The sequence below is a fragment of the Vibrio sp. 10N.286.52.C3 genome, assembly GCF_041468865.1.
Classification (GTDB): domain Bacteria; phylum Pseudomonadota; class Gammaproteobacteria; order Enterobacterales; family Vibrionaceae; genus Vibrio; species Vibrio crassostreae_C.
Genome location: NZ_JBFRJM010000019.1, coordinates 115,344 through 159,634, shown reverse-complemented (window position 1 = coordinate 159,634; position 44,291 = coordinate 115,344). Strand labels below are relative to the sequence as shown.

39 protein-coding genes are annotated in these 44,291 nt (G+C 45.1%); 11 read left to right on the top strand and 28 right to left on the bottom strand.

Features of this window, described 5'->3' with window-relative positions; all coding sequences use genetic code 11:
* Positions 1 to 88: 88 nt before the first annotated feature.
* Positions 89 to 1,348 carry a DUF2066 domain-containing protein gene (locus AB4138_RS08610; protein WP_017060714.1) on the bottom strand — a complete coding sequence of 420 codons (1,260 nt, stop codon included), beginning with the start codon at positions 1,346 to 1,348 and terminating at the stop codon, positions 89 to 91.
* 278 nt (positions 1,349 to 1,626) lie between these two features.
* Between AB4138_RS08610 and AB4138_RS08605 the strand changes: the two genes are divergently transcribed.
* A complete protein-coding gene (locus AB4138_RS08605) occupies positions 1,627 to 2,865 on the top strand; it encodes a uracil-xanthine permease family protein (protein WP_017060715.1) in 1,239 nt (412 codons plus the stop codon).
* 141 nt (positions 2,866 to 3,006) lie between these two features.
* Here AB4138_RS08605 and upp read toward each other — a convergent pair whose 3' ends face one another.
* Positions 3,007 to 3,633: a uracil phosphoribosyltransferase gene (gene upp, locus AB4138_RS08600; RefSeq protein WP_004738627.1), complete on the bottom strand. Its 627-nt coding sequence runs from the start codon at positions 3,631 to 3,633 to the stop codon at positions 3,007 to 3,009.
* Between the two features lie 169 nt (positions 3,634 to 3,802).
* Here upp and purM point away from each other — a divergent pair, with 169 nt between their 5' ends.
* Positions 3,803 to 4,843, top strand: coding sequence for a phosphoribosylformylglycinamidine cyclo-ligase (purM, locus tag AB4138_RS08595; RefSeq protein WP_008222945.1), 1,041 nt, complete (start codon positions 3,803 to 3,805; stop codon positions 4,841 to 4,843).
* Positions 4,844 to 4,975: 132 nt separating this feature from the next.
* Positions 4,976 to 5,650, top strand: coding sequence for a phosphoribosylglycinamide formyltransferase (gene purN, locus AB4138_RS08590; protein WP_017060717.1), 675 nt, complete (start codon positions 4,976 to 4,978; stop codon positions 5,648 to 5,650).
* A 120-nt stretch (positions 5,651 to 5,770) separates the two neighbouring features.
* Here purN and AB4138_RS08585 read toward each other — a convergent pair whose 3' ends face one another.
* Positions 5,771 to 6,616 (bottom strand): class II glutamine amidotransferase, encoded by an 846-nt coding sequence (locus AB4138_RS08585; protein WP_372305632.1) that lies wholly within the window; start codon positions 6,614 to 6,616, stop codon positions 5,771 to 5,773.
* Positions 6,617 to 6,683: 67 nt separating this feature from the next.
* The gene (gene lpcA / locus AB4138_RS08580) at positions 6,684 to 7,259 is read right to left on the bottom strand and encodes a D-sedoheptulose 7-phosphate isomerase (RefSeq protein ID WP_017063379.1); all 576 of its coding nucleotides are present in this window, start codon (positions 7,257 to 7,259) and stop codon (positions 6,684 to 6,686) included.
* 329 nt (positions 7,260 to 7,588) lie between these two features.
* Between lpcA and fadE the strand changes: the two genes are divergently transcribed.
* Positions 7,589 to 10,054, top strand: coding sequence for an acyl-CoA dehydrogenase FadE (fadE, locus tag AB4138_RS08575; RefSeq protein WP_372305629.1), 2,466 nt, complete (start codon positions 7,589 to 7,591; stop codon positions 10,052 to 10,054).
* 128 nt (positions 10,055 to 10,182) lie between these two features.
* On the opposite strand, the gene AB4138_RS08570 is transcribed toward fadE, so the two are convergent.
* Both AB4138_RS08570 and dnaQ read right to left on the bottom strand, forming a co-directional pair.
* Positions 10,183 to 11,430, bottom strand: a complete 1,248-nt coding sequence (locus tag AB4138_RS08570; protein WP_017069371.1) for a TIGR03503 family protein — start codon at positions 11,428 to 11,430, stop codon at positions 10,183 to 10,185.
* Between the two features lie 9 nt (positions 11,431 to 11,439).
* Complete coding sequence (gene dnaQ / locus AB4138_RS08565; protein ID WP_017060722.1) at positions 11,440 to 12,207, bottom strand: DNA polymerase III subunit epsilon; 768 nt, start codon at positions 12,205 to 12,207, stop codon at positions 11,440 to 11,442.
* Positions 12,208 to 12,263: 56 nt separating this feature from the next.
* On the opposite strand from dnaQ, the gene rnhA reads away from it, so the two are divergent.
* Positions 12,264 to 12,728 (top strand): ribonuclease HI, encoded by a 465-nt coding sequence (gene rnhA / locus AB4138_RS08560; protein WP_017063376.1) that lies wholly within the window; start codon positions 12,264 to 12,266, stop codon positions 12,726 to 12,728.
* Positions 12,729 to 12,826: 98 nt separating this feature from the next.
* Here the strand turns inward: rnhA and AB4138_RS08555 are convergent, their stop codons facing one another.
* Entirely contained in the window at positions 12,827 to 13,609 is a 783-nt protein-coding gene (locus AB4138_RS08555) for a class I SAM-dependent methyltransferase (RefSeq protein ID WP_017060724.1), read from the bottom strand.
* A 53-nt stretch (positions 13,610 to 13,662) separates the two neighbouring features.
* On the opposite strand from AB4138_RS08555, the gene gloB reads away from it, so the two are divergent.
* From gloB to AB4138_RS08540, 3 genes are all read left to right on the top strand, one after another.
* Positions 13,663 to 14,421, top strand: a complete 759-nt coding sequence (gene gloB, locus AB4138_RS08550) for a hydroxyacylglutathione hydrolase (protein ID WP_017060725.1) — start codon at positions 13,663 to 13,665, stop codon at positions 14,419 to 14,421.
* A 70-nt stretch (positions 14,422 to 14,491) separates the two neighbouring features.
* Complete coding sequence (locus AB4138_RS08545; RefSeq protein WP_017063374.1) at positions 14,492 to 16,066, top strand: LysM peptidoglycan-binding domain-containing protein; 1,575 nt, start codon at positions 14,492 to 14,494, stop codon at positions 16,064 to 16,066.
* Positions 16,063 to 16,749 (top strand): YIP1 family protein, encoded by a 687-nt coding sequence (locus AB4138_RS08540; RefSeq protein WP_372305626.1) that lies wholly within the window; start codon positions 16,063 to 16,065, stop codon positions 16,747 to 16,749. Before AB4138_RS08545 ends, AB4138_RS08540 begins: the two co-directional genes overlap by 4 nt.
* A 106-nt stretch (positions 16,750 to 16,855) precedes the next feature.
* Here the strand turns inward: AB4138_RS08540 and AB4138_RS08535 are convergent, their stop codons facing one another.
* The 21 genes from AB4138_RS08535 to rpsB all read right to left on the bottom strand — a co-directional run bounded on the left by AB4138_RS08535 (position 16,856) and on the right by rpsB (position 39,582).
* Positions 16,856 to 17,698, bottom strand: a complete 843-nt coding sequence (locus tag AB4138_RS08535; RefSeq protein ID WP_372305624.1) for an endonuclease/exonuclease/phosphatase family protein — start codon at positions 17,696 to 17,698, stop codon at positions 16,856 to 16,858.
* Positions 17,699 to 17,759: 61 nt separating this feature from the next.
* Positions 17,760 to 18,098, bottom strand: coding sequence for a nitrogen regulatory protein P-II (gene glnB, locus AB4138_RS08530; protein WP_017063373.1), 339 nt, complete (start codon positions 18,096 to 18,098; stop codon positions 17,760 to 17,762).
* A gap of 130 nt (positions 18,099 to 18,228) precedes the next feature.
* On the bottom strand, positions 18,229 to 18,552 hold the full coding sequence (locus AB4138_RS08525; protein ID WP_170791809.1) for a cytochrome c: 324 nt from the start codon (positions 18,550 to 18,552) through the stop codon (positions 18,229 to 18,231).
* 46 nt (positions 18,553 to 18,598) lie between these two features.
* Entirely contained in the window at positions 18,599 to 19,933 is a 1,335-nt protein-coding gene (gene tilS / locus AB4138_RS08520; RefSeq protein ID WP_017060730.1) for a tRNA lysidine(34) synthetase TilS, read from the bottom strand.
* 124 nt (positions 19,934 to 20,057) lie between these two features.
* On the bottom strand, positions 20,058 to 21,017 hold the full coding sequence (accA, locus tag AB4138_RS08515; protein WP_017060731.1) for an acetyl-CoA carboxylase carboxyl transferase subunit alpha: 960 nt from the start codon (positions 21,015 to 21,017) through the stop codon (positions 20,058 to 20,060).
* Between the two features lie 45 nt (positions 21,018 to 21,062).
* On the bottom strand, positions 21,063 to 24,542 hold the full coding sequence (dnaE, locus tag AB4138_RS08510; RefSeq protein ID WP_137001220.1) for a DNA polymerase III subunit alpha: 3,480 nt from the start codon (positions 24,540 to 24,542) through the stop codon (positions 21,063 to 21,065).
* 113 nt (positions 24,543 to 24,655) lie between these two features.
* Positions 24,656 to 25,276 carry a ribonuclease HII gene (gene rnhB, locus AB4138_RS08505; RefSeq protein WP_017063371.1) on the bottom strand — a complete coding sequence of 207 codons (621 nt, stop codon included), beginning with the start codon at positions 25,274 to 25,276 and terminating at the stop codon, positions 24,656 to 24,658.
* Between the two features lie 33 nt (positions 25,277 to 25,309).
* A complete protein-coding gene (lpxB, locus tag AB4138_RS08500) occupies positions 25,310 to 26,506 on the bottom strand; it encodes a lipid-A-disaccharide synthase (RefSeq protein WP_017069380.1) in 1,197 nt (398 codons plus the stop codon).
* A gap of 129 nt (positions 26,507 to 26,635) precedes the next feature.
* Positions 26,636 to 27,424 carry an acyl-ACP--UDP-N-acetylglucosamine O-acyltransferase gene (gene lpxA / locus AB4138_RS08495; protein WP_017069381.1) on the bottom strand — a complete coding sequence of 263 codons (789 nt, stop codon included), beginning with the start codon at positions 27,422 to 27,424 and terminating at the stop codon, positions 26,636 to 26,638.
* A 1-nt stretch (position 27,425) separates the two neighbouring features.
* Complete coding sequence (fabZ, locus tag AB4138_RS08490) at positions 27,426 to 27,878, bottom strand: 3-hydroxyacyl-ACP dehydratase FabZ (RefSeq protein ID WP_009847408.1); 453 nt, start codon at positions 27,876 to 27,878, stop codon at positions 27,426 to 27,428.
* Positions 27,879 to 27,971: 93 nt separating this feature from the next.
* A complete protein-coding gene (gene lpxD, locus AB4138_RS08485) occupies positions 27,972 to 29,003 on the bottom strand; it encodes a UDP-3-O-(3-hydroxymyristoyl)glucosamine N-acyltransferase (protein WP_171732507.1) in 1,032 nt (343 codons plus the stop codon).
* Between the two features lie 5 nt (positions 29,004 to 29,008).
* Positions 29,009 to 29,509 carry an OmpH family outer membrane protein gene (locus AB4138_RS08480; RefSeq protein WP_017056311.1) on the bottom strand — a complete coding sequence of 167 codons (501 nt, stop codon included), beginning with the start codon at positions 29,507 to 29,509 and terminating at the stop codon, positions 29,009 to 29,011.
* A 27-nt stretch (positions 29,510 to 29,536) separates the two neighbouring features.
* Positions 29,537 to 31,942, bottom strand: a complete 2,406-nt coding sequence (gene bamA / locus AB4138_RS08475) for an outer membrane protein assembly factor BamA (RefSeq protein ID WP_372305621.1) — start codon at positions 31,940 to 31,942, stop codon at positions 29,537 to 29,539.
* Positions 31,943 to 31,990: 48 nt separating this feature from the next.
* The gene (gene rseP, locus AB4138_RS08470) at positions 31,991 to 33,349 is read right to left on the bottom strand and encodes a sigma E protease regulator RseP (RefSeq protein ID WP_017060736.1); all 1,359 of its coding nucleotides are present in this window, start codon (positions 33,347 to 33,349) and stop codon (positions 31,991 to 31,993) included.
* A complete protein-coding gene (ispC, locus tag AB4138_RS08465; protein ID WP_017060737.1) occupies positions 33,346 to 34,554 on the bottom strand; it encodes a 1-deoxy-D-xylulose-5-phosphate reductoisomerase in 1,209 nt (402 codons plus the stop codon). Before ispC ends, rseP begins: the two co-directional genes overlap by 4 nt.
* Positions 34,555 to 34,605: 51 nt before the next feature.
* Positions 34,606 to 35,448 (bottom strand): phosphatidate cytidylyltransferase, encoded by an 843-nt coding sequence (locus AB4138_RS08460; protein WP_372224017.1) that lies wholly within the window; start codon positions 35,446 to 35,448, stop codon positions 34,606 to 34,608.
* A 15-nt stretch (positions 35,449 to 35,463) separates the two neighbouring features.
* Positions 35,464 to 36,216, bottom strand: coding sequence for an isoprenyl transferase (locus tag AB4138_RS08455; RefSeq protein ID WP_017063364.1), 753 nt, complete (start codon positions 36,214 to 36,216; stop codon positions 35,464 to 35,466).
* A gap of 98 nt (positions 36,217 to 36,314) precedes the next feature.
* Positions 36,315 to 36,872 (bottom strand): ribosome recycling factor, encoded by a 558-nt coding sequence (frr, locus tag AB4138_RS08450; protein ID WP_017060741.1) that lies wholly within the window; start codon positions 36,870 to 36,872, stop codon positions 36,315 to 36,317.
* Positions 36,873 to 36,970: 98 nt separating this feature from the next.
* The gene (pyrH, locus tag AB4138_RS08445) at positions 36,971 to 37,702 is read right to left on the bottom strand and encodes a UMP kinase (RefSeq protein ID WP_017060742.1); all 732 of its coding nucleotides are present in this window, start codon (positions 37,700 to 37,702) and stop codon (positions 36,971 to 36,973) included.
* Positions 37,703 to 37,863: 161 nt separating this feature from the next.
* Positions 37,864 to 38,709, bottom strand: coding sequence for a translation elongation factor Ts (tsf, locus tag AB4138_RS08440; protein ID WP_017063361.1), 846 nt, complete (start codon positions 38,707 to 38,709; stop codon positions 37,864 to 37,866).
* Positions 38,710 to 38,850: 141 nt separating this feature from the next.
* The gene (gene rpsB, locus AB4138_RS08435; protein WP_032546326.1) at positions 38,851 to 39,582 is read right to left on the bottom strand and encodes a 30S ribosomal protein S2; all 732 of its coding nucleotides are present in this window, start codon (positions 39,580 to 39,582) and stop codon (positions 38,851 to 38,853) included.
* 457 nt (positions 39,583 to 40,039) lie between these two features.
* Here rpsB and map point away from each other — a divergent pair, with 457 nt between their 5' ends.
* From map to AB4138_RS08420, 3 genes are all read left to right on the top strand, one after another.
* Positions 40,040 to 40,918 (top strand): type I methionyl aminopeptidase, encoded by an 879-nt coding sequence (map, locus tag AB4138_RS08430; protein ID WP_017060743.1) that lies wholly within the window; start codon positions 40,040 to 40,042, stop codon positions 40,916 to 40,918.
* A gap of 138 nt (positions 40,919 to 41,056) precedes the next feature.
* Positions 41,057 to 43,678: a bifunctional uridylyltransferase/uridylyl-removing protein GlnD gene (glnD, locus tag AB4138_RS08425; RefSeq protein ID WP_017060744.1), complete on the top strand. Its 2,622-nt coding sequence runs from the start codon at positions 41,057 to 41,059 to the stop codon at positions 43,676 to 43,678.
* A gap of 181 nt (positions 43,679 to 43,859) precedes the next feature.
* Positions 43,860 to 44,243, top strand: a complete 384-nt coding sequence (locus AB4138_RS08420) for a DUF3461 family protein (protein WP_004734354.1) — start codon at positions 43,860 to 43,862, stop codon at positions 44,241 to 44,243.
* Positions 44,244 to 44,291: the final 48 nt, after the last annotated feature.

Here is a 44,291-nt window from a genome sequence, read left to right as displayed (position 1 = left end):
TGCTCGGCGCACAACAAAAAGCCCTGCGAGATTGCTCTTGCAGGGCTTTTTTCAAGTTTTCATTTCAATCAGTCATGTCAGCTGACAATTATGAGCGAACCCACTCGTATACCAAGCTTGGCTTAGCATGTACTGGCGCAGTGATGGTTAGATCTTCTGTACTAGAATCCTCTAACGTTGCGTCAGGCGTATTCGTTAGCTCAGCATCCTCAGATACCTCGTTGCCCTTAATCACTTGTACGCCTGAGTCAGTTTCGTCACCAACGACTTCAGCAGCGTCTGTTGAATCATCACCTACAGACATTGTGTTGTCTTGAGTTTCAAATTCAGGGCTCACTTCAGGCTCAATGTAAGATTCTTCAACCTTCGCAACTTGGCGAATACTTGCTACTTCTTGCTCAAACTCTTGTTGAGTCGACAATAAGTGAATTCGGAAAGTGACTTCGTTGTTCTGAATCTTCAGAATATCTAGGCTTGCCACCGAGTTTAGACGCTTAAGTGCGTTCTCTAACTGGAAGAAGTCTTGAGCATTATTCAGGCTAATAAACTGCGTTAAAATCGATTCTGATGACTCACTCGCTACCGTCACAGCACTTTTGCCTGCGTAGTAGTTACTGATTTGGTCAACTAACTTCTTAGAAGTCGTGTCGCTGTTACCCGATAGTGAACCACTTACAGGCGATGTTGGTGCACTCGTCAATTGACTTGGCTTTTGATCGTATAGAGCCCAACGTAGGCCTGAAGATTGAGCCTTTATCACCAACACAGCATCAACAGGATAACGCTGACTCGCTTTACTGATTGGCGTAACAAAGCTACCCCACAAATCAGAAGTCGCAATACCCGTAATATCGTCAAAGTCACCCACAGGCAGCGTTAGAGGCAAGCCACGCTCTTTTGCGTTCGCTTGTAAGCTAGCTGCTAACTGTGAGTTAGAGTGTTCCCATACGATGTTCTTGTCGTAGTTGTCCTCTTCCACAAGCCAAACAAGGATGTTTGAACGCGTGTCAGGCCAGTAAGGTAACTGTGCTTGAGTCAACAGAGAACGGATTTGAGCACCGTTAAAACGCATACGCAATGTTGATTGGTCATTGCTTTCGCCAAAACTCATTTGAGACATGTACTGCGAACTCTTGCGCATCGCCTTTTGAATCGTCTCATTAGAAGCGACATCAGTTTGGCCAGTCGCACGTATCAATACCTGCTCCATACCTGTATTTCTTGCCACTTGTTCTGGCTGTTTGTCTTCAGCGTTAATCGCAACTTCAGCACTAAAAATATCTACTTGAGTTAAGGCATAACTCGGAGAGGCTAATAGTCCCATCAACAACAATGCTATGTAGCGCATACTGATCCTAATATTCAAATCTTATGCCTAGATGATAAGCAACTATGGATTGAGGGGCAAGGTCGATAGCGCCCACTGTGTTTAATAACCACAAAATATCACCTGGCCATGATAAATCGCTCACTTATAAACTGAATTTCTAGGGCTTAGATGGATATAAAACATCACTAAGATAAATAAATTTGATCTATTTGGTGTAGCAATCGATTGCCAAGTGATAGAATCCCGCGAATTTTATTTTTCGCTTTTCATATAACGACCATTTTTAAGGACATAACATGAAAAATGCTCTGCAAGGTGCGCAAATGCTGTTTGTAGCATTTGGTGCGCTTGTATTAGTGCCGCTACTGACTGGACTCGATCCCAACGTTGCACTGTTTGGCGCAGGTATCGGTACCCTTTTATTCCAACTTATTACACGCCGTTCAGTGCCAATCTTCTTAGCATCTTCTTTTGCTTTCATCGCGCCTATCATGTTTGGTATTCAAACTTGGGGTGTTGGTGCAACCATGGGCGGCTTGATGGCGGCGGGTGTTGTGTATGTACTAATGGGCGCGTTAATTAAAGTTCGTGGCGTTGGCTTCATCCATAAACTGCTTCCACCAGTCGTTGTTGGCCCTGTGATCATGGTTATCGGTTTAGGTCTTGCACCTGTTGCAGTTAACATGGCGCTAGGTAAGACAGGCGATGGTGCGGTTCAGCTTGTTGATGCAGACGCTGCCCTGTGGATCTCTTCAATTTCACTGTTAGTGACGATTGTCATCAGTGTGTTTTCAAAAGGCTTCCTTAAGCTACTGCCAATCTTCGGTGGTATTGTTGCGGGTTACATCACCAGCTTGGTATACGGCGCGGTAGACTTCACTCCAGTAGCGCAAGCATCTTGGTTAGCACTGCCAAACTTCACAACGCCAGAGTTCAACATCAACGCTATCTTTTTTATGGTATTTGTCGCGATTGCACCTGCCGTTGAACACGTAGGTGATATGCTTGCGATATCTAACGTGACCGGTAAAGACTACCTTAAAAAACCAGGTTTACACCGCACTATTACTGGCGACGGTGTGGCAACAATTGCCGCTTCAATGCTGGGCGCGCCGCCAAACACTACGTACAGTGAAGTAACAGGCGCAGTAATGCTTACCAAAGCATTCAACCCTGTGATCATGACTTGGGCTGCAGTCACAGCCATCGTTCTTGCATTGGTTGGCAAGCTAGGCGCACTACTTCAAACGATTCCGGTTCCTGTAATGGGCGGAATCATGATTCTACTGTTTGGCTCTATCGCAACAGTGGGTCTTAACACGCTAATCAAAAACAATGTTGACCTACACAAATCACGTAACCTTGTGATTGTGGGCATTACTTTAGTCTTTGGTATTGGCGGCATGGCCTTTGGTATCGGTGACTTTAGCCTACAGGGCGTAAGCTTGTGCGGTATCGTAGCGATTCTACTTAACCTAGTACTTCCAGAAGAGCTAGGTGACAACACTGTGGTAGATAAAGCTCAAATCGATTAATGAGTCGGTAAGGCTAGATTCCAAAGAATCACAACCTAACAAGATCAAAAAAGGGAGAGCATTGAATGCTCTCCCTTTTTATTAATACGGCTAATTCAGCGAGTTAAGAAACGATTTAGAGTCACTTAAGCTGAAACCGAATTACTTAGTACCGAAGATCTTATCACCAGCATCGCCAAGACCAGGAACAATGTAACCCTTGTCGTTTAGCTTCTCATCGATTGCAGCTGTGTAAAGTTCAACATCTGGGTGCGCTTTTTCTAGAGCCGCAATACCTTCAGGAGCCGCTACAAGAACAAGAATCTTGAAGTGCTTACAACCTTTCTCTTTCATCAGGTCGATAGTCGCGATCATAGAACCACCCGTTGCAAGCATTGGGTCTACCACTAGAGCGATACGCTCATCGATGTTAGATGCAAGCTTGTTGAAATATGGAACTGGCTCAAGCGTTTCTTCGTCACGGTAGATACCAACAACGCTGATACGTGCGCTTGGGATGTGCTCAAGAACACCGTCCATCATGCCTAGACCAGCACGTAGGATTGGCACTACTGTTACTTTTTTACCTTTAATTTGGTCAACTTCAACTGGGCCGTCCCAACCATTAATAGTTACACGTTCAGTTTCAAAGTCTGATGTCGCTTCGTATGTTAGAAGGCTACCCACTTCTGTCGCTAGCTCACGAAAACGCTTAGTGCTAATCTCACCTTCACGCATCAGGCCAATTTTATGTTTTACTAGCGGGTGTTTCACTTCAACAACTTTCATTTCCAACTCCGGCAATATTTAAACAAACCTGTAGATTATACACGAACTCTAAGGTTATTTCAGAATCTTTATTCTAATAAAAAAAACCGCGCAAACGTTTGCTCTTCATATTCAAGCCCTGTTAGAATAGCGCCGTTTTCACATCCAACTTAAGTTCGAGGACTATCCCGTGAGTGGTAATACTTCTTCTCTAAGCTACAAAGACGCTGGTGTTGATATCGACGCAGGTAATGCACTAGTAGACCGTATTAAAGGTGCTGTTAAACGCACTCGTCGCCCTGAAGTAATGGGCGGTATTGGTGGCTTTGGCGCCCTATGTGAACTTCCAACGAAATACAAAGAGCCAGTACTTGTTTCAGGTACTGATGGTGTTGGTACTAAACTTCGCCTTGCTTTGGATCTGAAAAAACACGACACCATTGGTATCGACCTAGTGGCAATGTGTGTGAACGACCTAATCGTTCAAGGTGGTGAGCCTCTATTCTTCCTAGACTACTACGCAACAGGTAAGCTAGATGTAGACACAGCAGCAGACGTTGTTTCTGGCATCGCTGAAGGTTGTGTTCAAGCTGGTTGTGCACTTATCGGTGGTGAAACTGCTGAAATGCCAGGCATGTACGAAGGCGACGACTACGATGTAGCTGGCTTCTGTGTTGGTGTTGTAGAAAAAGCGGACATCATTGACGGCACTAAAGTAGCAGCAGGCGACGCACTTATCGCTGTTGGCTCAAGTGGTCCACACTCAAACGGTTACTCTTTAATTCGTAAAGTCCTAGAAGTTTCTGGTGCTGATAAGAGTGAAGAACTAGAAGGTCGCACTATCGGTGAGCACCTACTAGAACCAACTAAGATTTACATCAAATCAGCGCTTAAGATGATTGCAGAGCATGACATTCATGCTATCTCACACATCACAGGTGGTGGTTTCTGGGAAAACATCCCACGCGTACTTCCTGAAGGTACTAAAGCAGTTATTGATGGCAAGAGCTGGGAATGGCCTGCTATCTTCAACTGGCTACAAGAGAAAGGTAACGTGGAGACATTCGAAATGTACCGCACTTTCAACTGTGGTGTAGGCCTAGTTGTTGCTCTACCTAAAGATCAAGCAGACGCTGCTGTTGAACTACTGAAAGCTGAAGGCGAAAACGCTTGGGTTATCGGTGAGATCGCAAACGCTGAAGCTGGCGAAGAGCAAGTTGAAATTAAATAAGTGATACGCTCACTTACTTAGTTAATCAATGAGGACCTAATGGTCCTCATTTTGCTATTTAGCCCGCAGAAAACCTTAGTTTATGTAGGTACATTGTAAACAATTCAGTTAATCAATCGTATGACCCACTCTATGAAAAACAATCACTCAAATAAAACCAGTCACTCTCAGAAAAACATCGTTGTGTTAGTTTCAGGAAGCGGAAGTAACTTACAGGCTATTTTAGATGCCTGCGATAGCGATATGATTGATGCATCGGTTAAAGCTGTCTTCTCAAACAAAGCAGAGGCTTTTGGATTAGAACGAGCGAAAACCGCAGGTGTTGACGCTCATTCAGTGAATCCAAAAGACTTTGGTTCACGTGAAGAGTTTGACCATGAATTGATGGTTCAGATCGATGCTTACCAGCCAGATTTAATCGTACTCGCTGGCTACATGCGAATCCTGAGTTCAGAGTTTGTTCGTCACTATGCAGGGAAAATGGTCAACATCCACCCTTCTCTGTTGCCGAAATACCCAGGCCTACACACCCACCAGCGTGCCATTGATGCGCAAGACAAAGAACACGGTACTAGCGTCCACTTTGTTACCGAGGAGCTCGATGGCGGCCCTGTGATCTTGCAAGCTAAGGTGCCGGTATTTGAAGATGATGATGCTGATATGTTGGCAAGCCGAGTGCTGACTCAAGAACACTGCATTTACCCTATGGTCTGCAAGTGGTTCGCGGAAGACCGTTTATCAATGGTCAATGGACAGGCTGTGTTAGACGGTAAAGCATTAGGTAAACACGGTTACGCAGAAGAGTAATTCGTCAAACGACTCTCAGACAACAAATTGCTGAAAAACAAAAAGGCCGCTTACTGACTGGTTAGTGCAGTAAGCGGCCTTTTTTATACGGTTCAAATAATACTATTCGGGATACTTAGCTCAGCTCAATGGTTCAGTTGGCGCTTGGCTTGCTACCTTCTTCGGCGCATAAGCGACATCTTCCAACGCTTGATGGTTATTGCCAATCAGCTCACCAAAATGAAACAGCGCATATTCGCCCGGCTTCATTCTAAACCACTCTTCATTGTCCGTAAGAGGTTGAGTTGCTACCACCGTCACCACATCATTTGGCGTAGTCTCTTCTTGGAAGTTTATCTCAACATCTTCATCAATCAGGCTCGCATTACCAAAAGGTGCGCGTCTGGTTATCCAGTACAAATGGTTAGTACAGTAAGTCATCACATACTCACCATCACTCAATAACATGTTAAATACGCCTTTCTCGCGTAGCTTGTCACAACACTCAGCCACAAAGCGGAACATACCTTCCATATCTTGAGGTGGCTCAGGGAAACGCTCTTCAAGTTGTTTGAGTAGCCAACAGAAAGAGAGTTCACTGTCTGTCTCGCCAACCGGTCTGAAACGACCACTGGTCAGATCGTCATAATCCGTTAATTGACCATTGTGAGCAAAGGTCCAGTATCGCCCCCAAAGCTCACGAGTAAAAGGGTGTGTATTCTCTAGATTAACACCACCACGGTTCGCTTGACGGATATGACTGACAACGGCTTGGCTTTTAATTGGGTAGTTTTGAACCAACTCAGCAATCTTTGATTCACAGCTAGGGTTAGGATCTTTAAATGTACGAAAACCCTTTCCCTCATAGAAGGTAATACCCCAGCCATCACGATGCGGGCCAGTATTGCCTCCACGCTGCATAAGACCAGTAAAGCTAAAACAAATATCAGTTGGCACATTCGCGCTCATACCGAGCAATTCACACATGGTTTAATCTACTCCCTATTAAAACCAATGGAGCCACAAACATGGGTTCCAAATGTCTGTAAAACTATTATTCCATCTCTTTTTCAACAAGCTGAATCACAATATGAATGATCTTAATGTGAATCTCTTGGATACGATCTGCGTAACCAAAGTGTGGTACTCGGATTTCGATATCAGCACAACCCGCCATTTTGCCGCCATCTTTACCCGTCAATGCAATCGTCTTCATGCCTTTAGCTTGAGCAGCTTCAATCGCTTTTAGAATATTGGCAGAGTTACCTGAAGTCGACAGACCGAACAACACATCACCTTTACGACCTACCGCTTCTACATAACGAGAAAATACGTGGTCGTAGCCAAAATCATTACTCACGCAAGACAGGTGGCTTGGATCTGAAATCGCAATGCCAGCGTAACCTGGACGGTTTTCACGGTATCGGCCTGTAAGCTCTTCCGCGAAGTGCATTGCATCACAGTGTGAACCACCGTTGCCACAAGAAAGCACTTTGCCCTCTTGCTTGAATGAGTCAGCAATCAGTTTTGCCGCCGCTTCAATTTGAGCGATGTTATGGTCATCACTCAGGAACTTATTCAGAACGTCAGCAGCTTCGTTTAATTCACTTTTGATTAGGTCTTGGTACATAAGACTTATCTCTTATTTTTTTTGACGCAGCTTAAAGTGCGTGAAATGAGAACTGAGGGTTTTCCCCTCTTTATAGCTGAGTTTACCCACAAACATGAAATAGTGTCGACACTTAAGCCCAAAGATTGCCACCTTAATTAACTTGTCGTTGTAAATCCGTCCAAATATTCGCCACCAACCTCTCACAATTAGAACTTTAACTCTATTGAGATCACTTTTTACTCACCTTGGAGTTTTACAAATATTTAATATTTTGTTTACACTTGACTGGTTAGACCTCTTACCTAAAACTTAATAACAATAAGTGATCTCTGAAAAGGAAATCGATCATGAACATATTGCTCTCCCTACTCGGCATGACCGCCATCTTAGGCGTCTGTCTTTACCATAGAGTTAGTCTGGTACGTGCATTAGTTGTATTAACCGGCGCAATGGTAGCATTAACACTGCTTGGCGGCGTGGCTGTTACCGGCTGGCTTTGCTATCTATTAGCCGTTGCGATCTTTGCTGTACCGACCATTCGTCAGACACTGATCAGCCAAAAAGCACTCTCTTTATTTAAGAAAGTTCTACCGGCGATGTCTCAGACAGAAAAAGAAGCACTAGAAGCCGGCACAGTATGGTGGGAAGCAGAGCTGTTCAAAGGCAAACCTGAATGGAAGAAACTTCAGAACATTGCTGACCCGAAACTCTCTGAAGCTGAGCAAGCGTTTTTAGATGGTCCAGTAAATATCGTGTGTGAAATGGTCAATGATTACCAAGTCACTCATGAGCTTGCTGATTTGCCACCAGAAGTATGGCAATACCTGAAAGACCATAAATTCTTCGCCATGATCATCAAGAAAAAATACGGCGGCTTAGAGTTCTCAGCTTACGCTCAATCTTTGGTTCTACAGAAGCTAACAGGCGTTTCTAGTGTATTGTCATCGACGGTTGGCGTACCTAACTCATTAGGCCCTGGTGAGCTTTTACAACACTACGGTACAGAAGAACAAAGAAACCACTACCTGCCTCGCCTAGCGGAAGGTAAAGAGATCCCTTGTTTCGCACTAACTAGCCCAGAGGCAGGCTCTGATGCTGGCTCTATTCCAGATTACGGTGTGGTTTGTAAAGGCGACTGGCAAGGCGAAGAAGTACTCGGCATGCGCCTAACTTGGAACAAGCGTTACATCACTCTCGCGCCTGTCGCGACGGTATTAGGCTTAGCTTTTAAACTTCGTGACCCGGATGGCCTGCTTGGTGATCAAAAAGATCTTGGTATCACTTGTGCGCTTATCCCAACGGATTTAAAAGGCGTAAAGATTGGCAACCGCCACTTCCCACTAAACGTACCTTTCCAAAATGGCCCGACGCAAGGCGACGATATCTTCGTGCCTATCGATTTCATCATTGGCGGTCAGAAAATGGCCGGTCAAGGCTGGCGTATGCTGGTTGAGTGCCTGTCGGTTGGTCGTGGTATCACACTGCCTTCAAACTCAACTGGTGGCATCAAGTCTGCCGCGCTTGCAACTGGCGCTTACGCTCGTATCCGCCGTCAGTTCAAACAGCCTATTGGCCGCATGGAAGGGGTTGAAGAGCCACTTGCACGCCTTGCAGGTAACGCTTATGTAATGGACGCAGCAAGTAACCTAACCGTCGCAGGTATTGACCTTGGCGAAAAGCCTTCGGTTATCTCTGCAATCGTTAAGTACCATTGTACGCACCGTGGCCAACGCAGCATCATTGATGCGATGGATATCGTCGGTGGTAAAGGCATTTGTTTAGGCCCATCGAACTTCCTAGCTCGTGGCTACCAAGGCTCGCCTATCGCGATTACGGTTGAAGGCGCAAACATCCTGACTCGTTCAATGATCATCTATGGTCAAGGTGCGATTCGCTGTCACCCTTACGTACTGAACGAAATGGAAGCGGCTTATTCTGAAAGCAGCGATGCGCTTGATAAGTTTGATTCAGCGTTAGCAGGGCACGTTAGCTTTACGATGAGCAACCTAGTCCGCAGCTTGTGGTTTGGTTTAACCGATGGTCGTGGTTCTGATGCGCCAACACCTTCAAATAAAACAGATAAACAGACACAGCGTTACTACCAACAGCTAAACCGCTACAGTGCAAACCTAGCGCTACTGTCTGATATCTCAATGGCAGTTCTAGGTGGATCACTGAAGCGTAGAGAACGTTTATCAGCAAGACTGGGTGATATCTTAAGTCAACTTTACCTCGGTTCAGCAACGTTGAAGCGCTTTGAAAGTGAAGGCAGCCACGCTGAAGATCTACCGTTAGTACATTGGGGGATGCAAGATAGCTTACGTCAGACTGAAGTGGCGATTGATGAATTCTTAGCGAACTTCCCTAACCCTGTGATTGGTCGTCTGCTTCGTGTTGTGCTAATGCCATTTGGTCGTATCCGTCGTGCTCCAAACGACAAGCTCGATAGCAAAGTTGCGCACATTCTACAAACACCAAGCGAAACACGCTCTCGTATAGGTCGCGGCCAATACCTAGAAGCGACGGAATACAACCCAGTAGGTAAGATTGAAAAAGCGCTAGAAGTGATTCTTCAAGCTGAACCTCTGTTCGACAAAGTCTGCAAAGAGACACATCAAAAACGTGCCTTCTTACGACTTGATCTTGTTGCTCAGTTGGGACTTGAGAAAGGTATCTTAACGCAAGACGAAGCAAATCTTCTGATTAGCGCTGAGGAACATAGACTGTACACGATTAACGTGGATGACTTCTCACCAGAGGAGCTTGCAGCAAAATCTCAGTACCCAGACCAATCGATTGATAACGTCGCTTAAGGCCAGAAAAAGAAACAAAAACGGGACTACTATGAGTCCCGTTTTTTTGTTCATGATTTCGTTGCCACAAATTCCAATGCTTTATCTAGCAGCTTATTCTCTCTAGACAATCTAATCATCTAAGCGAGTTACTTGGGCGCCTTGAGCTGCATCTCAGGTAACGCTTTTTTCTTCGCCTTGACCTTACGAACCACAAACCAAATCAATAAGCCCAATAGAATAGCGACCACATTACCCACCGCAATAATGATCATGCTGCGCTGTCTGTCATCTTCACGTTTTTGAAGGATCATCAACTCTGTTGCGATACGCTTCTGTTCAGCAAGAGCTTCTTCTTGAAGACGTCGTGACTCTGCTAAGTCGATATCTTCAACAACGCTGTACGACTGCTCGGTAATTGGAAAAATCAGCGGGCGCTGACTTGAAGCATCAGTGGCATAAACCATCCCTGACCAATTATAAATTCCTAAATCGCCATTATAAGGCACCTCTAAAGCGACTTTCATTGCGTCGACTTCAGCTTGCCCCTGCTTGTACATCACATATTCATCAGGAGCCTTGTGCTCAACATGAACCGCTAACGAGCTCGGTGCGATCATCCCCTGTTCACCAGACACCACAATAGTATGAGGTAAACCCTCTTTTCGTGATTGAATGAAGGTGCTAGTGATCGGTGTTGGGTAAACCAAGACTTCTTGCTCTTGCGCTCGCAGGAACACGCCATTACCAGAGGTAATACGCGCTCGGTATTTACCGGGCTCGATATCAATTGGCAAAGAGACAGTGAACACACCATCTCCGGCCTTTTCATCAAGATCAGCGCCATCATCGGCAAACTCGCCCATCACAACCGGCACCGGGCGCGCTTCTCTCACCAAAGACTCTTCGTTTTCAACAAACTTAGTAAAGGTAACCTTAAGCTTCACGCGATCGAGAAAATCGCGCAGCACCAGCGGCTTGCCATCAGAAGTCAGTCGAGCGGTAAATTTGATGCGCTCTGTTTGATACAACTTATCTGGGAACTCATTAGCATCCAAAACAAGATGAGACAGCAGCTTGATATTGTTCTTAGGGGAAACTTTACCTATCGCTTGCCAAGGGCCGGGCATCGGATTGTCGATAGAGATAATGTCCATGGACGATTCTTCGTACCAACGGACATTATCAGCATTGCGCCAAGAGTAGTATTTCTTGCCATCAGGGCGAACCAAAACGACAGGTTTAGAGTTATCGGCTCGATAAATCACAAAGGTGACTTGTTCAATACTGGGATCAACTCTAAAACGGTTGTCCAATAAACTCATAACGGATTCTGTTGCTGCATGTAAGCCAAAACTTAACAGCAATAAGCAACCGGTAGCCAATACCCTTAACATACTTTCTCCCTACTGACGCCAGAGGCAGCTTCCGCTTTTCTCGACGAGATCTAAACGACTTTGATGCGCTTCTACTTCATCGGCCGTAGCTCGTAAAACCTTTAGGGATTTTCGACCACTTTCTACTCTTCGTATGCTTTCGGCTTCACCTTCCTGTTGACCAGCGTTAAATTGCAGCGAAGTTTGACCACCCGTCATCAATAAGTAGACGTCGGCTAGGATCTCCGCATCGAGCAATGCGCCGTGGAGAGTGCGGTGCGAGTTATCGATACCGTAACGGTCACATAAGATATCTAGGTTGTTTCTTTTACCTGGGAATATCTTCTTCGCCATTGCCAAGGTATCGGTAACTTTACAGTAGTCATCCGTTTTACCTATCGCTGGGTTGAGCTTCTCAAACTCATAGTCCATGAAGCCCGTATCGAAGGGCGCGTTATGAGCCACCAGCTCCGCACCTTTGATAAAGTCGAGAAACTCTTTATGAATGTCTTGGTATTCAGGCTTATCAATCAAGAATTCATCGGTAATACCGTGAACGCCAATCGCCTCTTCTTGAATCGCACGATCGGGCTTGATGTAGACGTGGAAATGACGCCCGGTCAGCCTACGGTTGATGATCTCTACTGCACCAATTTCAACGATGCGGTGACCCATATAGTGAGGGCCACCTTCTGTATTCATACCGGTGGTTTCGGTATCGAGTACAACAATGCGCTTATTTTCGTTCGAACTGTTTTTTTCGTTCGTGCTTTGTTCTGGAGTGCTACTGGTATTCATAAGGATAACTGTGTCAGACTATGCCGATAATGTGCTTGAGGTAATAGTATCAAATCATGACGAAACAAGTTGAAATTTTCACTGATGGTTCTTGTTTAGGCAACCCTGGTCCCGGCGGCTATGGCATCGTACTTCGCTACAAAAAAGTCGAGAAGACGCTAGCAGAAGGTTTCACGCTAACAACCAATAACCGTATGGAAATGCTCGCCGCTGTCGTGGCTCTGCAAACCCTCAAAGAACCTTGCTCTGTGATTCTGACCACAGATAGCCAATACGTGCGTCAAGGCATCACACAGTGGATTCATAACTGGAAAAAGCGTGACTGGAAAACAGCCGACAAGAAACCGGTTAAAAATGCCGATCTGTGGCAAAGGCTCGATAAAGAAACCGCTCGCCATAACGTTGATTGGCGCTGGGTAAAAGGACACGCCGGACACAGAGAAAACGAAATGTGTGATGATTTAGCGCGAAATGCAGCGGAGAATCCGACTCTAGAAGATACGGGCTATCAACCAAGCTAATCGTCTTTTTAATTAGACGCACATTTCAGAAAGCGATTTATAATTTCTTAAACTAATTGACAATTTCTCAATCGAATTGATAGATGAAAAGCCGACAACTAATCGGCTTTTTCTGTTTTTAGCGGATATGACGCTTTGGCTGAATCCATTGTACGGCGCGTATTGGTTCTAAAACTTGCCCCAACAGGCGAGAAACGTCGCTTAAGGTGCCAATGTGGTTTGATGGGTTTTAGCGGGTAAGTACGCTTGCGAGCAACAATAAAGTATTGGCTTCCGGCGAAGGATGCACAACCACCTAAGCTGTTCTCCAACCACGTCCACATCGCTTGATACTTACTCATCGGAAACAGCGCGTAGGTGTCACAATGAATTACTTCATAGTTAAGTACACCTAACCAGTCTTTAATTCGACTTGGCGTGTACATACGCCCACTCCAAGGCAAGCTGTTCTTTCGCCAAGGCATCAAACTGGCAAGCCCAGTGACACTGATTGGGTTGAAGCCCGTGATAATGATATAGCCATCGTCCATCATCACTCGGTCGACTTCTCTCAATAAGCGATGCGGGTCATTGCTATAATCTAGCTGATGACTCAGTACTACAACATCAAAGCTTTTCTCCAAAAAGGGTAAATTATAGCCATCCGCTATCACATTATGTAATGGGTTCTGGATATCTAGGTTTACTTGATGTTGAATGTTGCATGTGCAGCTAGAAATCTCACTACTGAGGCCACCGAGCTTGAGCATATGGTAACCAAATAGCTTTGGGCACCACTCATCGAGTCGAGTTTGAATAGATTCTCTCAACCAGTCCCCATTGTGCAATTGCGCCCAAGTGTAAGGACGTTCAAACTTCTTTCTGCTACGTGCTGGCTTCATCAATAATCTGTCTCACTTATTCTGTCGCACTAATAGTGACTGGAGAACCAATAATGTTACATATCAAAAGCATACCTGCATTTAACGACAATTACATCTGGCTGATTCAAAATAGCGATCGCCGTTGTGCTGTCGTCGACCCTGGTGATGCGGCTCCAGTATTAGAGTACTTGGCACACCATGAGCTAACTTTAGATGCAATCTTGATTACACACCACCACCACGATCACATTGGTGGTGTTCCAGAACTCGTTAGACAATTTCCCGGCGTGGATGTTGTCGGTCCAAGGAATGAACCTATCCCTACCTTAACTCATCCGGTCGATGATGGTGATCAATTAGAACTGTTTGGCGAAGTATTCCTCGTCCTAGGGCTCAGTGGCCATACTGCGGGTCATATTGGTTATGTGGGCGATGCCAAACTGTTTTGTGGTGATGTGTTGTTCTCTGCGGGCTGTGGCCGAATCATGGAAGGCACACCACAACAGATGTTCGATGCACTGAATAAGATCACGGCTCTGCCTCAAGAAACCGAAGTTTATTGTGCACATGAGTACACTGCAGCCAATATCGCTTTCGCATTAGCCGTAGAGCCTGATAACCAACATTTGCAGCAATATCGCGACCAAGTGAACCGACTTCGCGCTCAAAATAAGTCGACCATCCCCACAAATTTGAGACAAGAGAAGTTTGTGAACCCCTTCCTGCGCTATACCGAGCCAAGTGTAGTGAAATCAGTGTCTAATCGCACCGAGCAGACCGATCCTTTATCGGTATTCACCGCTTTACGTGCGTGGAAGAACGAATTTTAACAAATACAGACTTGTCACTCATAGGGGGTGGCAAGTATTATCATCGGCCGTTAATTAAAAAGGCTGTAACATGCGAGTTAAGTACAGCTGGGCTTTGGTATTACTACTTTCTGGTTGCCAATTAACTCAGTCAGAGAATCCAGACCAAGCTTCCGAGCAAACCAACACATCTCCTACTAAAGAAGTTTCTCAAGCGAACGTTTCATCAGAAGCAACAGCCAAAGAAGATCAAAAAGTTGAAGCACCTGTCGTTACTCCACAAACACAAGAAGATGTTTGGAAACGCATTGCGATGCAACTTGAAATGGAAGTGCCAGACCAAAAGAAGGTCGACTACTACCGAACTTGGTATCTCAAGCACCCGAGTCATCTAAAAACAGTATCAAAGCGTGCTGAACCTTTCTTGTATCTGATCACGACTAAGATTGAAGAAAAAGGCTTACCACTAGAATTGGCACTACTACCCGTTGTAGAAAGCTCTTTCGATGCGTTTGCCTACTCTCATGGCAGTGCTGCTGGTCTATGGCAATTCATTTCAGGCACTGGCAAAGACTACGGGCTTGAACAGAACTTTTGGTATGACGGCCGCCGCGATGTTGCCGCCTCTACCGACGCCGCATTGGACTTCCTCTCAGATCTTAACCGACGTTTCGATGGCGACTGGAATCATGCGATTGCTGCCTATAACAGTGGTGGTGGTCGAGTAAACAGCGCAATCCGCAAGAACAAGAAGCTTGGCAAGCCAATCGACTTTTTCTCTTTGGACTTACCAAAAGAGACCAGCAGCTATGTACCTAAACTGCTTGCTCTAGCAGATGTCATTGCCAACCAAGAAAAGTATGGCATCGATATTCCGGCGATCCCGAATAAGCCAGTGCTGACTCTGGTTAACCCTGAAGAACAGCTTGATTTAGCCATTGCTGCGAACTACGCAGGCATTCCTGTCAAAGAACTTCAAGGTTACAACCCGGCTTACAACCAATGGGCAACGGCACCAGAGAAACACCAACAACTATTACTTCCTTTAGATTCAGTTGAGAAATTCAACAAAGAAGTCGCTGCCAATAAAGGCAAAGGCATGAAGTTGGTGCGTTACAAGGTTCAATCTGGTGACAGCATTAGCGTACTGGCAAGCAAATATAACACCACCAGCAAAGTGATCCGCTCTGCAAACGGTTTGAGCAACAACAATATTCGTATTGGCCAGCACTTACTTATCCCAACATCCACCAAAGACGACAAGACATACGCCCTAAGCGCCTCAAACCGCCTAGCAAGCACACAGTCGAAGAGTCGTGGTCAATATAAGCTCAGCCATACTGTAAGAAGTGGTGACAGCCTATGGACGATTGCACGCGCAAATAAGGTCTCTCATCAATCACTGGCTAAGTGGAATGGCATGGGACCACGCGACACGCTTAGAGTTGGTCAAGAACTGGTCATTTGGAAGAACGGCTCAGACGGCGCCATCATCCGTACGATCTTTTATAACGTAAGATCAGGTGACACAGTCAGCGGTATTGCATCAAAGTTCAAAGTAAAAAGTACAGATGTTGTAAAATGGAACACTTTGCAGAACAAAAAATACCTACAGCCAGGACAAAAACTGAAGCTGTATGTTGATGTAACTAAGGTAAGTGTATGAACCCGTCAAGTAACCCACTCATCATGCTGTTGGATATATTCCGTTCGCCAACAGCTTGTTTCTTAGCGCTTTATCAACGAAGTGCTTGGGGATGGCAACCCTACGTCGTATTAATGCTCAGCCCATTTTTGTTTTGGGGTGCTTATTTTTCGAATGTAGATTTTGCATGGTTAAGTGCAGAGCTCTCGCAGCAACTGGCTCAAACGAACCCTGACCAATTGGCGTTACTTGACAGCAATACCTTACTCGCAAGTGAAATCATCAGCGACGTATTTGGCCGAACATTAACCATCGTTCTATTGGCATTCTGGTTTAACCTAGCAACCAAGCCAAGCCAACATCAGCACAGCTTTTGGCGATGGTTTGCAGCGGCATCGGTTGTTATATTCCCAGCTGTTTTAGGTGATGTAGCAAGCTACGCAAGCCTGATACTCAAGCATGGACATGTGATGAACTACGCTGCCGACTTGAACAGCTTAAATGGCTTGATCAAGTTACCGCTAACTAATGATTGGTCACAGTTTGCTAGCTCATTACCACTGCTTCTGCCATGGTACATCGTGCTAGGTTATGCTGCGGTATTAACGTGGACTGAGTTTGAACGCGGGCAAGCGCTTGTGATTTCAGGCTTACCATGGGTTGGCTACTACCTAATCTGGGCGCTCTACATTTTAATCTTTTAAGTAGAAGAGATAAGGCTAGCGAAGACTCTCTAGCCTATTGTTCCGTTAGATTTCCCAAGGTAACCACCGTGCGAATGGTTAAGTTCCAATGACTAATAGCTAATCACTATTTAGCCTTAAAGGTCACTCGCATAGGGTTATGATCAGAAGCGTCCGTAATGGGCGCTTTTGCTTTTTCTACCTCTAGCCCTCGATAGAACACATGGTCGAGCACCAGTCCTGTAATGAACTGAGTTCTGTTATCTGGCTCAAAGGCAACTTCCGTCAAACCAACCTTCTCCAACGCATCTTTCAATACAGCAAAGCGAGCTTCACTCCAGCTATTAAAGTCCCCAGCAAAAATAACCGGCCCACGATACTTTTGCAGATTGTCAGTTAAGCTCTTGAGCTGAGCCTCGTAATCTTCCGTACCAAAGGTAAAGTTCACAGCGTGGATATTAATCACAGCCAGCTCTTCGCCATTGTTTAGTTGGTAACGCGACCAAAGCGCCGATTTAGGCAGTTGAAGCCAAGGTTCTTCATGAGTATAAGCACACGCTTCAATCGGTAAATGGGTTGCTAGGTTGAGTACCCCAGCACTTTGCTCAAAGGCCTCAAACGCATTAACACGTGTGCTTCCCCACTGTCCGCTCATTACCCATTGGCGAAGTCCTTCTGTCATACTAGCTTCTTGCAGCAAGACTAAATCGCTACCTGCCGACAGCTTATTTAACTCACTCTGCCAATTATTTCGGTTTTGCTTGTAGATATTCCACACCGCAATGTCTAAGCCATCAGACACATCAATCGCTTTCGGTGCAGAGTTTTGGTAGCAACTGTAGATGTCGTTACTGGTACTTTGAGAGGAAATGATCAGGTTGGGTTTATTCGGGATCACGAAGATAAAATGAAAACTAACGACAGCAAGCGTTATCAATAACGTGATAACAATGATGGTTTTCTTAAACATACAGCACCCTACCAGAGATGAAAAAGGAGCGATAAACGCTCCTTTTAGGGTAATAGTTTTTTTATACGGCGTCTTCGTCTTCTTCGCCAGTACGAATACGTACCACACGTTCAACTTCAGTAATGAAGATCTTACCGTCACCAATTTTACCTGTTTGAGCCGTCTCAATGATGGTATCAACACATTGGTCAGCCACTTCGTCGGTCACAACGATTTCTAGTTTCACTTTAGGTAAAAAGTCGACCATGTACTCTGCGCCGCGGTATAGCTCAGTATGACCTTTTTGACGTCCAAAGCCTTTAACTTCAGATACTGTCATACCCGTAATACCCACTTCTGCAAGTGCTTCACGTACATCATCAAGTTTGAATGGCTTGATAATGGCTTCAATCTTTTTCATGTTCATCCCTTAAACTGTGCGAATGGCTCATTATCGGTTAGCTATAGTAAACATTCAATGAAAAAAGCCAGAGCTTTAAAGCTCTGGCTCGAAATTTATCATCTTGTTTAATCAGCGCTTTGAGAAGGTTTTACTTAAGGCTTGCGTAGTAAGCGGCTAGATTCGCGATGTCTTCATCACTCAGCATTGAAGCTTGAGCCTGCATTACAGCGGCCAAACCGCCGGTGCGCTGGCCATTCTTATAGGCCTTAATTGATGAAGCGATGTATTGCTCGTTTTGACCTTTAAGGTTTGGATAGCCAGGGATCACTGCGATACCGTCTGCACCATGACATGCCGCACAGATTGCTGCTTTAGCTTGACCCGCAGCAACATCAGCCGCCAGAGCGTTACCACTCAATAGTCCAAATCCAAGAACTAATCCTAGTGTAATTTTCTTCATTGCATATTCCATTAATTATTTTTATTAAAGTGACGGTGAATTGTGACATAAACTTTTTCTACTTGCTCCAAAGCGCTTCACAATCTTGACCTTCGTAGTTTTTATCTACGAATAAGCCTAAAACAGCGATCACTCGATCGCCATCCATTAATATCGGCGTTCTGCGTCTTAACCAACTGGGTACTTGGTACTCTTGAAACAACTTCTTAAGCTTCCTGCTATGACCGCGCCCAACAGGGTGTGCTGACAATCCCTCAGGGTTAAATATCACTCGCAGTGTTCCTCTCGTTGTGTTGAGACTAAAATGTTGCGCATCACAGTGGTTAGATACACCATCACTCGCCGCTGAAGTTAAGTGTAGTTCCCCTAAACCGTCAGGCAAAACTAAGCTCTCTTCCATCGAGATATCACTTTGCCAGTTCGACAAGTCTTTGGTCTCTTTTACGACATGGAGCTGATGATTAAAACGTCTAACCTCAACCTCATTCAACACCAGCTTAGGGTTGGCGTCTGCCTGAGCACATGCCACCTCATCCCATATAAGTTTGAGCTGCTTTTGGCTCGGCATCGGTTGATTACAGCGGCTCAGCCACATTCTTAATAAGCGTGCACGCAGTAAATCAGAGTACTGAGATAATACCTCAATACTTAAGCTGTGCTTCTCAGTCAAAGCTTGTTGTAAGTGAGATTCTAACAACTCATCCAACAGTAACTCTTGCTCTGCACATAGCTGAGCACTACGACTGACCGATTCTCGAAAACTAGGCCAACGCTCGGTCAGTGTCGGAGTGACTTGATGACGAATAAAATTACGGTCAAAGCGAACGTCTTGATTACTCTCATCTTCTACCCAAGTTAAAGCCATATCGCGCGCCGCCACTTCAATATCCGTTCTCGTCACCGACAGCAGTGGGCGAACGATATGAGCACCTGAAAATGGCATCACTTTCGCCATTGAAGAGAGCCCTTTCGGACCACTGCCACGCTTAAGAGCTAACAAGAAGGTCTCGACTTGGTCATCGATGTGCTGGCCTGTCACTAACACATCACCTTGTCTAATATGCTTTTTAAGGGCTTGGTATCGCGCGTCTCGAGCCAGCTTTTCAACGCTTTCTCCACGGCTAATATCTAGCGAGACTCGTTCAATGAACAAGGATACCGACAAAGCATCACACCATGTTTTGCACTGCTCTGCCCAATAATCAGCATTGTTGCTTAAGCCGTGGTGAACATGTACCGCACAGCAATCGATGTGATGGGACTTAGCGAATTGGGCAGCCAACTCCAACAACACTCGTGAATCGACACCACCACTGAAAGCGACGATCAACCGACAAGGCTTAAGCGCGCTTTGATCAAGTACAGATGTGAAGGTATCAATTAAGTGTGTCATGAGGCTAATAAACCAAGAGATCGTGTGTTAAGGGATAATGTTTTAATAATAAAAAAGGGTTGGCACTGAGTCCAACCCTTTCATCATTTGTTCGTATAGCTAGCCTTATCGCTAAGGCAAGTTATCAGCAGTAGCCGTAGCTCATTAGACGCTGGTAACGACGCTCAAGCAGCGTTTCGTTATCAAACTGCTCTAGCTCTTCTAGCTGTTTAACTAACATGTCTTTCATGTTTTGAGCGGTTTGTGCAGGGTCGCGGTGCGCGCCACCTAGAGGCTCAGGAATGATTTCGTCGATAAGCTCAAGCTCTTTAAGACGAGGAGCAATCAGGCCCATCGCTTCAGCTGCTTGTGGTGCTTTATCTGAATCGCGCCATAAGATTGAAGCACAACCTTCTGGAGAGATTACTGAGTACGTAGAGTACTGAAGCATGTTCACGTAGTCACCAACACCAATCGCTAGTGCACCACCAGAACCGCCTTCACCCACAACGTTACAGATAACAGGAACTGAAAGGCCAGCCATCACTTTTAGGTTTTTAGCGATAGCTTCAGATTGACCACGCTCTTCAGCACCAACACCTGGGTATGCGCCCGCTGTGTCGATGAAAGTAATAATAGGCATGTTGAAACGCTCAGCAGTTTCCATTAGACGTAGCGCCTTACGGTAACCTTCTGGCTTTGGCATACCAAAGTTACGGATCACTTTCTCTTTAGTCTCACGACCTTTCTGGTGACCAATAACCATAACAGGACGGCCATTTAGACGAGCCATACCACCCACAATAGCTTTGTCGTCAGCGTAAGCGCGATCGCCCGCCATCTCTTCAAACTCTGTGAATGCATGCTCCAGGTAATCTTTGGTGTAAGGACGTTGAGGGTGACGAGCAAGTTGAGCTACCTGCCATGCACCTAAGTCACTAAAGATTTTCTGTTTAAGCTCTAAGCTTTTTTTCTCTAGTTGTTCGATTTCTTTGTCTAGATCTACCGCTGTGTCACCACCGTGACGCGAAACGTCACGTAGCGCTTCGATTTTTGCTTCAAGTTCAGCGATAGGCTTTTCAAATTCTAGAAAGTTCAGGCTCATCTATGAATCCTTGTTGATTCAGCTCCGCATTCGCGAAGCTAAATTTTAGTTAAATTCGAGTTCTACTTGGCTATTTCCAAGCAGCTGTTTTAATTCGTCTAGTAATGTATCACTTGGCGTCACGCGCCATTCTGTGCCCAATGTTAACCGCGCTCTAGCGTCGGCACGCTGGTAGTATACATTGACTGGGACCGTTCCGGCTCTATAAGGTTCTAAGATTTGACTAAAGCGTTCAAAAAATTGACCGTTAATTTGGGATTGGTCGATAGATATCGACACCCCACGAGCATATTTCTCACGGGCGCTTCCTAAGTCCATGACCTCGCGCGCGGACATTTTAAGCCCGCCATTGAAATCATCAAAGCTGACCTGTCCGGAAACGACCACAATTTTGTCTTTTTCGAGCAATTCTGCGTAGCGATCGAGCGCATCCGAGAACAACATCACTTCCATTCGGCCCGAACGGTCATCAAGTGTCATCAAACCAATTCGCGTGCCGCGCTTCGTCGTCATCACTCTCGCAGCAATCACCAAGCCTGCAATTGTTAGTGATTGGTCACGACGCGTTGGCGTGGCATCTTTCAAACGACAGCTAGTGTATTTCGCTAACTCTTTGATGTAAGCGTTAACCGGGTGACCCGTTAAATACAAGCCAAGCGTTTCACGTTCACCCTCAAGCCAAATCTTCTCAGGCCATTTAGGCACTTGGGTATACTTGTGTTCAACCTCTTCCGGAGCGTCGGTCAACACGCCAAACATATCAGATTGACCAAAAGACTCGGCATGGTGATGTTGACTCGCTGCCTTCACCGCATCTTTCAAAGATGCCATCATCGCCGCTCGGTGAGGACCTAATCTATCTAAGGCTCCGGATAGAATCAACTTTTCGATAACACGTTTATTAACCTTCTTCAGATCAAGACGTGCACAGAAGTCGAATAAGTCTTTAAAGTAACCACCTTTATTTCGCGCTTCAATAATCGCTTCAATAGGGCCTTCACCGACCCCTTTGATCGCACCGATGCCATAAACAATCGCGCCATCTTCATCCACGTTAAAGCGGTACAGACCCGAGTTGATATCTGGTGGTAAAAGCTTGAGCTTCATACGGAAACATTCATCAACAAGGCCAATAACCTTCTCGGTGTTATCCATATCTGCCGTCATTACCGCAGCCATAAATTCCGCTGGGTAGTGCGTTTTCAGCCATAGCGTTTGATAAGAAACCAGTGCATATGCTGCGGAGTGAGATTTGTTAAAGCCGTAGCCCGCAAATTTCTCTACCAAGTCAAAGATCTTCATGGCCAGCTCGCCATCAACACCATTGGCTTCAGCACCCTCTTTAAAGGTACCACGCTGCTTTGCCATCTCTTCTGGCTTTTTCTTACCCATCGCACGACGCAACATATCCGCTCCACCAAGCGTATAGCCAGCAAGGATCTGTGCGATTTGCATTACCTGCTCTTGATACAGGATGATGCCGTACGTAGGTTCTAGCGTCTCTTTCAGCGATTCGTGTTGCCACGTTTCATCAGGGTAAGAAACCGCTTCACGGCCGTGTTTACGGTCGATAAAGTTATCTACCATGCCTGATTGCAGAGGACCCGGACGGAACAGGGCTACCAATGCGATAATATCTTCAAAACAGTCGGGCTGTAGACGTTTGATAAGGTCTTTCATACCACGCGATTCCAGCTGGAATACCGCGGTGGTTTCAGAATTTTGTAATAGGTTAAATGACGCTTGGTCATCAAGAGGAATCGACTCGATACGAACCGGTTCTTTCCCCTCTTTCTTCAAACGTGGATTCACTAGGCCTAACGCCCAGTCGATGATGGTCAGGGTACGCAGCCCCAAGAAGTCGAACTTAACCAAGCCAGCCGTTTCAACGTCATTCTTATCGAACTGAGTTACTGGGAAGTTACCTTCTGCGTCGGCATAGATTGGCGCAAAATCGGTGATCGTGGTGGGTGAGATAACAACACCACCTGCGTGCTTACCGGCATTTCGCGTACAACCTTCAAGGATGCGACACTTATCAATCAACTCACGAACTTCTTCATCGCCATCGTAAAGCTCTGGCAATGCAGGTTCAGCAAGGAATGCTTTCTCTAGCGTCATACCTGGGTCTGGCGGTACAAGCTTTGAAATTCGATCGACGAAACCAAACGGGTGGCCCAATACACGGCCTACATCGCGGATTACCGCTTTTGCCGCCATGGTACCAAAGGTGATGATCTGAGAAACAGCATCACGACCGTACATCTCAGCCACGTGATCAATAACTTGGTCACGCTTATCCATACAGAAGTCGATATCGAAATCGGGCATGGATACACGTTCTGGGTTCAAGAAACGTTCGAAAAGTAGATCGTATTCAAGTGGATCGAGATCGGTGATATCCAAAGCGTAAGCGACTAGAGAGCCGGCACCAGAACCACGGCCAGGACCTACTGGCACATCGTTGTCTTTTGACCACTGGATGAACTCCATTACGATCAAGAAGTAACCTGGGAAACCCATGTTGTTAACAACTTCGAGCTCAATCTTGAGTCGCTCATCGTATTCCGGTCTGCGCTCAGCACGCACTTTTTCATCTGGGAATAGGAACGCTAGACGTCGCTCAAGGCCTTCTTCAGATTTCTTGATCAAGAAGTCTTCAATCGCCAAACCTTCCGTTGGGAAGTTAGGCAGGAAGTACTCGCCCAGACGAACCGTTACATTACAACGCTTAGCAATCTCAACACTGTTCTCAAGTGCTTCAGGGATATCGGAGAACAACTCGCACATCTCTTCTTCGCTACGAAGATACTGTTGCGCGCTGTAATTTTTAGGACGACGAGGATCGACCATAGTGAAACCATCATGAATTGCCACGCGGATTTCATGGGCATCAAACAGGTCTTCAGTTAAGAATACTACTTCGTTGGTTGCAACAACAGGCAAGTCTTCCTGCTCAGCCAGTTCCAACGCAAAGTGCAGGTAAGACTCTTCATCCGGACGTCCGGTACGAATCAGCTCAAGGTAAAAACGATCAGGGAAGTATGTTTTGTAAAACTTGACATTGCTTGCAACCAGTTCACGGTTACCTTTCAGTAACGCTTTACCGATCTCACCTTCCTTCGCACCCGATAGAATGATCAGGCCTTCTGCATTCTCAATTAGCCACTCTTTATCAATAACAGGCTGATGCTGAACATGACCACGAAGGTAGGCTTTTGAGATGAGTAACGTTAGGTTGTTATAACCTTTATTGTCCGTTGCGATAACGGTGAGCTTGGTCAACTCGTCACCGAATTCCGGAGACTGCATCAAGAAGTCAGCACCAATAATAGGTTTAACCCCACACCCATGGGCAGTACCGTAAAACTTCACCAAACCACACAGGTTGGTAAAGTCGGTCAATGCTAGAGCAGGCATACCCATTTCAGCGACTTTTTTAACTAATGGTGGCACCTTGGATAGGCCATCCACCATCGAAAAGTCACTGTGTACGCGTAGGTGAACAAATTTTGGATCTGACATTATTTTTCCTGAGTTCTAGGTTTGAGCCTAGGATTACAACTGTGTGTATTCTATTTTTTTCTAATACAAGTTAGCAACTTTATTCGATGCTAAGCTCTAGTTAACGTAAAGCTCTAGTCTATGCCAAGAATACGTTTTACTGGCTTAAAGCTCTTTCGGTAATGCTCGGTTACACCATGTTTTTCAATCGCTTCGAAATGCGCTTTGGTCGGGTAACCTTTATGCTTAGCAAAACCAAACTCTGGATGAAGTTTATCAAGATCTTCCATCTCTTGGTCACGAACGACTTTTGCGATAATAGACGCCGCACTGATTTCAGCCACTCGCAAGTCACCCTTCACAATCGCAAGACCATCCATCGGCAGTTCTGGGACACGGTTTCCATCTATCAACGCCATATCAGGTTGAACGCTCAAACCTGCGATAGCTCGCTGCATAGCTACCATCGTCGCTTGCAGAATATTCAACTCATCAATTTCTTGTGGAGAGCAACGACCGACAGACCACGCTAAAGCTTTCTCTTTGATTTCTGGAAGCAGCGCAAGACGCTTTTTCTCAGATAATTTCTTTGAGTCGTTCAAGCCTTCAATTGGGTTGTTTGGATCGAGGATAACCGCAGCAGTCACCACGTCGCCAACCAAAGGGCCACGTCCTACTTCATCCACGCCAGCAAACAGCTGGTAGCCTTGCGGGTATTCAAATGGAGGAAGCTCTTTTTTCTCTTTTACTGCCATAACTAATCTCTTAATATTCTGTAAGTAAGCGCTTTATGCTTCAACAAAAGGTCGGTCAATCAATTTCAATACTGCGTTAGCGGCTTGTTTGTCTGCGTCTTTACGGATCCAGTGATGCATCTCGGTAAAGCGTTCGATCAAGGCACTGTTATCGGCTGATAGCATTTTATCGACAGACGGGAACAAAAAGTCTGGGTGACACTCTTCAAGAATATGCTCTTTCACGATCTCTTCACCGGCCAAAATATTCGGCAGTGACACAAACTCAGTGATCGCCAACTTCTTAACAATGTAACCCGTCAGCTTATTTACTTTGTAACCAACCACCATAGGGCGCTTAAGCAACATACATTCAAGAGCCACGGTACCTGAAGCCAAGAGCACAGAATCAGCGGCGGTAATCACGTTGGTTGCCGTATCTTCGACTAACGTGAATTCAAGCTCAGGTGCGGTCGATTGCCAGATTTCAGTAAACTGCTTTTTACGCTGTTCGTTAACGAGCGCAACAACAAAATTGATATCCGGATACTTCTGCTTGATACGTTGGCAAGTTTCGATAAATGGTTGAGCAATCAAACCCATCTCACCACCACGACTACCCGGCAATACAGCTAACCATTGCTTGTCTTGATCTAAGCCTAACAGCTCACGTGCATCTTGTTTGCTTGGTTCTAAAGGAATAGCATCAGCTAACGTGTGACCAACAAATTCACAGGCAACGTTGTATTTATCATAAAACGCTTTCTCAAATGGCAGGAAGGCCAAAACCAAGTCGGTTGCTTTGTCGATTTTAAAGATACGTTTAGGACGCCAAGCCCACACGGAAGGGCTCACGTAATGAACTGTTTTAATGCCGGCGTTCTTAAGATCGAGTTCAAGTCTTAGGTTGAAGTCAGGCGCATCGATACCCACAAACACATCTGGCGGGTTTTGAGTGAAATACTTTACCAGCTCTGCTTTCACTTTTAATAAGCGAGGTAAACGGCCAAGTACTTCAACTAAGCCCATGACAGCCAGCTCTTCCATCTCGAAAAGAGACTCACAACCAAGCGCCTTCATTTTTGGTCCGCCAATACCCACGAATTCAGCGTTCGGGTACTGCGATTTGATTGCTTTGATAAAACCTTCGCCAAGCGTGTCACCAGAGAGTTCTCCGACAACGATACCTACGCGCAGTGGTTCATTCGAAACAAAGTCCGTGCTGTTGGTTGCTGTTTCTTGCTGTGCCATAGTTTTCCAATTCCCTTCTTGCCTAAAACAAAAAAGATCGCCTAATGATTAGCGATCTTTTTGTTATACCAATCTGATTAAGTAATTATTGTCATACTTACGCGGATTGGTACATAACCACATCGAGTATTAACGAATAATACCGCGCTCAGAGTTCTCTAGCATTTCAAGCATAGGAACTACCGAAGTAAACTCTTTTGCCATTTCCACTAAAGCCGCTTTCGCTTCTTCAAGTGTTTTACCTGAACGGTATAGCTCTTTGTACGCTTTCTGTAGTGCACGAATTTCAGGTTTCTCAAATCCGTTACGCTTCAAGCCTACTAGGTTAAGGCCGAATGGAGCCGCGTGGTTACCCTGTGCAAGCACGTACGGCAGTACATCTTGAACAACTGCAGAACAGCCACCAATGTATGCGTAAGCACCAATTGAGCAGAATGGGTGAATCGCAGAAAGTGCCATAACACCAGCGTAGTCGCCAACCGTTACATGACCGCCAAGAATAGCGTTGTTACCAATGTGAGTGTGGTTACCAACAATAACATCGTGCGCTACGTGAGCATTAACACAAAGTAAGTTGTCATCACCAATCACTGTGGTTGCTTTGTCTTGAACCGTACCACGATGGATTTGAACCGCTTCACGAATTACGTTGCGATCACCGATCACAACTGTTGTGTCTTCGCCGCCGTATTTCTTATCTTGGTTTTCTTCACCGATAACAGCGTGTGGGAAAATGCGGTTTTCTTTACCAATGGTTGTGTGACCTTTGATCACAACGTGCGACATCACTTCAGTGTCGTCTCCAATGGTCACGTTACCAGCAATGTAAGTGAAAGGCCCAACCGTCACGTTAGCACCGATAGTTACATCACCTTCGATTACTGCTGCCGGGTGAATTTTCGCTGTTTCATGAATCATATTAAAACTCTCTACGAGCACATTTAAGTTCAGCTGAACATACAACTACGCCGTCAACCTTAGCAACACCATTAAACGATGCGATGCCACGACGTTCTTTTAAGAATTCAACTTCGATAACCAGTTGGTCACCAGGTACTACTGGCTTACGGAATTTAGCTTTATCTACGCTAGCAAAGTAGTAAAGCTCGTTGCCAGAAGGCGCACCAAAAGATTTAAATGCTAGAAGGCCTGTTGCTTGTGCCATTGCTTCTAAGATCAACACGCCTGGGAATACAGGAAGTTGTGGGAAGTGGCCTGTGAACTGAGGTTCGTTAACAGAGACATTCTTAATCGCAGTCAGTGTTTTTTCTTTTTCAAAGCTAGTCACACGATCAACCATTAAGAATGGGTAGCGATGAGGTAATAGTTCCTGAATTTCAGTAATGTTCATCGTTGTCTGTTCAGTAGTCAAAGTCGTATTCCTATATATATTCTTTATTTAATTAGAAGGATTATAAACGAAAAAGACTCGCTGTACGCGAGCCTTTTATTAGAAATGCTGGAATTATGATTCCGCGCTCTTCTCGATAAGTTTTTCAACGGTTTTCAAACGCTTGTTCATTTCATCAATTCGATGAACACGCGTTGCTGTTTTACGCCAATCTTTATTTGGCTGTAAAGGAATACCTGAAGAGTACATGCCTTTCTCAGTGATACTGCGCATTACCATCCCCATACCGGTGATTGTAACGCCATCAACGATTTCAATGTGACCATTAATCACACTGCCGCCACCAATAATACAGTACTTACCTATCGTCGTGCTGCCTGCGATGATAGTACCACCCGCAAGAGCAGAACCATATCCGATGTGAACATTGTGAGCAATTTGAAGTTGGTTATCTAAGATAACGTTATCTTCAATGATTGTGTCATCTAATGCACCACGGTCAATGGTAGTACACGCGCCGATTTCTACGCGGTTACCAATGCGAACAGAACCCACTTGCGGGATCTTAACCCACTCACCTTTCTCGTTCGCATAGCCAAAGCCATCAGAGCCAATAACAGTACTTGATTGGATCAGACATCCTTCACCAATCACAACTTCATGGTAAACACTTACGTTAGCCCACAGCTTAGTGCCTGCGCCAATTTTTGCATTTTTACCAATAAAGCAACCAGCACCGATGATCACATCATCACTAAGTACTACACCAGACTCAATCACAGCGTTCGCGCCAATAGACACATTTTGTCCAATGGTTGCTTCGCTAGAGATTGAAGCAGAATCAGCAATAGCCGCTGCGGGAGCAGGAGTAGTATCAAGCGCTTGAGCAACTTTAGCAAAAGCAACATAAGGGTCATTAACCACAATCACGTTAGTCTTGCACAGTTCACGCTCACTCTCTTTAACCATAATAGCGGACGCTTTACAGTCACCTAGGTGCTTGCTGTACTTCACGTTAGAAAGGAACGTAATGTTACCTTCTTGCGCTTTATCCATCGGAGCGACTGCTGAAACGGTAATTGTACCATCTCCGTGTAGCTCTCCCCCGGTAATCGTTGCCAATTCGGCTAAAGTCAGATTCTTCATAAAACTTATTTCAGTGCTTTAATTACTTTCTCAGAGATGTTGTATTCTGGCTTGCCGTATTGCAGAGCTTGAATATCAACGATCATGTCGTAGCCTTCTTTCTCTGCAACTTTCGTTACAGCATCTTGAATCACTTTGAATAGCTTCTGCTTCTCTTGTGCTTCACGACGTTGGCTTGCTTTTTCTAGTGCTTGAGCTTTGATTTTGTACTTGCTGTCTAGTTGGCCTACTTCGATACGTAGCTTCTCAACTTCGTCAGGACCTAGTAGCTCGCCATCACGCTTAAGCTTTTCAATCTTCGTTTTAGCTTCAGCTTGAATGCTCTGTAGCTCAGCTGCTTTGTCTTTGAACTCTTCCTGCATTTTTTGAAGAACAACTTCACGCTGAGGTAGAGCCTGGAATACTTGTGCAGTGTTTACATAACCCACTTTTTGCGCAGCTTCAGCAGCTGTTGCAAAGAAAGAAGAGCTAAGAACTACAAGGCCTAAACCTGCTGCTTTAATCATATTTTTCAAAATATTGTCCTTTAAATATTAGAAAGTTCTACCAATGGTGAATGTGAAGAATTCCTCATCATCACCTTCGTAAACTTTAATTGGTTTCGCTAGAGAGAAAACCAGTGGGCCCATTGGTGACATCCATTGAAGAGCGGCACCATAAGATGAACGGTAATTTGTTGGGTCAGAGTAATCGTAGTAGTACTGGCTGCCACTATTTGGTGCGCCGCGGTCTACGAACTCTGTGTCCCATACACTTGCCATGTCGAAGAAAACACTGGTTCGAATCTGGCTGCGCGCTTCATCAGAAGCAAACGGCGTTGGTACAATTAACTCTAAGCTTGCTAAGGCAACCGCGTTACCACCCACTGAATCATCAGTAGCGGTATCATAGGTTGGGTTGTTACCTGTGCTGCTTCCGTAAACGGCTTTCGGGCCAGCTGAGTTAGAACCAAAGCCACGTAGGGTTGTAAAACCACCTGCGTAGTAGTTCTCGTAGAATGGGAACAAGTTATCGTTACCATCTGTTTGACCATAACCATTACCATAGCCTAATCGGCCGCGCATCAATAGTGTGAACTCATGCTTTTTGGTCAGCGGGATGTAATGTTTTACATCGTACTGCATTTTGAAGTACTGAGCATCAGAGCCTGGTACCGTCATTTTAGCGAAAGCACGTTGGTGGTTACCCTCAGTTGGGAAGAAACCACGGTTCAAATTGTTACGCGTCCATGAAATATTGATATCGAAGTCATCGGTTAAGATGTGCTCGTCACCGTATTGGTCGATACTTCTCGCGAACTGTTCAACTTGGATATAAGTCGGTACGTTACCGATCTTGTTGTGCGTATAGCCCACACCAAACTCGATACGGTTCAGCTCATCCATAGGGAAACCCCATGTTAGGCTGGTACCGTAACTTTGGTTGGTATAGTCGACGATGCCCGCTTCAGAGGCTTCAAATTCGTTGTAGAAGATCTTACCGCCTAAGCTCACACCATCAAGGTTCCAGTATGGGTCACGGTAGTCAAAGCTCACGTTCTTTTGGTAATCATTCATCATGGCACTTACGCCAACACGGTTACCTGAACCTGCAAAGTTATCTTGTTGCAAACCAACTTGGAAACTAACACCTGATTCAGTACCGTAGCCAACACCAAAGTTGATACTGCCTGAGTTCGCTTCCTTAACGTTGTAAACCAAATCAACTTGGTCTTCACTGCCAGGAACACGCACTGTTTGTACATCAACCGTTTCAAAGAAACCTAAACGGTTAAGACGGCTCTTACCGGTATCAATGGACTTAGAGTTAAGCCAGCTGCCTTCCATTTGACGCATTTCACGACGCAGTACTTCGTCTTTCGTTGAGTTGTTACCCGTGAATCGAATATCACGAACATAGATACGGCTGCCCGCTTCTACATTGATAACCAACGACACTTCTTTGGTCTCATCGTCAAATTCAGGAATCGTGCGAACTTGTGGGTACGCGTAGCCAGATTCACCAAGAATTCGTTTTACGTTCTCTTCCAAAGACGTTACCGAAGAACCGTTGTACGTATCGCCGTCTTCGAATGGCACTAACGCTTCGAAGTCAGCCTCACGACCGATTAATTCACCACGGAAAGAGACATCTTTAACGGTGTAGGCTTCGCCTTCATCGAGGCCAAGCGTGATGTAAACACCTTTTTTGTCTGGAGAGATCGCCACCTGCGTAGAGTCAACCTTAAACTTAAGGTAACCACGGTCAAGGTAGTAAGATTTCAGCGCTTCGATATCACCGGCTAATACTTGCTTTTGGTATTTTTCATCCGCAAGGAAATTCCACCATGCAACATCAACATTCAGATTGAAACGACTAAGCAGTTCAGAGTCAGAGAAGACTTCATTACCGATAAAGTTGATTTGCTGAATCTTAGCGGATACGCCCTCAGTAAACACAAACTTAAGGTCAGAACGGTTACGTGGCAGAGGTGTCACAACCGCTTTTACTGTCGCGTTGTACTTACCAACACTGTAGTAAAAATCTTCAAGGCCTTTTTCAATGTTACTCAGCGTAGTACGGTCAAGGGCTTCACCTTCACGAACACCAGACGCATCTAGGTTCTGCTGAAGCTGTTCTTCTTTAATCGCTTTATTACCAGAGAATGAGATGCTTGCGATGGTCGGTCGTTCTTGAACTTGAACAATCAATACACCTTCATCACGAAGTACTTTAACGTCCTCAAAGTTGCCCGAAGCATACAATGCACGAATGATCTCAGACACATCGCTTTCATCCACTTCATCGCCAATACGTACTGGCATTTTCAGTAGAGCTGCACCAAGTGCAACACGCTGTAAACCTTCGATCTTGATATCTTGAACTACAAAGTTTTGTGCTCCGTTCGCAGCCACACTAGTGGCCAATAGACTTGCGAACAGAATTTGCTTAATCGCCATACTTATTCTAATTATTCCTTGCTACTACCAATGCCTGTGAGAAACCATTCACAGACGAGTAAAATCGTTAAATATTGCCAGAGCCATCAATGAGAAGAGGATTGCCCCTCCCACTCTGTATCCCATTTCCTGAACTTTCTCAGGTACCGGTTTACGAGTAACGGCCTCAATAGCGAAAAACAGCAAATGTCCGCCATCAAGCATAGGCAGCGGAACCAAATTAATAATCCCTAAGTTAACACTAATCAGAGCCAAAAAGCCCAAGAAGTAAACCAGACCATAATCGGCGGTTGTACCTGCACCTTTAGCGATTGAAATAGGGCCACTCAAGTTGTTTAAGCCAACATCACCAACGATGAGCTTCTTAAGCATTGTCAGTGTCAATCCAATGATTTGACCTGTTTTATCAAATGCTTTTCCTACAGACTCAATTACACCAAATTGTAACTCAAAGCGATAATCTTCTGGCCATTCTGCGACTTCCGGAGCAATACCTGCATAGCCGATTGTCGAACCATCAGAAAGCTCTCGACTTTTTGGTGTCATAACCAATGACTGCTCGGCACCATTTCGCAATACGACCAAGTCCAATGATGTCATTGGATTAGCACGAATTAACTCAACAACCGACTGCCACTGTTCAATAGGTTGCCCGTTAATCTCAACAATTTTATCGCCAGCTTCAAGACCTGCATCGTATGCAGCGCCATCATCAATGATTTGAGCCAGTACGGTCGATATCTCTGGAGAATACGGTCTAAAGCCCAGCGTTGTCATTGCAGATTCAGTTTCTGGGTTGAACGACCAGTCTGAAATATCCAATGTCATTTGTTGCTCAAAGCCGATGTCGTCTTGAGAAGCAACCGTCACTGTCATGGATTGATCACCAATGTGCGATATCAACCCCATATTGACTGATTCCCAATCTGCGGTTTTGATTCCTGAAATAGATTTAAGTTCCATTCCAGTTTCAATTCCGGCTTGTGCAGCAATAGATTGTGGAGTGACTTCACCAATCACGGGCTTAACCGCGGGTACGCCAATCAAAAATACTAACCAATACGCGAACACCGCAAAGATAAAGTTGAATGCAGGGCCTGCACCCACAATCGCCGTTCGTTTCCAAAGCGGCTTCTTGTCGAAAGCGTATTGCTGTTGATCTTCAGAAAGATCGTCAACACGACCATCGAGCATCTTAACGTAGCCGCCCAGTGGAATCACTGACAAGCTGTATTCAGTACCATCACGGCCCACTTTACTCCAGATTGATTTACCAAAACCAATCGAGAATTTTTCAACTTTCACACCACAACGACGAGCGACCCAGAAGTGTCCAAACTCATGAACAGCAACCAGAATGCCAAGCGCTACGATAAAAGATGCGAAGTTCCACAGAATTCCACTCATGCTAGCTGCTCTTTAATAAATTGAATGGCTATTTGACGAGACATATTATCGAGCTCGAGAAGGCTTTCCAAGCTATCTAAACCCTCAGAGTTATGTTGTTCACATACTTTGCTCATAACGTGTTCGTTAATGACAGCAATATCGGTAAACTTCACCTGATTGTTCAAGAAAGCATCGACCGCGATCTCGTTTGCTGCATTAATGGCTGTTGTCGCATGCTGACCTAAGTAGCACGCTTCAATCGCTAACCTCAAACACGGGTAACGACTGAAATCTGGTTCTAAGAAGGTAAGCTCACCCACTTTAGTAAAGTCTAAAGGCTTAACACCCGCCTCGGTACGATTAGGGTAAGACATCGTCAAAGCGATTGGCGTTGCCATATCTGGTTCGCCCATTTGAGCAAGCACAGAGCCATCCTTGTACTGAACCATCGAGTGAATCACAGACTGCGGGTGAATGATGACCTTTAACTGCTCCTGAGAAGCATTAAATAGCCATTTCGCTTCAATGTACTCTAGCCCTTTATTCATCATAGTCGCAGAATCGACAGAGATCTTAGGCCCCATAGACCAGTTAGGGTGTGCAATTGCGCGTTCAGGAGTCACTGATTCGAGTTCAGCCACATCGGTATAACGGAAAGGACCACCAGAACCAGTCAGAAGAATATGGTTAATGCCGTTTTCTTCAAGGTTACAGCGGCCTAGGTTAGTTTGTACGTTCTGCGGAAGGCATTGGAAAATAGCATTATGCTCGCTATCGACAGGAAGCAGCTCTGCACCGTATTTTTCCACGGCGTCGATAAACAACTGCCCAGACATCACCAAAGCTTCTTTGTTTGCAAGCAAGATACGCTTGCCCGCTTTAACCGCAGACATAGTAGGAAGTAAACCAGCGGCACCAACAATCGCGGCCATTACCGTGTCCACTTCCTCTAGAGAAGCAACCTGACACATGCCTTCAGTGCCTGAAAGTACTTTTACGTTAGGGTAACTCACGGACAACACTTCAGTCAGTTGAGACGCTGCATCAGAGCAAGCCATAGCAACATAGCTTGGTTGCCACTTTTCAACTAACGCCAGCATCTTTTCAACATTCGAGCCTGCAGCCAGTGCAACCACTGAATAGAGATCTGGGTTTTGCTCAACGACTTTTAGTGTACTTGCACCAATTGAGCCGGTAGCGCCAAGGATAGTTAGATTTCGCATCACATATGACCGTAGAAATGTAATAAAGGGCAGAATCACTGCCCTTTTTTATTAGAATGCTAAATAAAGCAGAGCAAAGACAGGGAATGCAGCCGTTAAGCTATCTATTCTATCTAGTATACCACCATGACCAGGAATCAGATTACTGCTGTCTTTCACCCCAGAAACACGCTTAAACATGCTTTCAACAAGGTCACCTAGAACAGAAATAACAACGGTCACAAGGGTAATAACAATCATGTGAAGTGGGCTTGTGAATTGGATGTCAAACAAGTCAGCAAAGATCCAAGCCACGATCACCGCAGTAATAATGCCACCGATAAGACCTTCAATCGTCTTATTAGGGCTTACCGCTGGTGCCATTTTACGCTTACCAAAACTCTTTCCTGAAAAGTATGCGCCGCTATCTGCAGCCCAAACAAGCAAGCAAACAAACATCACCAGTTTAGCACCGTGGTAAGGATCAGCATCGATACCGTTAGCACGCAGGATAACCACACTCCAGAAGAATGGCAGCAGAGTCAGCACACCAAAGACGTGACGAAGAAGAGAAGAGTCTTTCCATGCAGGCATAGACTTAGGATAAGTCACCGCCATGCCACTCGCGATTACCCACCAAATCGAGCCAATCGTTAGAATGGCGTAGTGAGCAGTAGACAAGTTATTAAGGCTAAATGCATCAAAAGGGATAAAAGCAAAACTTGCAGCACTTACCACAACCGTTGGAATCAACGCTACATAACGTGATTTGCTTTCAACAAACTGAGTCCACTCCCAAAAACCCAATAGCGAGATTACCGCTAGTGAAAGAATAAATGTAGGAAGTGATAACTCGAAAATACCTAGAATAACTAGGGGAGCTAAAATCAACGCCGTAATAATTCGTTGTTTCAAACCAAAAAATCCTTATTAACTGTCCATCAGAGCTTTAATTTGCTCACCGGTGCATCCAAAACGACGCTCACGGTTAACAAACCAAGTCACAGCTTCTACTAAGCTGTCTTCATTAAAGTCTGGCCAGAATTGTTCAGTGAAATACATTTCGGCGTAAGCCAACTGCCAAAGCATAAAATTACTAATGCGGCATTCGCCACTGGTACGGATAAGTAGATCGACTTCAGGAATATCTGCCATTGTCAGGTGCTGTGTAATCATAGCTTCATCAATGTCATCTACATTAATATCACCAGACTTTACCTGTTGAGCAATAGAGGTCATTGCTTGCTGAATATCCCACTTACCGCCGTAGTTAGCTGCAATATTAATAACCATACCCGTATTGGTGCTAGTCAAAGCTTCCGCTTCTTCTATCTTCTTTTGTAGTCGATCATTGAAACGACTTTTATCACCAATAACACGAAGTTGTAGATTATTTTTATGAAGCTTTTTAACTTCACTCGACAGCACTGAAATAAACAGTTCCATCAAGATACCGACTTCTTCTTCAGGACGACGCCAGTTTTCGCTACTAAATGCAAAAAGAGTAACGGCTTTAATGCCAAGTCTGGCTGCAGAAGAGATAGTTTTACGAACGGCTTGAACACCGTTTTTATGGCCAAAGACGCGAGGCTTGCCCTGAGCTTTTGCCCAGCGACCATTACCATCCATAATGATAGCAATGTGTTTAGGAAGAGAGTCTGTGAACGCTTGAGAATTATGCATAAAAGAGTGAATCAAATTCTAATAGTCGAACAGAGTAGCATAAAAAAACGCTGCACCGTGAGTACAGCGTTTTTCCGGAAAGAAAAGAATATGGAAAATTAAACTTCCATCAACTCTTTTTCTTTAACAGCTAGAACTTCGTCTACGTTCTTAACCGCAGCGTCAGTTAGCTTTTGAATTTCGTCTTGTGCTTTACGATCTTCATCTTCAGAGATTTCTTTATCTTTAAGAAGTGCTTTTAGATCGCCATTCGCGTCACGACGGATGTTACGGATAGCAACACGGCCACCTTCAGCTTCGCCACGAACGATTTTAACTAGGTCTTTACGACGCTCTTCCGTTAGCGGTGGAAGTGGAACACGGATAACCGTACCAGCAGACATAGGGTTTAGGCCTAGGTCAGATGTCAGGATTGCTTTTTCAACTAGAGGAGTCAGTGTTTTATCAAACACTGTAATAGCTAGTGTACGTGCATCTTCAGCGATAACGTTAGCTACTTGAGTCAAAGGCGTTGGAGCACCGTAGTACTCAACAGTAAGACCAGAAAGTAGGCTCGGGTGCGCACGGCCTGTACGAATCTTTTGCAGGCTGTTTTTTAGTGCATCAACACTTTTTACCATGCGCTCTTGAGCGTCTTTTTTGATTTCGTTAATCACAATTTCACCTTGATTATGTTCTTTCTTCAAGAAAGCTTTTTATTTGGAGTGATAAGGATAAGCTTACCAAGGTACAACACCTCAGTAAGCCCGAAAAATTAGTCAGCGTCGCTGATTAATGTACCTTCAGTTTCACCCATAACCACGCGACGTAGTGCGCCTGGTTTATTCATGTTAAATACACGGATTGGCATTTTGTGATCACGTGCTAGCGTAAATGCAGCCAAGTCCATTACTTTAAGTTCTTTATCAAGAACCGTGTTGTAAGACAACGTATCATACAACTCTGCGTCTGGGTTTGCTACAGGGTCAGAAGTAAATACACCATCTACTTTTGTCGCTTTTAGAACTACGTCAGCTTCGATTTCGATACCACGTAGACATGCAGCAGAATCCGTAGTGAAGAATGGGTTACCCGTACCAGCAGAGAAGATCACAACGCGACCTTGACGTAGTTGGCTGATTGCATCTGCCCAGTTGTAGTCGTCACACACACCTTTAAGAGGGATTGCAGACATTACACGTGCGTTTACGTAAGCACGGTGAAGAGCGTCACGCATTGCAAGGCCGTTCATTACCGTTGCAAGCATACCCATGTGGTCACCAACAACGCGGTTCATGCCAGCTTCAGCAAGACCAGCACCACGGAACAAGTTACCGCCACCGATAACAACACCAACTTGAACGCCTAGTTCAACCAATTCTTTTACTTCTTGAGCCATACGATCAAGGATCGTTGGGTCAATACCAAAACCTTCTTCGCCTTGTAGCGCTTCACCGCTAAGTTTTAACAGAATACGTTGATACACTGGTTTAGGGTTCGTAGTCATGGAGTTTACCTTCCAAAGAGTTGATGATTAACAGTCATGGATAAAAACTGAGTAAGTCAGTTTGCATTCATAACCACTAACGTTGCCTTCAAAAATAGTTCACTATTCATAAAAAGACCGCAGCATTTGCCACGGTCTTTTTTCAAACAATACGCTAAGGATTAACCTTTTTGTACCGCTGCAACTTCGTCAGCGAAGCTCATTTCAGCAGCTTTCTCGATACCTTCACCAACTTCTAGACGTACGAAGTTAGATACTGCAGCGCCTTTTTCTTTAAGGATTTCGCCAACAGTTTTCTTAGGTTCCATGATGAAAGCTTGACCAGTTAGAGAGATTTCGCCCGTGAATTTCTTCATACGGCCGATAACCATTTTCTCAGCGATCTCTTGAGGCTTGCCTTCGTTCATAGCGATTTCAACTTGAACTTCTTTCTCTTTAGCAACTACGTCTGCTGGTACGTCTTCTGGGTTAACAAACTCAGGACGAGAAGCAGCAACGTGCATAGCAACGTGCTTAAGAGTTTCAGCTTCGCCTTCACCAGCTACAACAACACCGATTTTCTCACCGTGACGGTAAGAAGCTAGTGCAGCACCTTCAACGTAAGCTACGCGACGGATGTTGATGTTTTCGCCGATTTTAGCAACTAGAGCAACGCGAGTTTCTTCGAACTGTGCTTGTAGCTCTTCTACAGAAGCTTTAGAAGCTACTGCTGCAGCTGCAACTTCTTCTGCAAACGCAGTGAAGCTAGCATCTTTTGCTACGAAGTCAGTTTGGCAGTTAACTTCAAGAAGAACAGCTACACCGTTCTCTTCTTTGATGATGATTGCGCCTTCAGCAGCAACGTTACCAGCTTTCTTAGCTGCTTTCGCTGCGCCAGATTTACGCATGTTTTCAATTGCTAGTTCGATGTCAGCGTTTGCTTCTACAAGCGCTTTCTTACATTCCATCATGCCAGCGCCAGTGCGCTCGCGAAGTTCTTTAACTAGAGCAGCAGTTACAGTTGCCATTCTCTATTCCTCGGTTGATTCGAAAATAAGGTAAAAATCAGGGGCCAAAATGAGGCCCCCGATCTAACTATAACTTAGCTTACATTTAATAAAGATTTCAAAATCTATATTAGCTAAGCCAAGCGTGATTCAGAGCCGCTATTATTCAGCTTCTACAAAACCATCTTTTTCAGCAGCTACAGCAGCAACGTCTTTGTTACGACCTTCTTTAACCGCGTCTGCAGCAGCGTTTAGGTAAAGCTGTACTGCACGGATTGCATCGTCGTTACCTGGGATAACGAAGTCAACGCCGTCTGGGTTAGAGTTAGTATCAACTACAGCGTAAACTGGGATACCTAGGTTGTTTGCTTCTTTAACTGCGATGTGTTCGTGATCAGCATCGATTACGAATAGAGCGTCTGGTAGGCCGCCCATGTTCTTGATACCACCAAGAGACTTCTCTAGCTTCTCCATTTCACGAGTACGCATTAGAGCTTCTTTCTTAGTTAGCTTGTCGAAAGTACCGTCTTGAGCTTGCGCTTCAAGTTCTTTCAGACGCTTGATAGACTGACGAACAGTTTTGTAGTTCGTTAGCATACCGCCTAACCAGCGGTTGTTAACGTAGAACTGGTTGCTGTTTACAGCAGCTTCTTTAACAGCTTCAGATGCAGCGCGCTTAGTACCAACGAAAAGAACTTTACCTTTCTTCTCACCAACTTTAGCGATTTCTGCTAGAGCTTCGTTGAACATTGGTACAGTTTTTTCTAGGTTGATGATATGTACTTTGTTACGAGCACCAAAGATGAATGGCTTCATTTTTGGGTTCCAGTAACGAGTTTGGTGACCGAAGTGAACACCAGCTTTAAGCATATCGCGCATTGATACAGTTGCCATTTTAAAATCCTCTATGGGGTTAGGCCTCCACATCCCCCATGAATCCGACCCCTAACAACTAACCACTTTTCAGCCGTTATCTGTGTTGTTGAGGCACCCCGGAACATGTGTCGGAATGTGTGTGATTTAAAGAAATAAGTTAGTGGACATAAAGCTTGTTTCGCCAATTGGAGAAAACAGTCCTGATGTCCGGCGCGCTTTATACCATATTTTGTCTATCTATGGCTAGAAAAAATTCTAAAAATGGCGACTGCTATACTGATCTCTAAAGGTAAATTTTCTCTATAAAATAGTGTCTATATCAAGCAGGTTCTGCATCTGTTAACCGAACATTATTTAATCACGTTAACAGTATCCTCCAGTATTGTACGGACATGGTAATGTTGCGCTAAATTGCTGCACTGATAGAATAGCCCCAATATGCACACTTAGGTGCTACCAAATTAAGAGATATGCAATGGCTGTAAAAATTAAAACTGCTGAAGAAATTGAAAAAATGCGCGTCGCCGGCAAGCTGGCCGCTGACATTATTGAGATGATCGAACCTCACATCCAAGTGGGTACCACGACGGAAGAGCTCAATACGCTTTGTCATGAGTACGCTCTAGAAAGAGGTGCATACTCTGCGCCACTCGATTACCACGGTTTCCCTAAGTCTATCTGTACGTCTATCAATCATATTGTGTGTCACGGCATTCCCGCGTCACAAGACGAGACGGGTAGCACAGGTCAATTCAAACCTGCGGTACTCAAAGATGGCGACATTCTGAACGTTGATATCACAGTTATCATCCCTGATGACGCAAATGCCGATCTTAGTACTCGCCCTCAAGGCTACCACGGTGACACCTCTAAGATGTTCCTAGTGGGTGAGGTTTCACCTGCAAACAAGCGTCTGTGCATGGTTGCTCAAGAAGCACTTTACGAAGGCATGCGCCAAGTTAAGCCAGGTGTTCAACTTGGTCAAATCGGTACTGCTATCGAGAAGTACATCAAAACAAACAACAAGAACAACCCACGCGCTAAGTTCTCTATTGTTAAAGATTACTGTGGTCACGGCATTGGTTCTGAATTCCACGAAGATCCACAAGTAGTTCACTACAAGAACAGCGATCGCACCGTGCTAAAAGCAGGCATGTGCTTCACTATCGAGCCAATGATCAACGCGGGTAAGTTTGGCTGTCGTCTTGATGACGAAGATAGCTGGACAGTATACACAGCAGACAGCAAGAACTCGGCTCAATGGGAGCACACTCTGGTTGTAACTGATACTGGTTGTGAAGTACTAACACTGCGCAGCGATGATACAATCCCACGTATCATGAAGAACGCTTAGTTCACCGAACTGAGCGCATCAGCCTTTTAAAAATATCCTCGCATTGTCGAGGATATTTTTTATCCACTCAATTTCGATTTTCCATCAGCTTCTGTTAAATTGTTTACTATTCTCATTTGCTTGCACGGATAGCAGACTATGCCTTATCAATGCCCTCTTACGTTCAATGACGAACAAATTGAAATCTGCGAATTAAAAAATCAGCTCGAGATCTTCACGCAGTATCAAAAAAATGAATTTCTGAACCACCATCCCGTCACCGATTTGGTTCTACTGCGCTCCGAATACATGGATTTACTTCTCAATCGTTTGTGGGAAAATTTCGGATTCAACAAACTGCCTCATATTTCACTTGTCGCAGTGGGTGGTTATGGTCGTGGCGAACTGCATCCTTTGTCTGACATTGATATTCTCATTGTCTCGCAAAAAACACTACCACCAGCTCTTGGTGAAAAGGTCAGTCAATTCATTACTCTACTTTGGGATTTAAAGCTCGAAGTTGGCCATGCTGTGCGAACTATTACTGAGTGTCTCGATATCGGCACCGATGATTTAACCGTCGCGACCAACCTACAAGAGTCGCGATTGTTATGTGGTAGTGAAGACACTTTCCAAGAACTAAAACTGAAGATTCATTCCGATTCATTTTGGCCAAGTGAGACGTTTTACAAAGCCAAGATTCAAGAACAGAGAGAGCGTCATGCTCGCTACCACGACACCACCTATAATTTAGAACCGGACATCAAATCTACTCCGGGAGGGCTCAGAGACATCCATACCCTGAGCTGGGTTGCGCGTCGCCACTTCGGCGCGACCTCTTTGTTAGAGATGAGCAAATACGGCTTTCTGACCGATGCTGAATATCGTGAGCTCGTTGAGTGCCAAGATTTTTTATGGCGTGTTCGCTTTGCATTGCATATTGAACTGCGCCGTTACGACAACCGTTTAACGTTCGCGCATCAAGCTCAAGTCGCTGAACATCTGGGTTATACGGGTGAAGGAAACCGTGGTGTTGAGATGATGATGAAAGAGTTCTACCGAACCCTTCGTCGTGTTGCTGAACTGAATAAGATGCTGCTTAAGCTGTTCGATCAAGCGATCATCAATGGCGGTCAAACCCAAGACGCTGAAATTCTCGATAGTGATTTCCAACGTCGAGGTTCGTTGATCGAAGCGCGCAAGCCTGCCCTATTCCAAGCAAGACCAGAAACCATTCTCGATATGTTCATCCATATCGCCAATGACTCGACTATCGAAGGGGTAAGTCCACCAACATTGCGACAACTGCGTACGGCACGCCGTCGATTGAACCGATTCCTGCATACTATTCCTGAAGCTCGTGACAAGTTCATGGATCTAGTTCGCCACCCTAATGCCCTGCACAAAGCCTTTAGCTTAATGCACAAATTGGGCGTGCTCTCTGCGTACTTACCGCAGTGGAGCCAGATCGTTGGTCAGATGCAGTTTGACCTATTCCATGTTTACACCGTGGATGAGCACAGTATCCGCCTGCTCAAGCACATCAACCGCTTTGGTCAAATCGAAAACCACGATAAGCACCCTATCTGCTGTGAAGTCTATCCTCGAGTACAGAAGAAAGAGTTGCTGATCCTTGCCGCTATCTTCCATGACATCGGCAAAGGCCGCGGCGGAGACCACTCTGAGATAGGTGCGGTTGAGGCTTACTCTTTCTGTATTGAACACGGGCTATCGAAGCCTGAAGCCAAACAAGTCGCGTGGTTGGTACAAAATCACCTATTGATGTCAGTAACGGCTCAACGTCGTGATATCTACGACCCAGATGTGATCACCGAATTCGCCAAAAAAGTGCGTGATGAAGAATCACTCGAGCTACTGGTTTGTTTAACCGTTGCCGATATCTGTGCGACTAACCCTGAGCTATGGAACAGTTGGAAACGAACCCTGTTAGCTGAGCTGTTCCACTCAACGCAGCGAGCACTGCGCCGCGGCTTGGAAAACCCTGTCGATGTCAGAGACCGTATTCGTCACAACCAACAAATGGCATCTGCACTGCTGCGTAAAGAAGGCTTCACGGCTCGTGAGATTGAGGTGTTGTGGCAGCGTTTCAAAGCTGACTATTTCTTGCGTCACACACATAAACAAATCGCTTGGCACTGTGAGCACTTACTTCGCCTAGAAGACCCAAGCCAACCGTTAGTGCTGATCAGTAAGAAAGCGACGCGCGGTGGCACAGAAGTGTTCGTTTATTGTAAAGACCAAGCAGCACTGTTTGCGACCGTGGTTGCCGAACTCGACAGACGTAACTTTAACGTTCATGACGCGCAGGTCATGGTTAGCAAAGATGGTCATGTTTTGGATACCTTTATCGTACTAGACCAGCACGGCGAAGCGATTGATGAAGCAAGACACAAAGCCGTTGCTAAACATCTGACTCATGTATTGACTGATGGCCGCCCGACTAAGATTAAGACGCGTCGCACGCCACGTAACTTGCAACACTTTAAGGTCAAAACCTTAGTTGAGTTCCTACCAACCAAGAGCAAGAAACGTACCTTGATGGAGTTAAGAGCTCTTGATACGCCGGGGTTATTGGCTCAAGTCGGTGCAACCTTTGCGGAGCTAGACATCAACTTGCACGGTGCCAAAATCACCACCATAGGTGAGCGAGCAGAGGATCTGTTTATTCTGACCAGTGAAGCGGGAGGAAGGCTGTCTGAAGAACAAGAACAGGCACTAAGAGAACGATTAACCGAGCACGTTTCTGAACTCGCACCTTAGAAAGCGAATTCAGTCTAAAAACAGGTTTAATAACCAAATAAGTGTGGGCAAAGATAGAGAGCGATCTTGCCCACAACTTACAATCAATTCACAGATATCAACTATCTAGCTCGTCGTTAGGCTGCTACATTGATCAAGTCAATTACATAAAAGTATTACATTCATAACCTAGAGGTCGCTTATGTATCCAAACCTCACTGGCTTAGGTATCCACGAACCTAAACAGATTGAACGTTACTCCCTTCGCCAAGAAGCGCACAAAGATATCCTGAAGATTTACTTTCGTAAGCAGAAAGGGGAACTGTTCGCGAAAAGCGTTAAATTTAAGTACCCACGACAAGTAAAAAGTGTGCTTGTTAGCGGTGGCAATAATCAATACAAAGAAGTGACAGAGATTAACCGCAACCTCACTCTTGTGATTGATGAACTCAACAAAATCACCAAACCGACGCCAACGGCTGAGGTGGATGTGAAGCAGAAGATCCTTACCGACTTACGCCATCTAGAGAAAGTGGTATCAAGCAAGATCGCTGAGATCGAAGCTGATCTAGAAAAGCTAAAATGATCCCGCGACTAACTATTACTGTTAACTAACCAACATTAGTTATGCCGT

Excerpts from the sequence above, each read along its gene's own strand:
- purN (WP_017060717.1), top strand. The coding sequence starts at position 4,976 with ATGAAAAACAATCACTCAAATAAAACCAGTCACTCTCAGAAAAACATC.
- AB4138_RS08535 (WP_372305624.1), bottom strand. The coding sequence starts at position 17,698 with ATGTTTAAGAAAACCATCATTGTTATCACGTTATTGATAACGCTTGCT.
- ispC (WP_017060737.1), bottom strand. The coding sequence starts at position 34,554 with ATGCGAAATCTAACTATCCTTGGCGCTACCGGCTCAATTGGTGCAAGT.
- gloB (WP_017060725.1), top strand. The coding sequence starts at position 13,663 with ATGTTACATATCAAAAGCATACCTGCATTTAACGACAATTACATCTGG.
- tsf (WP_017063361.1), bottom strand. The coding sequence starts at position 38,709 with ATGGCAACTGTAACTGCTGCTCTAGTTAAAGAACTTCGCGAGCGCACT.
- lpxA (WP_017069381.1), bottom strand. The coding sequence starts at position 27,424 with ATGATTCATGAAACAGCGAAAATTCACCCGGCAGCAGTAATCGAAGGT.
- pyrH (WP_017060742.1), bottom strand. The coding sequence starts at position 37,702 with ATGACTACGAACCCTAAACCAGTGTATCAACGTATTCTGTTAAAACTT.
- lpcA (WP_017063379.1), bottom strand. The coding sequence starts at position 7,259 with ATGTACCAAGACCTAATCAAAAGTGAATTAAACGAAGCTGCTGACGTT.
- AB4138_RS08610 (WP_017060714.1), bottom strand. The coding sequence starts at position 1,348 with ATGCGCTACATAGCATTGTTGTTGATGGGACTATTAGCCTCTCCGAGT.
- map (WP_017060743.1), top strand. The coding sequence starts at position 40,040 with ATGGCTGTAAAAATTAAAACTGCTGAAGAAATTGAAAAAATGCGCGTC.
- AB4138_RS08540 (WP_372305626.1), top strand. The coding sequence starts at position 16,063 with ATGAACCCGTCAAGTAACCCACTCATCATGCTGTTGGATATATTCCGT.
- upp (WP_004738627.1), bottom strand. The coding sequence starts at position 3,633 with ATGAAAGTTGTTGAAGTGAAACACCCGCTAGTAAAACATAAAATTGGC.
- rnhA (WP_017063376.1), top strand. The coding sequence starts at position 12,264 with ATGACGAAACAAGTTGAAATTTTCACTGATGGTTCTTGTTTAGGCAAC.
- AB4138_RS08585 (WP_372305632.1), bottom strand. The coding sequence starts at position 6,616 with ATGTGTGAATTGCTCGGTATGAGCGCGAATGTGCCAACTGATATTTGT.
- AB4138_RS08420 (WP_004734354.1), top strand. The coding sequence starts at position 43,860 with ATGTATCCAAACCTCACTGGCTTAGGTATCCACGAACCTAAACAGATT.
- lpxB (WP_017069380.1), bottom strand. The coding sequence starts at position 26,506 with ATGGCACAGCAAGAAACAGCAACCAACAGCACGGACTTTGTTTCGAAT.
- tilS (WP_017060730.1), bottom strand. The coding sequence starts at position 19,933 with ATGACACACTTAATTGATACCTTCACATCTGTACTTGATCAAAGCGCG.
- AB4138_RS08605 (WP_017060715.1), top strand. The coding sequence starts at position 1,627 with ATGAAAAATGCTCTGCAAGGTGCGCAAATGCTGTTTGTAGCATTTGGT.
- bamA (WP_372305621.1), bottom strand. The coding sequence starts at position 31,942 with ATGGCGATTAAGCAAATTCTGTTCGCAAGTCTATTGGCCACTAGTGTG.
- fadE (WP_372305629.1), top strand. The coding sequence starts at position 7,589 with ATGAACATATTGCTCTCCCTACTCGGCATGACCGCCATCTTAGGCGTC.
- glnD (WP_017060744.1), top strand. The coding sequence starts at position 41,057 with ATGCCTTATCAATGCCCTCTTACGTTCAATGACGAACAAATTGAAATC.
- dnaE (WP_137001220.1), bottom strand. The coding sequence starts at position 24,542 with ATGTCAGATCCAAAATTTGTTCACCTACGCGTACACAGTGACTTTTCG.
- AB4138_RS08455 (WP_017063364.1), bottom strand. The coding sequence starts at position 36,216 with ATGCATAATTCTCAAGCGTTCACAGACTCTCTTCCTAAACACATTGCT.
- accA (WP_017060731.1), bottom strand. The coding sequence starts at position 21,017 with ATGAGCCTGAACTTTCTAGAATTTGAAAAGCCTATCGCTGAACTTGAA.
- AB4138_RS08525 (WP_170791809.1), bottom strand. The coding sequence starts at position 18,552 with ATGGAATATGCAATGAAGAAAATTACACTAGGATTAGTTCTTGGATTT.
- AB4138_RS08570 (WP_017069371.1), bottom strand. The coding sequence starts at position 11,430 with ATGTTAAGGGTATTGGCTACCGGTTGCTTATTGCTGTTAAGTTTTGGC.
- rnhB (WP_017063371.1), bottom strand. The coding sequence starts at position 25,276 with ATGGCAGTAAAAGAGAAAAAAGAGCTTCCTCCATTTGAATACCCGCAA.
- dnaQ (WP_017060722.1), bottom strand. The coding sequence starts at position 12,207 with ATGAATACCAGTAGCACTCCAGAACAAAGCACGAACGAAAAAAACAGT.
- lpxD (WP_171732507.1), bottom strand. The coding sequence starts at position 29,003 with ATGAAGAATCTGACTTTAGCCGAATTGGCAACGATTACCGGGGGAGAG.
- AB4138_RS08545 (WP_017063374.1), top strand. The coding sequence starts at position 14,492 with ATGCGAGTTAAGTACAGCTGGGCTTTGGTATTACTACTTTCTGGTTGC.
- glnB (WP_017063373.1), bottom strand. The coding sequence starts at position 18,098 with ATGAAAAAGATTGAAGCCATTATCAAGCCATTCAAACTTGATGATGTA.
- rpsB (WP_032546326.1), bottom strand. The coding sequence starts at position 39,582 with ATGGCAACTGTATCAATGCGCGATATGCTTAAAGCTGGTGTTCACTTC.
- AB4138_RS08555 (WP_017060724.1), bottom strand. The coding sequence starts at position 13,609 with ATGAAGCCAGCACGTAGCAGAAAGAAGTTTGAACGTCCTTACACTTGG.
- rseP (WP_017060736.1), bottom strand. The coding sequence starts at position 33,349 with ATGAGTGGAATTCTGTGGAACTTCGCATCTTTTATCGTAGCGCTTGGC.
- AB4138_RS08480 (WP_017056311.1), bottom strand. The coding sequence starts at position 29,509 with ATGATTAAAGCAGCAGGTTTAGGCCTTGTAGTTCTTAGCTCTTCTTTC.